We start from the raw sequence: 53886 nt of genomic DNA, 5'->3' as shown, positions 1-53886 counted from the left end.
CGCGGCGACCATCCTGCCGTCGATGCTGCTGATCGGCGCGGCCTGTGCGCTGGTCTTCCCCTCGCTCAACATCCAGGCCACCAACGGCGTCGACGACCACGAGCAGGGCATGGTCTCCGGTCTGCTCAACACCTCGGTGCAGGTGGGCGGCGCGATCTTCCTGGCCGTGGTGACGGCGGTGGTGACCGCGGGCGCGCCCGAACAGGCCACCCCGCAGGCCGTCCTGGACAGCTACCGTCCCGGGTTCGTCGTGGTGGCGCTCGTCGCCCTCGCGGGCCTGCTGATCACGCTCACCGGACTGCGCAGGCCGCGCGACCGGCACTCGGTCGTGGTCGCCAAGTCCACCGTGCGGGAGACGGAGGCGGACCGCGTGCCGGTTCGCGACTAAGGGGGACCGTCTCCACCGCGTGTGCCCGGCGGGTTCGCTTGCCCGCCGGGCACACGCCTGTTTGACTCCGCCGTATGAACGGTTACGGGGGACGAAGCAGCAAGGCCGAGCAGGACGCGTTCGTCGTCGAGATCGGATACGCGCTGTGCAGCGCGCTCTTCGCGGCGGCGGTGGTGTTCGGGGCCGTCGCCGGTCCCGCGCTCCTCTTCGAACTGCCGCAGAAGCTGGAACTGTTGCTCCTGCTCGCGGGAAAGATCCTCGCCCCGGTCGTCCTCGTCGCCCGGGTGATCAGTGTGCTGGTCCGTTTCCGGCGGACGGCTCAGCCGAGCCAGCCCGGCCGCACCAGCCCGGACTCGTAGGCGAGGACGACAAGTTGCGCCCGGTCCCGGGCGCCGAGCTTCACCATCGTGCGGCTGACGTGGGTCTTCGCGGTGAGCGGGCTGACCACCAGCCGGCGGGCGATCTCCTCGTTGGACAGCCCGATGCCGACCAGGGCCATCACCTCCCGCTCCCGCTCGGTGAGTTCGGCGAGGGCGTCGGCGGCCGCGGGCTCCTTGGAGCGCGCCGCGAACTCGGCGATCAGTCGTCGGGTCACCCCGGGCGACAGCAGCGCGTCCCCGCCCACCACCGCCCGTACCGCGCGCAGGAGTTCCTCCGGTTCGGTGTCCTTGACCAGGAAGCCGGAGGCGCCCGACCGGATCGCCTCGAAGACGTACTCGTCGAGTTCGAAGGTGGTGAGCATGACCACCTTCACGTCCTTCAGCCGGTCGTCCTCGGTGATCCGGCGGGTCGCGGTCAGCCCGTCCAGCACCGGCATCCGGATGTCCATCAGGACCACGTCGGGCGTCAGTTCACGCGCCGCGCGCACCGCCTCCTCGCCGTCGGCGGCCTCACCGGCCACCTCGATGTCGGGCTGGGCGTCGAGCAGTGCCCGAAAGCCGGCCCGCACCAGTGACTGGTCGTCGGCGAGCAGTACGCGGATCACCGGTCGTCCTCCTTGTGGGTCAGGGGCAGCGCTGCGAGCACCCGGAAACCGCCGTCCGCGCGCGGGCCCGCCTCGATCGTGCCACCCAGCGCGGCGGCCCGCTCCCGCATTCCCGCCAGTCCGTTGCCGCTGCCGCCCGCGTCGGCGCCGGTCGCGGGCCCGTCGTCGTCGATCCGGATCCGCAGCGTCGCGCCGTCGCGGTCGAGGCGCACGCGCGCGTGCCGCGATCCCGAGTGCCGTACGACGTTGGTGAGGGCTTCCTGGACGACCCGGAAGGCCGCGAGGTCCGTGCCGGGTGGGAGGCGGGGCGCCTCGCCCTCGACGTCGACCGTGAGGCCCGCGCTCGCCGCCTGCGCCACCAGCTCGGGCAGCCGGTCCAGGCCGGGCGCCGGAGCGCGCGGCGCCGCGCCGGGCGCGCGCAGCGTGTCGAGCACCTGGCGGACCTCGCCGAGGGCCTCCTTGCTCTTGGCCTTGATGGTGGTCAGGGCCGTGCGCGCCTGCTCGGGGTCGCTGTCCAGCAGGGCCAGGCCGACGCCCGCCTGGATGTTGATGACGGAGATGCTGTGCGCAAGCACGTCGTGCAGCTCACGGGCGATCCGCAGCCGCTCCTCGTCCGCCCTCCGGCGCGCCGCCTGCGCCCGCTCCTCCCGCTCCCGGGCCCACTGCTCGCGCCGGATCCGCACCAGCTCCGACAGCGCCACGATCGCCACCACCCAGGCCGCGATCACTATCTCCTGCCCCCACGGGGCGGGCGAGTCCCCCGACGGCGGCAGCCAGCGATAGAGCCAGTGCGCCACCAGCACATGCCCGGCCCACAGAGTGCCCATCGCCGCCCAGGCCGCCCTCCGGTGCCCGGCGACGATCGCGCTGAAGCAGCTCAGCGCCACGGTCAAAAAGACCGGACCGTACGGATACCCGGCGCCCAGGTAGACCATGGCGGCGGCGGCCGTACCGAAGGCGACTGCCACCGGATACCGGTGCCGCCACAGCAGCTGCACCCCGGCGGCGAGCAGCAGCAGGCGCGCGAAGGTGTCCAGGGGCGCCCGCTCGTCCACCTGGCTCTCGGCCGCGAAGTGCGAGCCGATCAGCACGAACGCCGTGACGAGCAGGGTGGAGCGCCAGGGCCACCGGCCCCGGTCGTCCTCCCGGTTCCACCACGGCGGTCCGGTCCGCCACCAGTGCGACGGACCGGCCGCGGGTACGCGCTGCTCTTCCATGACCGCCACGCTAGACGCGATCACCGGCGGTCGGCGTCACCCGCGCGTGGTGATCACACATACTCCCCGTGAAGTACGGGGCTCTCCTTGACCCGCCACCGGCGCAGCCGCTTCGGCGCCCACCAGTTGGCGCGGCCCGCCAGCCGCATCGTCACCGGCAGCAGCAGGACCCGGATGAGGGTGGCGTCGACGAGGATCGTCAGGGCCGTACCGACGCCGAGTTCCTTGAGGAAGACGACGCCTCCGGTGGCGTACGACAGGAAGGACAGCGCGAGGATGCCGGCCGCGGCGGTGATCAGGGGTGCGCTGCGGCGGATGCCCTCGCCGACCGCCCGTACGGTGTCGCTGGTGCGGTCGTGCTCCTCCTTGATACGGGCGAGGAGGAAGACCTCGTAGTCCATGGACAGCCCGTAGGCCACGCAGAACATCAGCACCGGGATGCTGGGCTCGATCGAGCCGGTGGCGGTGAAGTCGAGCAGGCCCGACAGGTTCCCGTCCTGGAAGACCCAGACCAGGCAGCCGAACATCACCGACAGGCTGAGCAGGTTCAGCACGGTCGCCTTGGCGGGCAGCAGCACGCTGCCGGTCATCAGGAAGAGGATCACGTACGTCGCCGCCAGCACGATCCCCACGGCGAACGGGAGCCGGTCCAGGAGCGTGGCGCGGAAGTCGGTGGTCTCGCCGGGGTAGCCGCCGACGAGCGCCGGGGCCGGGGCGGCGGTGTCCCGGATGCGTTCGACGAAGGCGGGGACGTTGTCGTACATGGCCTGCTGGGTGGGTACGACGGCCAGGCGCGCGCGTCCGTCGGGGGCCGTGAGCCGGTCCTGGCCGGGGGCGCCGGTGCGCTGTCCGTCGCGGTAGGTGCCGCCCGGCGCGTCGACCTGGAACACGCCCTGGATGCGGGAGAGTTCGGCGGCGTACGCGCGCGTGTCGGCCGGTTTGCCGAGGACGACCTGGACGGTGTCCGTCGGCTCGGCGGGGAACTCGCGGTGCACGGTCTCGGAGGTGGTCCGCGAGGAGGTGCCCGCGGGCAGGGTGCGTTCGTCGGGCAGGCCGAAGCGCAGGCCGAGCAGGGGCGATGCGGCGACCAGCAGGACGGCGAGGACTCCGGCGCCGACGAGCAGCGGGCGGCGCATGGCGGCCAGCGCGGTGCGGTGCCAGAAGCCGGAGGCGGGTGCGGTGGGGCGTTCCACCCGGTGGCCCCAGCGGGAGAGCGCGGCCGGCAGCACCAGGACGGCCCCGGCGACCGCGGTGAGCACGACGAGCACGCCGGCGTACGCGAACGAGCTGAGGAAGAAGAACGGGAACACCAGTAGCGCGCACAGCGAGACGGCGACGGTGACGCCGCTGAAGACGACCGTGCGCCCGGCCGCCGCGGTCGCCCGCACGACGGCGTTCTGCTGGTCGTGTCCGGCCGCCCGTTCCTCCCGGTACCGGTTGATCACGAACAGGCTGTAGTCGACGCCCAGTCCGAGGCCGAGAACGAGCGCGATGTTCGCGGCGAACGTGGACACCTCGGTGAACTGCGCAAACAGGCGCAGTCCGGCGAGCGTGCCGAGCACCGAGAACAGGCCCACCCCGAGGGTGAGCAGGGCGGCCGTCGTCCGCCGGTAGACCAGGATCAGCAGCAGGAGCACGACGGGCAGGGCGAAGGCCTCCGCGCGCAGGAAGTCGGCGCGGGCCTCCTCACCGACCTGCCGGGAGATCTCCTCCTGGCCGCCGACGGAGACCTCGATGTCCGGAGTGGCGCGGGTCAACTGCGGTGATATGTCCGCCAGTTGCTCACGGGTCTCGGTGGCGCTGCCTTCGAGACGGGCGAGCACGAGCGCACGTTCGCCGTCCTCGGCGCGCAGCGCGGGGCTGTTGGCGTCCCAGTAGGCGGTGACGTCGGTGACGCCGGGCAACTCGGCCACCTCTGCGGTGAGTTCACGTCCCGCCTGCTCGGTGCGCGCGCTGTCGACGTCGCCGTCGCGGGCGGTGACGAGCACGGCGAGGTTGGGGTTGCCGGTGCCGAAGTCGTCGCGCAGCAGGTCCGCGGCGCGCACCGACTCCGTGCCCGGGGCGCTCCAGCGCGAGAGGTCGAGATCGTCCTGGGCGCCGGCGCCGTATGCGCCGAGCCCGAGGAGCACGAGCAGCGCGCCGGCCAGCACGGCGCGGCTGTACCGCACGGCCAGGCGGCCGAGCAGGGTGAGCATGGGAGGGCCTTTCTGCCGGGGGTCGGAACCGTGGGCCGGGTGAGGGTCCTTGCGGCTCAGCGGACTGCGCACACCGTGACCGGTGCCGCTGGAACGCCCGCTGGAAGATCCACTGGAAGGCGCGGTCCGGGTTAGGCTCGACGCATGGGTGAGGGGATGTCGTCGGACCTGCGATGCGAACTGCTCGGCCCGCTGCGCGCCTTGCGCAACGGCGCCGAGATCCCGCTCGGCCCGCCCAAGCAACGCGCGGTACTCGCCGTGCTCCTGCTCCAGGAGGGCCGCCCGATCTCCTACGACGGTCTGGTCGAGGCCGTGTGGGGCGGGGCGCCGCCCGCGCATGTGCGCAACCTGGTGCAGAAGTACGTCTCGGGGCTGCGCCGGGCCCTCGGGGCGGGGCCGGAGCTGTCGTGGACCGGCACCGGGTACCTGCTGCGCGGCGCCACGGCCGACGACCTGCTGGAGCGGCGCCGCCTCGTCGACGCGGCGCTGGCGGCACGCGCCGCCGGCGATCTGGCTCGGGCGGGTGAACTGGCCCGGCAGGCGGAGGAGTTGTGGCGCGGCGAGTTCGCCGAGGGTCTCCAGGCGCCCTACCTGGCGGCGGAGCGCCTGCGCTGGGCCGAGAAGCGCCTGACCGTCCTGGAGGCCCGGCTGGCGGGCGAGATCGAGCTCGGCCATGCCTTCGGGTACGTCCACGAACTCGTCCGCCTCGTGGCGGCGCACCCCTTGCGCGAACGCCTCACCGAACTCCTGATGCTGGCCCTGTGCCGCACCGGCCGCCCCACGGACGCCCTCGCCGCCTACGAAGCGGCCCGGCAACGGCTGGCGGAGGCCATGGGCACGGACCCGGGGCCCGCACTGCGGTCACTGCACCAGCGGATCCTGCGCCAGGATCCGGCTCTGCTGCCGTCGGCGGCGTGACCGGGGCCTCGGATTCCGGCGCGGATGGGACTTTCGGGAGTTCGCACGCGACAAACCCGGCGACGTCGCCGATTGTCCCCGGGATACTGATCGCCCATGGATGAGGTCGAAGTCGTCGTCGCCCATTCCGAGCGCGCGACCCTGCGCGTCGGTGATGTGTTCCTGAAGGTGGACGCCGATCAGGCGCGCATCGACGTCGAGGTCGCGGCGATGGCCCTGGCGCCGGTCCCGACCCCGGAAGTCCTGTGGCGCAGGCCGCCCGTGCTCGCGATCGCGGCGGTCCCGGGGACGGCGCTCGGCCGCCTCGGCGAGCCGTCGACGGCGTCGTCGGCGGCGTGGGCCGCGGCGGGTGCCGCCGTCCGGAAGTTGCACGACGCGCCGTTGCCGCCCCGGCGGGGCCGGGCCGGGCGGGGCCTTGAGGAGTTGGCGGCGGATCTCGACGGCGAGTGCGAGTGGCTCGTGACGAACGGCGTCCTGCCCGCCGACCTGGTCACCCGCAACCGCCGGGTCGCCGAGGCCGCGCTCCGGCCGTGGACCCCGGTGTTCACGCACGGCGACCTGCAAACCCTTCACGTGTTCGTCGTCGACGACGAGGTCACGGGCATCATCGACTGGTCCGAGGCGGGCCAGGGTGATGCCCTGTTCGACCTCGCCATCCTGACGCTCGGACACGAGGAGCGCCTCGGTGACGTCGTCGCCGGCTATGGCACCGACGTCGACCTCGACGTGATCCGCGCGTGGTGGTCGTTGCGAAGCCTGGTGGTGGTTCGCTGGCTGGTCGAGCACGGCTTCGACCCGTTCGCGCCGGGCTGTGAGGTCGACGTGCTGAGATCCCGGATGTGAGGCTGCGGTCACCTCGTGGTGGCCGGCCCCCGCTGCGGGTACACCAGGCCCACCCCGTGGGCGAGTTGGGACACCGCGTGCCGGAAGAACGGCTCGCGGTCCTCGACGACCCGGTTGAACTGACCGAACAGCTCGAAGCCGACCAGCCCGTAGAGCTGGGCCCAGGCCGCGACGAGCGCCGTCACGTTCTCCGGTGGGAGGTCGGGCGCGAGGTCGGCGGTCAGCCGCTCGGCCTCGGGGCGCAGTTCGGCGGGGAGCGACGGCTTGGCCAGGCCCAGGCCGCGGTGGGCGTCGCGGACGATGCCGATGAAGACGAGGCCGACGCGGGAGGCGGCCGGGACGGTGGTGTCGGGGGCGGTGTAGCCGGGGACCGGTGATCCGTAGATCAGCGCGTACTCGTGGGGGTGGGCCAGGGCCCAGTTGCGTACGGCCCCGCACACGGCGACCCAGCGCTGTACGGGTCCGGCGTCGGCCACGGCCTGGTGCGCCGCCTCGACGCTCGCGCCGTGGGAGTTGTAGGCGTCGATGATGAGCGCGGTGAGCAGGTCGTCGCGGCTGGGGAAGTAGCGGTAGAGCGCGGAGGAGACCATGCCGAGTTCGCGGGCGACGGCGCGCAGGGACAGCTTGGCCGCGCCCTCGGCGGCAAGCTGTCTGCGGGCCTCGTCCTTGATGGCGGCGGTGACCTCGATCCTGGCCCGGGCGCGGGCGCCGTGTGCGGTGCTCATGCGGGGCAGTGTCGCACGAAAGCGAGAGCGGTGCACACAAACGTGAGCGGTGGACCGAAATGAGAGCAGCGCACAAAAACGAGAGCGGCGCTCTTGCTTTGGAGCACCGCTCCACCCCATACTCAAGGAGCAGCGAGAGCAGTGCTCACAAAAAAGAGCGCCGCTCACCAAACGGAGCAGCGCTCTACCAACCCTGGGGGTTCCCATGTCCACGCACGTCCAGAAGCCCGGCTGGTTCACCGTCAACGTCTTCAACCGCGCCGTGGCGTGGATGACCCGCCGCGGCATCAGCGTCTGGGGCTCCCGTGTCCTCGCCGTCCGCGGCCGCAAGAGCGGCCAGTGGCGGACCACCCCGGTGAACCTGCTGACCCTCGACGGCGAGCAGTACCTCGTCGCCCCGCGCGGCCACGTCCAGTGGACGCACAACATGCGCGCGGCCGGCGGCGGCGAGCTGCACCTGGGCAAGAAGGTCGACGCGTTCACCGCGACCGAGGTCCCGGACGACGAGAAGGTGCCCCTCCTGCGCGCCTACCTCAAGCGCTGGAAGGCCGAGGTCGGCGTGTTCTTCAACGGGGTCGGCCCCGACTCCCCCGACGCCGACCTGCGCCGTATCGCCCCGGACCACCCGGTCTTCCGGATCACGATCAAGAACTGACCTCGATCAAGCACTGACCTCGATCAGGAAACCGACCTCGGTCAGGACCCGGCGGCCTCGCCGCCCGCCGCACGGCGGTCCAGCCGGGCCAGGGCGCGCTGGGCCATCGGATGGCTGCGCACGAGCTCGGCCAGCGAGGTCGACCCGCGGGTGATCTCGGTGAACGCCCGCCACGCGGGCCGGAGCCCGGTCAGCGCCGCATGGAACAGCCCGGGGCGCCGCTCGAACAGCGCCAGCATCCGCTTGCCGACGCTCATCTCCACCCCGAGCCCGGCCTTGACGGCGAAGGCGTAGTTCAGGGCCTGGCGCCGGGTGTCCACCGCGTCGTTGGCCTCGGCGATCCGCACCGCCCACTCCCCCGCGAGCCGCCCCGACCGCAGCGCGAACGAGATGCCCTCCCGGGTCCAGGGCTCCAGCAGCCCCGCCGCGTCCCCGCACACCAGCACCCGGCCGCGCGACAGCGGCGAGTCCTCGGTCCGGCAGCGCGTCAGATGGCCGGAGGAGATGCTCGGTTCGAACCCGGCGAGGCCGAGCCGCCCGATGAACTCCTCCAGATACCGCTTGGTGGCAGCGCCTTCGCCACGCGCCGAGATCACCCCGACCGTCAGCGTGTCGCCCTTGGGGAACACCCAGCCGTAACTGCCGGGCATCGGCCCCCAGTCGATCAGCACCCGCCCCTGCCAGTCCTCGGCGACGGTCTCCGGCACCGGGATCTCCGCCTCCAGGCCCAGGTCCACCTGGTCGACCTTGACCCCGACATGCGCTCCTATGCGGCTCGCGCTGCCGTCCGCGCCGACAACCGCCCGCGCGAGCAGCGTCTCGCCGCCCTGGAGGACGACGGCGACCGTGCGCCGGTCCGGCACGGCCGAGCCGTGCTGCTCAACCCGCTGGACGGTGACGCCCGTACGCAGTTCGGCGCCCGCCTTCTGCGCGTGCTCGACGAGCTGCTGGTCGAACTCGGGCCGGTTGATCAGCCCGAACAGCATGTGCCGGGACCGGCGGGTCCGGGTGAAACGGCCGTTGTGGGAGAAGGTGACCGCGTGCACCCGGTCGCGCAGGGGCAGTTCGAAGCCGGGCGGCAGGCTGTCGCGCGAGGGGCCGATGATGCCGCCGCCGCATGTCTTGTACCGCGGCAGCTCCGCCTTCTCCAGCAACAGCACGCGCCGCCCCGCGACCGCCGCCGCATACGCGGCCGAGGCCCCTGCGGGCCCCGCGCCGACCACGACGACGTCCCACACCTGCCGCACGTCGTCCGCCGAAGAGTTCTCGCTGCTCACGATGGTCTACTGCTCCCGATCAAGCCGCTGCCGCACCTGTCTCCCGCATCCTACGGCGGTCGTCGCCGCAGTCCGCTGTGGGAGGATCGACGGCACTCACAGGAACAACGTCGCACCCACAAGGAGCGTGCCCATGTCGTCGAATCCGGTCGCCGAGACCGTCGCCTCGCTGATGCCGAGGGCGAAGGCCGAACTCACCGAGCTGGTGGCCTTCAAATCGGTGGCGGACTTCGACCAGTTCCCCAGGAGCGAGAGCGAGGGTGCCGCGCACTGGGTCGCGGACGCGCTCACCGCCGAGGGCTTCCAGGACGTGGCCCTGCTCGACACCCCGGACGGCACGCAGTCGGTCTACGGCTACCTGCCCGGTCCCGCCGGTGCCAAGACGGTGCTGCTGTACGCCCACTACGACGTGCAGCCGCCGCTGAACGAGTCCGCCTGGACGACTCCGCCGTTCGAGCTGACCGAGCGCGACGGCCGCTGGTACGGGCGCGGCGCCGCCGACTGCAAGGGTGGCGTGATCATGCACCTGCTGGCCCTGCGTGCGCTGAAGGCGAACGGCGGTGTGCCCGTGCATGTGAAGGTGATCGCCGAGGGCTCCGAGGAGCAGGGCACGGGTGGTCTGGAGCGGTACGCCGAGGCGCACCCGGAGCTGCTGGAGGCCGACACGATCGTCATCGGCGACGCGGGCAACTTCCGGGTCGGCCTGCCCACGGTCACCTCGACGCTGCGGGGCATGACGATGCTCCGGGTGGAGGTCGACACGCTGGAAGGCAACCTGCACTCGGGCCAGTTCGGCGGCGCGGCCCCCGACGCGCTGGCCGCGCTGATCCGCGTACTGGACTCGCTGCGTGCCGCCGACGGTTCGACGACGGTCGACGGGCTCGCCCCGGAGTCGGCGTGGGACGGTCTGCAGTACTCCGAGGAGCAGTTCCGCACGGATGCCAAGGTGCTGGAGGGCGTGGAGCTGATCGGTTCGGGCACGGTCGCCGACCGCATCTGGGCGCGCCCGGCGGTCACGGTCATCGGCATCGACTGCCCGCCGGTCGTCGGCGCCACCCCGTCCGTGCAGGCGAGCGCCCGCGCGCTGATCAGCCTGCGGGTGCCGCCGGGCGTGGACGCGGCCGATGCGACCAAGCTGCTCCAGGCCCACCTGGAGGCGCACACGCCGTGGGGTGCGCGGCTGCGCACCGAACAGGTCGGCCAGGGCCAGCCGTTCAGCGCCGACACGACCAGCCCGGCGTATGCCGCGATGGCCGAGGCGATGGCGGTGGCCTACCCCGGCCAGGAGATGCAGTACGCCGGCCAGGGCGGTTCCATCCCGCTGTGCAACACCCTCGCCGGGCTCTACCCGCAGGCGGAGATCCTGCTCATCGGTCTGAGCGAGCCGGAGGCGCAGATCCACGCGGTGAACGAGAGCGTCTCGCCCGAGGAGCTTGAGCGTCTGTCGGTGACGGAGGCCCTGTTCCTGCGCAACTACGCGGCGAGCTGAGGCCCCCGCGGCTCAGGGAGCGGGGATGCCGGCCTCCAGATAGAGCGCCGCTCCCCGCTCGCGCGCCCGCAGCGCCCATCGCAGCCGTGCGTAGCGCACGGGCGGCAGCAGGTCGGCGGCCTCCTCCTCGGTGACGAAGCGCCAGTCGCGCAGTTCGGCGCCGGGCAGCAGCAGGCGTCCGGCCTCTGCGGAGTCCAGGCGGCCGCCGTCGAAGAGGAGGCGCAGACCGCCGTAGCCGGGGGGTGAGGGCTGCTCCCAGTCGATGACGAGCAGCCGCGGTACCTCGTCCAGCCGCAGGCCCGTCTCCTCGGCGACCTCGCGCATGCCGGCGCGCGCGGGCGCCTCGCCGGGTTCGACGACGCCGCCGGGGAACTCCCAGCCGGCCTTGTAGGTGGGGTCGACGAGCAGCACCCGGTCCTGTTCGTCGAAGAGCAGGACGCCGGCGGCGAGCGTCTCCGAGGTGGGCTCGGAGGTCTGCACGATGTCGCAGGCCGCCACGGCACCGGAGGCGACGGCCTCGGCGATGCGGGCGGCGGTCTCGTACGGGGTGAGGGTGCCGTTGTCGACGGGATGGGCGTCGGCGGTGAGCCAGCCGGCGAGGGCGGTGCGGTAGGGCTCGATGTGGTCGAACGCCCGCTGCCGGGTGCGCAGTTCGCCGTCGGGGACGTCGGGGACCTCCCGGTGGGCTATTCGCTCGCGCAGGATCGTTTCCGCCGGGGTCAGCAGGATGTGTCGTACCGTGATGCGACGCGCGGCCAGGCCCCCGAAGATCTCGTCGCGGTACTCCTGGCGCAGCAGGGTCATCGGCACCACCAGCGTCCCGCCGAGCTCGGCGAGCATGGCCGCCGCCGTGTCGATCACCAGTCGTCGCCAGATCGGCAGGTCCTGGAAGTCACCGACCTCGGCAAGGTGCTTGGGCGGAAGCAGCTGGGTCAGCGCTCCGCCGATGACCTCGGGGTCGAAGAGCGTGCTGTTCGGGATCAGATCGATCAGTTCGCGTGCGGCGGTGGTCTTCCCCGCACCGAAAGCCCCGTTGATCCAGACGATCACGGACTCCCCCTCTTCTCTTGGCCCCCTGTGGCTTGCCCGCTCCACCCTGCCACGGAAACCAGCCCCAGCTGGGGGGCGCACACATGGGTGCGCCGGGGTCCAAGGAAGCAGGAGCCCCGGCGCCGTACACCGAACCGCCGACCGCGTCAGCCGTTCTGCCCGAGGGCGTTGTCGTCGATGGCCAGACTGTCGCTGGCGACCGTCCGGTCGAGCGTGCTGAGGGTGTCCTTCACATCGAGATCCCCCAACTCCTCACCGAGCGAGTGGGACGGGGTGATCGCCGCGACGACGAATCCGGTGGCCAGGGAGGCGATGGCGAGCATGCTGCGCTTCTTCATGACCGGTTCAACTTCGCGGGGGCGGGAAGGTCACGGGGCCTGCGGGGCCCCTGTCCCCGCGGCCGGCGACTGCCCGAAGGCCGCGACGCCGTGCCCCCCACCCCACCGGCTCGCGAATGAACGTTCCTGCCGACCGGTTCAGACCGTCGCCGCGTCCGTCCGTCGGGTCAGGGCCGCCGCGGCCGCTCCGACCAGGCCCGCGTCCGTTCCCATCTGGGCCGGCACGACGGCCAGGCGTTGGACGAAGGAGAGGGTGGCGTAGTCGCCGAGGGCCTTGCGCAGGGGGGCGAACAGGATGTCGCCCGCCTTGCCGACGCCGCCGCCGATGACGGCGATGTCGATCTCGACGAGGGTCGCGGTGGCCGCGATGCCGGCGGCCAGGGCCTGGGCGGCCCGTTCGAAGGAGGCCACGGCGACCGGATCGCCGGCGCGGGCGGCCTCGGCCACCGCCGCGGCGGAGGTGTCGCCGTCGGGGCCGGGCTGCCAGCCGTTCTCCAGGGCCCGGCGGGCGATGTTGGGGCCGCTCGCGATGCGCTCGACGCAGCCGCGCGCGCCGCAGGGGCACGGATCGCCGTCGAGGTCGACGCTGATGTGGCCGATGTGGCCCGCGTTGCCGGTCGGGCCGGGGTGCAGGCGGCCGTTCAGGACCAGGCCGCCGCCGACGCCCGTGGAGACCACCATGCACAGCGCGTTGTCGTGGCCGCGGGCGGCGCCCTGCCAGTGCTCGGCCGCCGTGATGGCCACGCCGTCGCCGATCAGCTCGACCGGCAGGCCGCCCACCGCCTCGCGCACCCGGCGGACGAGCGGGAAATCCCGCCAGCCGGGGACGTTCACCGGGCTGACCGTGCCGGCGGAGGCGTCCACCGGGCCCGCGCTGCCGATGCCGAGGGCCGTGACCCGCGTCCACAGCGGGGACGCGGTCAGCTCGCCGAGCACCGCCTCGACGGCCGCCATCACGCGCTCACCGTTCTCCCGTGCCGGTGTCGGGCGCTGCGCCCGCACCAGGATCCGGCCTTGACCGTCCACCAACGCTCCGGCGATCTTTGTTCCGCCGATGTCGAGCGCGGCCACGAGGTCGGTGTGCATCAGAGTCAGGTCTCCCGGTCAACCATGCGGAAAGGGTGGCCCGGTCTCGCGGTGGGGGCGCAGGCCGGAGAGTGCGGTGGACAGTGTCTCCCGGATCTGACAACGTTGTCCAGGCTCTATGCTCGACGCCACATCCTCATACAAAGCACGGATCGACGCATCCCCGCCGACGACAGGACAGGACCCGCATCGTGGCCGACACCATCCGCCGAGCAGACCGCACCCCCGCGACCCGCTACGGCAATCGGCCGACGATGAAGGACGTCGCCGCACGTGCGGGAGTCGGTCTGAAGACGGTCTCGCGCGTGGTCAACGGCGAACCCGGGGTCACCCCGGAGACGGAGCGCCGCGTCCAGGAGGCCATCGACGCCCTGGGCTTTCGCCGCAACGACAGCGCCCGGGTGCTGCGCAAGGGCCGTACCGCCAGCATCGGCTTGGTTCTGGAGGACCTCGCGGACCCGTTCTACGGCCCGCTCAGCCGCGCGGTGGAGGAGGTGGCCCGCGCGCACGGAGCGCTGCTGATCAACGGCTCCAGCGCCGAGGACCCCGACCGTGAGCAGGAGTTGGCGCTGGCGCTGTGCGCGCGGCGGGTGGACGGCCTGGTGGTGATCCCGGCCGGCGACGACCACCGGTATCTGGAGCCCGAGATACGGGCGGGCGTCGCCACCGTGTTCGTGGACCGGCCCGCCGGGATGATCGACGCCGATGTCGTCCTGTCGGACAACTTCGGCGGCGCCCGCGACGGCGTCGCCCATCTCATCGCGCACGGACACCGCCGGATCGGCTTCATCGGCGACATGCCCCGCATCCACACCGCCGCCGAGCGCCTGCGCGGCTACCGGGCGGCCATGGAGGACGCGGGCATACCGGTGGAGGACTCCTGGATGTCGCTGGGCGCCACCGGCCCCGAGCGGGTGCGCCGCGCGGCCGAGGAGATGCTGTCCGGCCCCGACCCGGTCACCGCGGTGTTCGCGGGCAACAACCGCGTCACGGTCACCGTGATCCGCGTGCTGGCCGAGCAGACCCGCCGCGTGGCCCTGGTCGGCTTCGACGACCTCGAACTCGCCGACCTGCTCCAGCCGGGCGTCACCGTCGTCGCCCAGGACGCGGCCGCCCTCGGCCGGACCGCCGCCGAGCGCCTCTTCCGCCAGCTGGACGGCAGCCTCGTCGCACCGGAGCGCATCGAGCTGCCGACCCGGCTGATCACCCGCGGCTCGGGCGAGCTGCCGCCGGCGGACTGAGCCGCCCGTGGAGGACCGCACCCTTGAGGCGCTGGGCCTTGCCGCGGCGCCGCGCGATCATCCGTTGCTCTACCCGGGCGCCTGGCCCGCGGACTCCGGACTCCTGGACGGCGACCTACTGTTGCCCCTGGACCGGCTGACCCACCCGGACCGCACCCCGGTGCTCGCCGTCGGCTCCAACGCCTGCCCCGGCCAACTGCGCCACAAGATGGCCGAGTTCGCCATCACCACGCCCGTCCCGATGGTCAGGGCGCGCGTCACGGGCATCGGGATCGGCGTCTCCGCGCATGTGAGCCGGATGGGATACGTCTCGGCCTCCCCGTTCGACGCGCCTGCCGCCGTACGGGAGTTGTACGTCATCTGGCTCGACGCCGAGCAGCTCGCCGTGGTCGACGCCAGCGAGGGCGTGCCGGTGCCCACCGGCAACTACGACCGCGTCTGGCTCCCCGCCCCCGAGGTGCGCATCGACCTGGCGGACGGCACCGCGCTGCCGGGTGTCTTCGCCTACGTCAACCGCCACGGCGTCCTGCACAACGGCACCGCGGCGCCGCGCAGTCACCCGGGCCAGCGGGCGCTGCTCGCCGAACTCCTGGTGGAATCGGCGGCGTTGCGGGAGCTGTTCGGGGTGAGCCCGGAGGAGTTCTGTGCGCGGGCGCGCGCCGACCGGCGGCTGTGCGAGCGGGGCACACGGCTGCTGGCGGCGGAGAAGCTGGTGACGGCGTCGGGTCTGGAGCGGTTCGCGGGTGCTCAGCAGACCGGGAGTCCGGGCACCGGCTCGTCGTTGTCGCCGCCCTGGACGTAGACGTCGCTGACCCAGACGTCGGTGTTGCCGCTGTCGTCGTCGGTCTTCGCCCACCACACGTTGGTCCACTCGCCGGACGTCTCGCGGCGGCCCAGATTCTGCTGGCAGTAGAAATAGTTGGTACCGGCGTTGAGGATGCCGACCTCGGTTCCGTCGGCGGTGTAGGACTTGGCGGTCTGCCAGACCTGGCAGTTGTATTTGCCGCCGCCGATGGCATAGCAGGCCGGGGCGGGAGCCGGGGGCGTGGCGCCGCCCCCGCCGGTCGTACCGCCGTCGCCTCCGGTGGTGCCGCCGCCGGAGGTGCTGGTCGGGGCGGAGGCGGACGGGCGCTCGGCGGGTGTGCTCGCGGTCTCCTTGCTCGGCGTACTCGTCGCGCTCGGGGTCTTGTTCTTGCCCTTCGGTGTGGACATGGCGTCGGCCGAGGGGTCGGGGCCGCTCTTCGAGGGGGAGGCGGCGGAGCTTGCGGACCCGGCGGGCTGCTCGGCCGCCTGGGGGTCGTCCGTGCCGCTCAGCACGGCGACGGTGACCCCGGCGGAGGCGAGGACGAGCGTGACCGCCGCGGCGGCCAGGAGGGCGCGGCCCTTGCGGCGGCCGGCGCGGGAGGTGTCCATGGGGCCGGTGGCTGCGGGGGCCTGCGCGTAGGCCGATGGCACGCCCTGCGGCGGTCCGAAGCCCGGCGGCACGGCCGGGACGCTGAGCTCGGTCTCCGCCCGCCCCGGTGCCGGAGCGCGCAGGGCCGTCGTCGGCGAGTCCGTGCTCTCGCCGTCGGCCACCGCCTGGAGCAGCTCGCGGGCCTCGTCGGCCGCCGGGCGGCCCTCTGGCCGCTTGTCCATCAGCCGTTGCAGGACCGGTCCGAGCGGCCCCGCCCGGTGGGGCTCGGGCAGCGGTTCGGAGACGATCGCGGTGAGGGTGGAGAACGTCGAGGTACGGCGGAACGGCGAGGCGCCCTCGACGGCCGCGTACAGCGTGGCGCCGAGCGCCCAGACGTCGGAGGCCGGGCCGGGATCGGCGCCCTGGGCGCGCTCGGGCGCCAGGTAGTCCAGGGAGCCGACGAGTTCGCCGCTGCGGGTGAGATGGGTGGCCGAGCCGTCACCCGGGTCCTCCATCGTGGCTATGCCGAAGTCGGTCAGCACGACCCGGCCGGAGCGGTCGAGCAGGATGTTGCCGGGCTTGACGTCGCGGTGCAGGACGCCGGCGCGGTGGGCGGCGGCCAGCGCGTCCATGACCTTGGCGCCGATCCCCGCCGCCTCGCGCCCGTCGAGCGTGCCCCGCTCGCGCAGCACGTCGTCCAGGGAGGGTCCGTCGACGAGCTCCATGACGATGAGCGGACGCCCGTCGACCTCGGTGACGTCGTGCACGGCGACGACGCCGGGGTGGCGCACCCGGGCCGCCGCACGGGCCTCGCGCTGCATACGGATGCGCAGGTCGGCGAGTTCGGGGCCGTCGGCGTCGGTGTAGGTGCGCAGCTCCTTGACGGCGACCTCACGGCCGAGGACCTCGTCGAGGGCACGCCAGACCACGCCCATGCCGCCGCGCCCGAGCTGGGCCAGGACGCGATAACGCCCGGCCAGCACTCGGCCGACCCCGTCTGTCTGCCCGTACTCCCCCGATGACACCGCTGCCCCGTTCCTGTGACCCACCCATGCGTGGCGTACAGACTAAGGGGCGGAAGTGACGGCGCCGCCGGCCCGGGCGGCGCCGCGGATCAGTGGGAGATCGTCAGGTCGCCGCGCCGAGGCGCCGCGAACCCTTCCAGATCGGCCCGGGTGAGCCCGGTGAGCCGAGCGACCTCCGCCGTGTCCAGCGCCCCGCAGTCCAGCCCGCGCAGCAGATACCCGCTGAGGGCCTTGGCGGTGGCGGGCTCGTCCATGACGTCGCCCCCGGCCCGGTTGGCGTACCGGGCGAGACGGGCCGCCGCCTGCTCGAAGCCCTCCCGGTAGAAGGCGAAGACGGCCGCGTACCGGGTCGGGATGTGACCGGGGTGCATGTCCCAGCCCTGGTAGTAGGCGCGCGCGAGAGCGCGGCGGGTCAGCCCGTAGTGCAGCCGCCAGGCGTCGTGCACCTTCTGCGTGGTGCCGACCGGCAGGACGTTGGTGGAGCCGTCCGACACGCGTACGCCCGTCCCCGCGGCGGCGACCTGCATGATCGCCTTGGCGTGGTCGGCGGCCGGGTGGTCGCTGGCCTGGTAGGCGGCGGAGACACCGAGGCAGGCGCTGTAGTCGAAGGTGCCGTAGTGCAGTCCGGTTGCGCGGCCCTCGGCGGCCTGGATCATCCGGGCGACGGTGGCGGTGCCGTCGCTGGCGAGGATGGACTGGCTGGTCTCGATCTGGATCTCGAAGCCGAGCCGGCCGGGCTCAAGACCGCGGGCCTTCTCGAAGGCCTCCAGCAGCCGCACCATGGCGGTGACCTGCTCGGGGTAGGTGACCTTGGGCAGCGTCAGGACGAGTCCGTCGGGCAGGCCGCCGGCCTCGATCAGACCGGTGAGGAAGATGTCGAGGGTGCGGATGCCGCGGTCGCGTACGGCGGACTCCATGCACTTCATGCGGATGCCCATGTACGGGGCTGCCGTGCCGCCCGCGTAGGCCTCGGCGATCAGGCGGGCGGCGCGGGCGGCGTCCTGGTCCTCGTCGGCGCCGCTGTAGCCGTCCTCGAAGTCGACGCGCAGGTCCTCGATCGGCTCGCGCTCCAGCTTGGCCCGCACGCGCGCGTGGACGGGCTCGGCGAGTTCGTCGGACAGGCCGAGGACGGCGGCGAAGGAGGCGGCGTCGGGGGCGTGTTCGTCGAGGAGTCCGAGGGCCTGGTCGCCCCAGGAGCGGATGGTGTCGGCGGCGAAGACGTCGCCGGGCACGTACACGGTGTGGACGGGCTGGCGGGTGCCGGGGTCTCCGGGGTAGCGGCGCTCCAGTTCGGCGTCGACCGGCGCGAGGGAGGCGCTGATCTCCTCGCTCACGGCGCCCGCGAGGCTCGTCGCCACCGTCTCCTGCTGGCCCTGACCCATTCCCACACCCTCCTGTTTTCCGCTGTACGGAATCAACAATCCGTAGAATGAAGTTATCCGGGCACCTTCGGATGGTCAACACCGTGTCCACGGGGAGCCACTCCGTCACCTCGCCATGTTCACGCCCACCTCACACCGCGGTAAGACACTCCCGTACGCACGACTCGTCCGGCCGTTCCCAGCGAAGGAGCCCCCGTGCCGCACCTCAGCCGAGTCACGCGCCGTCCGGTCCTCAAGGCCGCGCTGGCCGCCGCGGTCACCACGCCTCTGTCCAGTACAGCACTGCCGCAGTCGTCCGCCGCGGCGCGGGAGCGCCCGCCCCGCCATCTGGAGGTCATGTCCTTCAACCTGCGCTTCGCGAGCACCACCGAGCCGCACAGCTGGGCGGTGCGCAGACCGGTGATGCGCGAACTGCTGCGCCACGAGGCCCCGCACGTCATCGGCACCCAGGAGGGCCTCTTCCCGCAACTGCTCGACATCGACGCCGATCTGGGCCGGCACTACGACTGGGTGGGCACGGGCCGCTTACGGGGCAGCGGCGACGAGTCCATGGCGATCTTCTACGACCGCCGCCGCCTCGCCCCGCTGGAGTACGACCACTTCTGGCTCTCCGACACCCCGTACGTGATCGGCTCGAACACCTGGGGCGCCGCCTTCGCCCGCATGGTCACCTGGGTCCGCTTCCGCGATCTGCGCAAGGGTGAGCGGGAGTTCTACGTCCTGAACACGCACTTCGACCACGCGAGCCCGTACGCGCGCACCCGCAGCGCCGGCCTCCTCGCCGAGCGCATCACCGGCCTGGACCGCTCCCTGCCGGTCGTGGTCACCGGGGACTTCAACGTCGCCGCCCACAGGAACACGGTCTACGACACGCTCCTGGGCGCCGGGCTCGTCGACACCTGGGAGACCGCCCGCGAGCGCAGCGCCCCGTACGGGACCTTTCACGGCTACCGGCCGCTGACGCCGGGCGGCGACCGGATCGACTGGATCCTGGCCACGCCGGGCGTGACGGCACACTGGGCGCAGATCAACACGTTCGCCGAGGACGGCCAGTTCCCGAGCGACCATCTGCCGGTGCAGGCCTCGCTGAGCCTGGGGTGAACGGCCGAGGCCCCCGCGGCCGTCAGAACGGTCGCGGGGGCCTCGTACAGCCTGCGGCGGATCAGCCCTTGCGGGCCTTGATCTCCTCGGTCAGCTGCGGGACGACGTCGAACAGGTCGCCGACCACGCCGTAGTCGACCAGGTCGAAGATCGGGGCCTCGGCGTCCTTGTTGACCGCCACGATCGTCTTCGAGGTCTGCATACCGGCGCGGTGCTGGATGGCGCCGGAGATGCCGTTGGCGATGTACAGCTGCGGCGAGACCGACTTACCGGTCTGGCCGACCTGGTTGGTGTGCGGGTACCAGCCGGCGTCGACGGCGGCGCGCGAGGCACCGACGGCCGCACCGAGGGAGTCGGCGAGGGCCTCGATGATCGCGAAGTTCTCCGCGCCGTTCACACCGCGGCCGCCGGAGACGACGATCGCGGCCTCGGTCAGCTCCGGGCGGCCGGTCGACTCGCGCGGGGTGCGCGCGGTGACCTTGGTGCCGGTGGCCTTGTCGGAGAAGGTCACGGCCAGCGCCTCGACCGCACCGGCGGCCGGGGCGGCCTCGACGGCCGCGCTGTTGGGCTTGACCGTGATGACCGGGGTGCCCTTGGAGACACGGGACTTGGTGGTGAAGGCGGCGGCGAACACCGACTGGGTGGCCACCGGGCCCTCGTCGCCGGCCTCAAGGTCGATGGCGTCGGTGATGATGCCGGAGCCGATGCGCAGCGCCAGACGGGCGGCGATCTCCTTGCCCTCGGCGGAGGACGGCACCAGCACGGCGGCCGGGGAGACGGCCTCGTAGGCGGCCTGCAGGGCGTCGACCTTGGGGACGACCAGGTAGTCGGCGTACTCGGAGGCGTCGTGGGTGAGGACCTTGACCGCGCCGTGCTCGGCGAGCGCGGCGGCGGTGTCGGCGGCGCCGCCTCCCAGCGCGACGGCGACGGGCTCGCCGATGCGGCGGGCGAGCGTCAGCAGCTCCAGGGTGGGCTTGCGGACGGCGCCGTCCACGTGGTCGACGTAGACGAGAACTTCAGCCATGGGACTTCTTCTCTCCTGCTTACGAAAGATGAGGGGCGGTCAGCGAATCCGGGCTCAGATGAACTTCTGGCCCGCGAGGAACTCAGCGAGCTGCTTGCCGCCCTCGCCCTCGTCCTTGACGATCGTGCCGGCGGTACGGGCCGGACGCTCGGCCGCGGAGTCGACCACCGTGTAGGAGCCCTCCAGACCGACCTCGTCGGCCTCGATGTCCAGGTCGTCCAGCTCCCAGGACTGAACCGGCTTCTTCTTGGCCGCCATGATGCCCTTGAAGGACGGGTAACGCGCCTCGCCCGACTGGTCGGTGACCGACACGACCGCCGGCAGGGAGGCCTCAAGCTGCTCGGAGGCGGCGTCGCCGTCGCGGCGGCCCTTGACCGTGCCGTCCTCGACGGAGACCTCGGACAGCAGCGTGACCTGCGGGACGCCCAGGCGCTCGGCCAGCAGGGCCGGGACGACACCCATGGTGCCGTCGGTGGAGGCCATGCCGGAGATGACCAGGTCGTAGCCGGCCTTCTCGATGGCCTTGGCCAGCACCAGGGAGGTGCCGATGGCGTCGGTGCCGTGCAGGTCCTCGTCGTCGACGTGGATGGCCTTGTCGGCGCCCATCGACAGCGCCTTGCGCAGCGCGTCCTTGGCGTCCTCCGGGCCCACCGTCAGAACGGTGATCTCCACGTCGTCGTCGGAGTTCTCGGAGATCTGCAGCGCCTGCTCGACCGCGTACTCGTCGAGCTCGGAGAGCAGACCGTCCACGTCGTCCCGGTCGACGGTCAGGTCATCGGCGAAGTGCCGGTCGCCAGTGGCGTCGGGCACGTACTTCACAGTGACAACGATCCTCAAGCTCACGCCGGCTCTCCTACTGCGTCGACATTTCTCTGCTGCCTACTTGCAGGCAGCATAGGCGCCCCAAGTGGCCGTTCCCGCTCGGGGCGACCCGCGCTCCGAGCGAAATATTACTCGTCAGTACACCCAGTTCGTTCCCGCTAAGCAAGCGCTTTGAACTGTGACCTTTGCAACGCAGCGTAATCGGAACTCGACGGCTTCGCAGAACGGTCCGGTGCGTGATCAGTCACGCAGTGCGGTGAACTGCCCCTGGTGGTACAGCAGTGGCCGTCCGGGGGCCGTGTGGTCACCCCGCACGACCTCGGCCAGCACGATCCGGTGGTCCCCGGCGGGCACGCGCGCGACGACCCGGCACACCAGCCAGGCCAGGACGCCGTCGAGGACGGGCACCCCCTCGGGACCCTCGCGCCAGGCGGTGGGCGCCCCGAACCGGTCGGCGCCGCTGCGGGCGAAGGTGGCGGCCAGCTCCCGCTGGCGCTCGCCGAGTATGTGCACGCCGACATGGCCGGCCTCGGCCACCGCGGGCCAGCTGGAGGAGCCGGTGCCGATGCCGAAGGACAGCATCGGGGGCTCGGCCGAGACCGAGGTCAGGGAGGTGGCGGTGAAGCCGACGGGGCCGGACTCGCCACGGGCGGTGATCACCGCGACACCGGCCGCGTGCCGTCGGAAGACGGAGCGGAGCAGCTCGGGGGAGGCGAGCCGGGCGGTGTCGAGGTCGGGGCCGGCCGTCATGGACACCTGGAAAGGAGGAGCACCGGGGACATACGGTCAGACTGACGATAGGTGGTGCACACAGTCAAGTTCCGTCCGTGATGTGGGAGATGACTCACCCTCGGTCCGTCGCCCGTCACACAGCCTCCCCGAGGGCGGCGATCACGTCCGCCTTGCGCGGCTGCCCGGTGGCCCGGCGCACCACGCGCCCTTCGGCGTCGAGGACCAGTACGGTCGGGGTCTTGAGGATCTCCAGGTCCCGTACGAGTTCCAGGCGGGCCTCGGCGTCGATCTCGACGTGGGTGACGCCCGGGACCATGCCGGCCACCTCGTCGAGAACGCGTCGTGTCGCCCGGCAGGGGGCGCAGAAGGCGCTGGAGAACTGCACAAGGGTGGCACGCTCGCCGAGTTCCCGGCCCAGTTCGGCCGGCCCGAGTCGTGTTCCGCCCACCAGTGCTCTCCGTTCCGCAAAGTCCGTCCCCTGCCCCAGCACTTGCGAAGCCGCGAACATTCCCGGCCCTCTGTTCGGTGCACGCCGGGTGTGTGAATTACGCCTGCTCACGCGGCAAGTGACGGTACGCGTGAAGTAAAGGCACGATAAAAAGCCGAGGTGGATCAAGGGGCGACGTGACGAGGATCTCGCCGTTCCCGGGCACCAGGACTGGCTCCCCACGCGTTCTTGGGGCACGATCTGCGAGATGCCGTAAACCTACGGCTCCGTAGCTTTCCGCCAGGAGCTCCCTTCCCTGGCAGAGAAGGAAGGGTCCACCCCGTCCATGGCAGAGCTTGTCTACCGTCCCGTCGTCGGTCTCGCCCTCACGATGTTCAAGGCGTGGGACCTCAAGATCGACTGCAAGGGTTCGGAGAACATCCCACGCTCGGGCGGCGCGGTGCTGGTGAGCAACCACATCAGCTACCTGGACTTCATCTTCAACGGCCTGGCGGCCCTCCCCCAGAAGCGCCTGGTGCGGTTCATGGCGAAGGAGTCCGTCTTCCGGCACAAGATCTCCGGTCCGCTGATGCGCGGGATGAAGCACATCCCCGTGGACCGCAAGCAGGGCGAGGCGGCCTACCAGCACGCGCTGCAGTCGCTGCGCTCGGGTGAGATCGTCGGGGTCTTCCCGGAGGCGACGATCTCGCAGTCGTTCACGCTGAAGAGCTTCAAGTCGGGCGCCGCCCGGCTGGCCCAGGAGGCCGGCGTCCCGCTGATCCCGATGGCGGTGTGGGGCACCCAGCGGCTGTGGACCAAGGGCCACCCGCGCAACTTCAAGCGCAGCCACACCCCGGTCACCATCCGCGTCGGCGAGGCGATCGAGGCGTCCAAGGACAAGTACGCGGGGGCCATCACCCGCCAGGTGCGCGAGCGCGTCCAGGAGCTGCTGGAGGCCGCGCAGCGCGCCTACCCGGTGCGCCCCAAGGACGCGAGCGACACCTGGTGGATGCCGGCACACCTGGGCGGTACGGCGCCGACTCCGGAGCAGGTGCGCGCGGCGGAGGCCCGCTGAGCGGGGGTCCGTTACGCGGGGGCGTGGACGTCGATCCGTGCCCCCGGGCTGAACTCCTCCAGCAGCCCGGCGAGTTCGGCGGCCGCCTTCTCGACGTCGCCGACCGGCATCGGCGCCAGGCTCTCCAGCAGGAAGATCGCCGAGACGCTCTCCTCGGTGAGCCGGGTGCGCGGTCCCTGGCGCCAGTTCCAGCGGCGGCAGGTCACGCCCGCGTCGTCGCGCCAGACGACCTCGCCGGCGTCGGGGTGCTCGACGGCCTCCTCGCCTCCCGCGACGGTCACGAAGTCCTCCGCGCCGCTCGCCCGGACGAGGCGCATGCCGCCCTGGATGCGGTCCAGGTCCTCGCCGCCCACCGGGATCAGGTGGGCGACGCTGATGGCGTTGTAGAGGTCGACGAGCAGGTTGATCCGGGGCAGCCCGGCGTCCGACAGTGCCCTCTTGGCCAGCGCCTCCGCCGAGTTGCGGGTCCGCGACGGCTTGGAGCCGAAGGCCGTGTACGTCTCGCGCCAGGCGGCCATGTGCGGCTCCTCGTGCGGGGCGCGCCCGTCCAGGCGCAGCGCCAGGCGGCGGGCCGCGTCGTCGAGGACCTCGGAACTGCGGTCCGTGCTGGGTCCGTTGACGAGTCCGTGCGCCTCGATGGCGATGTGCGTGAAGCCGGGCGCGAGGGCGCGCACCTCGTCGGACACGGTCAGGGCGAGAGTCATGGTGCGCCTTTGCGTCAGAGTGCGGTCGGGAGCGTCTTCTGGAGGTACGCGGCGTCGGGCGCGGCCCGAAGGGCGTCGAGTACCGCCGGATGCGGTTTAGCGTACAGGACCCCGTAGTCCACTTCATTGAACTCCGGGTCGGGCAGGAAGGGCAGCCGCTCACCTTCGAGGGAGAACACCCCCGCGGCCCCCGGCTCACCGCCCCGTGGATCCTGCCGGTGCCAGGCCCCGTTGAACCGCACGGCGACCAGCCCGTGGACGGCCTCGAACTTCTGGTAGCACAGCGCCGTGGGGATGTCCTCGGCGCGCAACAGCGCGGCCAGGGCGTGGGACTTGGCGTAGCAGATGCCGGTGCGCTGCTCCAGGACGTCGGAGGCGCGCCAGGTGACACGCGGGTCGCCGGAGTCCTGGGAGTGCGGGATGGTGTCACGCACGAACTCGAAGGCCAGTCGCGCATAGGCATACGAATCCTCGGCCTGCGCCGCGAGCCGGGCGGCAGTCTCGCGGACCCGTGGATGGTCGTGGTCGATGACCTCGTCAGCGGCCAAGTATGCGGACAGGTCGGAGGTTTCCTGGATGAGCTCCATGTCCGCAGAGCATAGGAATACGATCACTCAACCGTCAATGACTTTCCGGTACACCGCATATCTATGCACCACCCGGAGTGTGTCCGTACAACCCCGTGACCTCCTCGCGGGTCTCCCCCACATCCGGACCATGATCCGGCCCCTCGTGCTGGGAGAACCATGCGCAAGCGCTATGCGGCGGCCGCCACCGCCGCACCCCTGGTCGTCCTCGCCGCCACGGCACCCGCCGCCCACGCCGACACGATCGTGGGCGACACCCGGATCACGTCGGCCGCCGCTTCCAAGGTGACCACCGCCGTCGGCGCCACGCTCGGGACATCGGTCGGCGTGACGCTGACCGCCACGGACGACTCGGGAATCGCCGGCGTTGTCGGGCCCAAGATTGTGGGCCCCGACGGGCTGGTCATACGTCCCACCCGCAACGAGTGCACGGCACCGAGCGCGACCACCATGAGCTGCGTCTACAGCTTCCCGCTCTCGCCGGACGGCACGGACGCGCAGGACCTGCGCAACAGCGCGGCGGGCGAGTGGCACTTCAAGGCCAAGGCGGTGGCCGTCGACGGGGACTCCCACCACCTGTCGCCGGGCGCCCCGCTGAACGTCAAGCGGCACACCAGGCTGGAGACCACCCAGGCCACGCCCGAGCCGGTCGACAAGGGCGGCACGCTCACCGTCACGGGATGGCTCCGGCGGGCCAACTGGGACACCAACGTCTGGGACGGCTACGCGGGCAGGCCGGTGGCCCTCCAGTTCCGCAAGTCCGGCACCGACACCTTCAAGACCGTCACGACGGTCACCGCCGACAGTGCCGGGAAACTGCGCACCAAGGTCACCGCGAACGCCACCGGCACCTGGCGCTGGCGGTTCACCGCCAACTCCGTCTCCACGGGTGCGACATCGCAGGGCGACCGGGTCGAGGTGCGCTAGCCGGCATTCGGCTCCACCCCCACCGGGACACGTTCGTGCCCCCGTGGTCAGAGCCGACCACGGGGGCACGAACGAAGGCGCCTAGCGCGCCATCTCCTCCTTCAGCGCCGCCACGAAGGCGTCCACGTCCTCCTCGGTCGTGTCGAAGGCGCACATCCAGCGCACGACGCCCTCGGCCTCGTCCCAGAAGTAGAACCGGAACCGCTTCTGCAGCCGCTCGCTCACGTCGTGCGGGAGCTTGGCGAAGACGCCGTTGGCCTGCACCGGGTAGAGGAGCTCCACGCCGTGCACGGCACGTACGCCCTCCGCCAGCCGCTGGGCCATGTCGTTGGCATGGCGGGCGTTGCGCAGCCACAGGTCCTTGGCGAGCAGCGCCTCCAACTGCACCGACACAAAACGCATCTTGGAGGCGAGCTGCATGGACAGCTTGCGCAGATGCTTCATGTGGCTGACGGCGTCCTGGTTGATGACCACGACCGCCTCGCCGAACAGGGCGCCGTTCTTCGTCCCGCCCAGGGAGAGGATGTCCACGCCGACGGCGTTGGTGAACGTCCGCATCGGGACGTCCAGGGAGGCCGCCGCGTTGGCTATCCGGGAGCCGTCGAGGTGCACCTTCATGCCGCGCGCGTGGGCGTGGTCGCAGATCGCGCGGATCTCCTCGGGCGTGTACAGGGTGCCGAGTTCGGTGCTCTGGGTGATCGAGACGACCTGCGGCATCGCGCGGTGCTCGTCCTCCCAGCCCCAGGCCTGCCGGTCGATCAGCTCGGGGGTGAGCTTGCCGTCCGGGGTGGGCACGGTGAGCAGCTTCAGGCCACCCATGCGCTCGGGGGCGCCGCCCTCGTCGACGTTGATGTGCGCGCTCTCGGCGCAGATCACCGCGCCCCAGCGGTCGGTGACCGCCTGGAGCGCGACGACATTGGCGCCGGTGCCGTTGAAGACCGGGAACGCCTCCGCGGTGGGCCCGAAGTGGCTGCGGATGATCCGCTGGAGGTTCTCCGTGTACACGTCCTCGCCGTAGGCGACCTGGTGGCCGCCGTTGGCCAGGGCCAGCGCGGCCAGCACCTCCGGGTGGGCCCCGGCGTAGTTGTCGCTGGCGAAACCCCGGCTCTGCGGGTCGTGGTGGCGACGCGCGTCGGTCTTCGGGGGGTTCACGGCTTCTCGGTGAGCCACAGACGCTTTCCGTTCACTTCCGCGGCGGGCTGGTTCCAGACGCCGGTGATGGCCTCGGCGAGGTCCTTGACGTCCGTGAAGCCCGCGAACTTCGCGTTGGGCCGCTCGGCGCGCATCGCGTCGTGCACCAACGCCTTCACCACCAGGATCGCAGCCGCGGACGTCGGTCCGTCGGCGCCCCCGGCCTTGCGGAAGGCGTCGGCCAGTGCCAGCGTCCAGGCCTCGGCGGCGGCCTTGGCGGCGGCGTACGCGGCGTTCCCGGCCGTCGGCTTGGAGGCACCGGCGGCGCTGATCAGCACGTACCGCCCGAGTGCACTGCGCTGCAGGCCCTCGAAGAAGGCCAGCGAGGTGTGCTGCACGGTGCGGATGAGCAGCAGCTCCAGAAAGTCCCAGTCGTCGAGGCTGGTCTTGACGAAGGTCTCGCTGCCGCGCCAGCCGCCGACCAGGTGGACCAGTCCGTCGACCCGTCCGAAGTCCTTCTCGATCCGGTCGGCCCACTCCCGGGTCGAGTCCAGGTCGAGCAGGTCGACGGGCTCACCGGTGACGGTGGCGCCGCCCGCGGCGTAGCGGGCCGCGTCGACGGCCTCCGCCAGACGCTCGGGGTCGTTGTCGGCGCCGACCACGGTCGCGCCCGCCTCGGCCAGCCTGAGCAGGGTCGCCCGGCCGGCGGGTCCGCCCGCGCCGGCCACCGCGATCACCGCACCGCTGAGAGCTCCGTTCCCCGCCATGTTCTTCGCCTCCTGAGCCGTGGTTCCAGTGGTGCGGTCGCTCACGCGGCGACTCGCTCGGCGCTGTCCGCCGTGATGCCCCGGGCCGAGGCGATCACGTTCTTCAGCTTCTTGGACAGGGCCTCATAGAACATGCTCAGGGGAAACTCGTCCGGAAGCACGTCATCGACGAGCTTGCGCGGCGGCTGGGTCAGGTCCAGGGCGTCCGGGCCCTTGGCCCACTTGGAGCCGGGGTGCGGGGCGAGGTAGGTGGAGACCAGCTCGTAGCCGGCGAACCAGTGGACGAGCTTGGGGCGGTCGATGCCGTCGCGGTACAGCTTCTCGATCTCGCCGCACAGCTGGTTGGTGACCTGCGGGGCGCGCTGCCAGTCGATGAAGAGCTTGTTGTCGGTCCAGCGGACGACATCGTGCTTGTGCAGGTAGGCGAAGAGCAGCTGGCCGCCGAGGCCGTCGTAGTTGCGGACCCGGTCGCCGGTGACGGGGAAGCGGAACATGCGGTCGAACAGGACCGCGTACTGCACGTCACGGGCCTGCGCGACGCCGTCCGCCTCCAGCTTGACGGCCTCCTTGAAGGCGGTCAGGTCGCAGCGCAGCTCCTCCAGGCCGTACATCCAGAACGGCTGGCGCTGCTTGATCATGAACGGGTCGAAGGGCAGGTCGCCGTGGCTGTGGGTGCGGTCGTGGACCATGTCCCACAGGACGAAGGCCTCCTCGCAGCGCTTCTGGTCGTGGATCATCGCGGCGATGTCCTCGGGCAGCTCAAGGCCGAGGATGTCGACGGCGGCGTCGGTCACCCGGCGGAAGCGGGCGGCCTCGCGGTCGCAGAAGATGCCGCCCCAGGTGAATCGTTCCGGCGCCTCGCGCACGGCGATGGTCTCCGGGAAGAGGACGGCGGAGTTGGTGTCGTAGCCCGCCGTGAAGTCCTCGAACTTGATGCCGCAGAACAGCGGGTTGTCGTAGCGGGTGCGCTCCAGCTCGGCCAGCCAGTCGGGCCAGACCATGCGCAGCACGACCGCTTCGAGGTTGCGGTCCGGGTTGCCGTTCTGCGTGTACATCGGGAAGACCACCAGGTGCTGGAGGCCGTCCGCGCGGTTCGCGGCGGGCTGGAAGGCCAGCAGCGAGTCGAGGAAGTCCGGCACCTGGAAACCGTCCTCGGCCCAGCGGTGCAGGTCCTGCACGAGGGCCTTGTGGTAGGCCTCGTCGTGCGGCAGCAGCGGCGACAGCTCCGCCACGGCCGTCGCGACGCGGGCCACCGCGGCCTCGGCGTCGGCGGCGGCCGGGGCGCCCTCGGCCTCGAAGTCGATCGACCCGTCCTTGGACTGCCATGGCCGGATTCGCTCCACGGCATCCTTGAGCACGGGCCATGCCGGGTGCTCCACCACCCTGACCGCAGGAGGAACCTGCTCCCCCACACCCGACTGCACAAGAATTTCCGTCATGTCCCATCCTCCACGGGAGAACCTCTCGTACGCACACCGTACGCATAGGGGGTTTCGCTCAGCAAGGGGGGTCCCGGGAAAATCTCCTGCTCAAACCCGGTTGTCACCGAACTTTTTCCTGCCGGATGCGCGGGTGGCGCTCGCGCGTGCCGGAGCGGCCACCGTCGCCGCCGCCCCTCGGTCAATACCCGCGGGACTCGCCCACGCCCGGGTGACCGCCTGCCCCGGCGCCCGGGCGGGTACACACCAGGTGCTGGCCGGATCCTGCCCCTCGGCGGCCCGAATCCCCGCGTACGCACGGGTTTCATCACCGCCCCCGGCGGTTAGGCTGCGGCCCTGCCGCGCGAACGTCCCCCTCCGGTCCGTGCGCGTGCCGAGCCGCCGTCGACGGAAGCGAGTCGAACCTTGAACTTCCTTACCATCGGTCACCGCGGAGTGATGGGTGTCGAACCCGAGAACACCCTCCGTTCCTTCGTCGCCGCCCAGCAGGCCGGCCTCGACGTCATCGAACTCGATCTGCATCTGAGCAAGGACGGCGCGCTCGTCGTCATGCACGACACGGACGTGGACCGCACGACCGACGGCTCCGGCCCGATCGCCGAGAAGACCCTCGCGGAGCTGCGCGCCCTGGACGCGGGCCAGGGCGAGCGGGTGCCCGTCTTCGAGGAGGTCCTGGAGGCCGTGACGGCGCCGCTCCAGGCCGAGATCAAGGACGTGGCCGCGGCACGGGCGCTGGCGGAGGTAATGCAGCGACGGGACCTGGTGTCCCGGGTGCAGGTGTCCTCGTTCCACGACGAGGCGATCGCCGAGATCGCCCGGCTGCTGCCGGGCGTGCGGACCGCGCTGATCGGCAGCCGCTACGGCGTCGACATCGTGGAGCGCGCCGTCGAGGCCGGCGCCGGAACGGTCTGCCTGAACATCCGCCGGCTCACCCTGGAGGTGGTGGAGGAGGCCCGCAAGGCGGATCTGCGGATTATCGGCTGGGTGGTGAACACCCAGGACCACCTGCGCCTGGTGCGGGCCCTGCAACTGGACGGCGCCACCACCGACTACCCGGAGATCAAGCGCACCGGCCGCTTCACGGCGTGACGACGAACGCCGTAACGATTATGCGAGCTCCTTGACCAGCAGCTCGAACTGCAGGTCGTCGCGCTGCGGAATGCCGAAGCGCTCGTCGCCGTACGGGAAGGGGGTCATCTCTCCCGTACGGCGGTAGCCGCGGCGCTCGTACCAGGCGATGAGGTCCTCGCGCACCGAGATCACGGTCATGTGCATCTGCGTCACGCCCCACGCCTCGCGGGCCGAGCGCTCGGCCGCGGCGATCACGGTCTTGCCCAGCCCCGCGCCCTGCAGCGCGGGGCTGACCGCGAACATGCCGAAGTAGGCGTGGGCGCCGCGGTGTTCCAGCTGGCAGCAGGCGACGATCCGCCCGCCCCGCTCCACCGTCAGCAGCCGGCTGTCGGCGGCCTTGATGACCTCCAGCACGCCCTGTGGGTCGGTCCGCTGCCCTTGGAGGATGTCCGCCTCGGTGGTCCACCCGGTCCGGCTCGAATCTCCCCGGTAGGCCGACTCGATCAGGGCGACCAGGCCGTCGACGTCGGCGTCGGTGGCATCGCGGAAGGTCAGTCCGGTGGCGGTCTCCATGGGGCGCGTCTCCACTTCTCGGGTGCGGCTCGTCCGTCGTCCGGGTCCGCTCTCGGGCACGGCTCGTGCTCCGGCGCGGCTCGGGCACCGACGAGACTAACCCTGCCGCTACGCTCCGGGTGCATGGTGCATGTTCTCAGCAGCAGGATCCTGCTCCGCCCCGTCGACCCCGAGCGCTCCCGCGCCTTCTACGGCGAACAGCTGGGCCTCGCCGTCCAGCGCGAGTTCGGCACGGGGCCGGAGCGCGGCACCGTCTACTTCCTCGGCGGCGGCTTCCTGGAACTCTCGGGCCTCTCCGACACCCCGCCCTCCCCGGCCCTGCAACTGTGGCTCCAGGTCGAGGACGCGGCAGCGACGCACGAGGAGCTCAAGGCCAGGGGCGTGGAGATCGTCCGGCCGCCGGTGAAGGAGCCGTGGGGGCTGATCGAGATGTGGATCGCGGATCCGGACGGCACGCAGATCGTCCTCGTGGAGACACCGCTGGACCATCCGCTGCGGTATCGGCCGGGCATCTAGCGAGGGCGGCCTTGGATGGCCGGGTGTCGGGACCGGGCTTAGCGTGCTTGTGGGGGCCTCCCTCGGATCCCTTCGGAAGGAACGCCCATGAAGCTCGACAAGCCGGTTCCCGGTGGCCCCTGCTGGACCGAGCTGGGCACCAGCGATCTTGAGGGGGCCAAACGGTTCTACACGCGGGTCTTCGGCTGGCGTCACGAGACGGACCCGCGGCAGGAGGCGGGCGGCTACACGATCGCCCACCTCGGGGACGCCGCCGTCGCCGCACTGTCGCCGCTGTACCAGGAGTCGCAGCCGGTCGCCTGGAACGTCTCGTTCGCGGTGGCGGACGCGGACGACGCCGCGGCGAAGGCGGAGGCGGCCGGCGCGACGGTGCTGGTCGGCCCGATGGACGTGTTCGACGTGGGCCGCTTCGCGGTGGTGCTCGATCCGACCGGGGCCGCCTTCCAGATGTGGCAGGCGCACACCTTCCCGGGCGCCGGGGTGCTCAATGCGCCCGGCTCCCTGGGCTGGGTGGAGCTCATGACCCGCGCCCCCGAGCGTGCCGTGGCCTTCTACACGAGCGTGTTCGGCTGGAGCGTCAACGTCTCCGAGCACTACACGCAGTGGGGCATCGACGGCGCCGACTTCGGCGGCATGGTGACGATGGACGACAAGTTCCCGCACGAGGTGCCGGCGCACTGGCTGCCGTACTTCGCGGTCGCGGACGTCGACGACACCACGGCCACCACGACGGAAGCGGGCGGCACCGCCCTGATGGAGCCCACCTCGGTGCCCGAGGGCCCGCGCATCGCGGTGCTGCGGGATCCGCAGGGCGCGATGTTCGGCGTGTACCGCGGCGACTACGAGGAGTGAGTCGCCCTTGCGTTGAAGCACGCTCCAGCTCCTAGCGTCGACCGCACGAACGACGCGAGGGGATGAGGAACGTGCGGTACACACTGTTCGGCAGGACCGGTCTGCGGGTGAGCGAGCTGAGCCTCGGCACGATGACCGTCGGCGACGACTGGGGCTGGGGCGCCGACAAGAAGACCAGCGCGCGGATCCTGGACGCCTATGCCGACGCGGGCGGCAACTTCGTCGACACCGCGAACAACTACACCGACGGCAGCTCGGAGCGGATCCTCGGGGAGCTGCTCGAAGGGCGGCGGGACCGGTTCGTGCTGGCGAGCAAGTACACGTGCGGGATCCGGGACGGCGACGTCAACGCCGCGGGCAACCACCGCAAGAACCTGCTGCAGTCCGTGGAGGCGAGCCTGCAGCGGCTGCGCACCGACCGGCTGGACGTGCTGTGGGTGCACGCCCGGGACAACTTCACCCCGGTCGAGGAGGTCATGCGCTCCCTGGACGATCTGGTGCGCGCGGGCAAGGTGCTGTATGTCGGTGTTTCCGACTGGCCGGCCTGGGAGATCGCGCAGGCCAACACCCTGGCGGAGCTGCGGGGTTGGACGGCGTTCGCCGGTTCGCAGCTGCGCTACAGCCTGCTGGAGCGGACCCCCGAGCGTGAACTGCTGCCCCAGGCGCGGGCGTTCGACCTGGCCGTGGCGGCCTGGGCGCCGCTGGCGGGCGGGCAGCTCACCGGAAAGTACCGCAGCGGCGGGACCGGGCGGCTGAGCGGCCAGGGCGGCGAGCCGGACGTGCGGCAGGAGGAGGTCGTCACCGCGGTCCTCGACATCGCCGAGCAGGGCGGCTGGAGCCCGGCCCAGGTGGCCCTGGCCTGGCTGCTGGGCCGGCCGGGCAATGTCGTGCCCGTCATCGCGGCGACCAAGGAGAGCCAGCTCGCCGACAACCTCGGCGCGGTCGACGTCCGTCTGGACGCCGACGCGGTCGCCCGGCTCGACGCGGTGAGCGCGGTCCCGCTGGGCTTCCCGCACGACTTCGTCCGCGAGCCGCAGATCACCCGCAACATCTACGGCGACCGCTGGACGGAGATCGACGACCGTCGCTCCACACACCGCCGCACCGCACACGACGTGCTGTGAACCTCACCCGCGCAGCGCGCCCAGCCGCCCCTCCAGCTGCATGAGCAACTCCCCCAGCCGCCCGGCGAGTTCGCTGCGTGCGTCGGTGTCCAGTCCGGACAGTACGGCGGTCTCGTACGCGAGTTGCTCGGGCAGGACGGCGTCCACCAGGTCGCGGCCGGCGTCGGTGAGGCGGAGGTGGGCTACGCGGCGGTCGCGGTCGTCGCCGCGGCGTTCCACCAGGCCGCGCTCGGTGAGCTGCTTGAGGCGTTTGGTGACGGCCGCGCCCGAGGAGAAGGTCTCGCGGGCCAGGTCGCCGGGGGTCAGCTCGTGTCCGGTGCGGCGCAGCGCGCCGAGCAGGTCGAACTCGGGGCGGCTGAGTCCGGCCCGGCGCAGGGGGGCGTCCTCGGCCAGCTGGAGGAGGGCGGCGCAGCGGTTGATGCGGCCGATGATCTCCATGGGGCCGGTGTCGAGGCCGGGGTGCACGGTCTGCCACTGCCGGACGACGGCGGCGACCGTGTCGTTGCTCGTCGTGCCGGGAGCGTCTCCCGATGCGGCTGCCGTCATGGCCGTGGGCCCTCCGTGGTGCTGTGGTCGGTGCTCGGCCGCCGGTGCTGTGCCCGGCGCCGGGTCGTCGCCGCGAGCGTACGGTGTCCGGACTGCTCGGCGAGCGCGACCCGCTCCTGGGGCAGGGCGCGCCGCCGCCACTCGCCGGATGCGGCGTCGGCGGTGGTGCGCAGGTCGACCAGCGCGGCGGTGAGGGCGCGGTGGGCGGACTCCAGGGCGGTGGGCGCGGATTGCGGTTCGGCCAGCAGGCGGGCGGCGCGCTCGCGGGCGCGCTCCACGGCCGTCAGGGCCCGTTCGACACGGTCGCCCGCACGGCGGTCGGTGACGGCGACGGCCGCGGCGAGGCCGACCAGCGCGCCGACCACGGTGTCCACGACCCGTTCGGTGATGAGTGCGCCGGGTTGCTGGTAGCCGGCGAACTCGGTGATGAGCAGGGCCATGGGTGTCACGCAGACGCTGCCGAGCCAGTAGTTGCGGCTGATCAGTGCCTCGGCGCCGAAGTTGAGGGCGAGGCAGCACAGCACGAGGGCGGGCTGTCCGAGGTGGGCCAGCGGGGCGAGGGCGGCGAAGAAGAGGACCCCGGCGAGGTTGCCGACGACGCGCTGGACGCCGCGGCTCCAGGTGAGGGCGAGGTTGGCCTGGTAGAGGGAGGCGGCGGTGACCAGGGCCCAGTAGGGGCGGCCGATACCGAGTGCGAGGGAGGCGTATCCGGCGAGGGCGCAGCCCAGGGCGGTGCGCAGGGCGAGGGGGGCGAGTGGGCGCAGTCGCTCGCGCAGCGGCCGGCGGGGTACGGCCGCCACGCCGAGCGGTTCGTCGGCGCCCGCGCACCGGACGGGGCCGGTGCCGCGCAGGTCGCGGGCCAAGGCGCGCAGCCGTTCGGGGTCTGTGTCGGCGGGGGCGGCGAGGGCGACCTCGGCGCGGACGACGAGGCGTTCCAGGGCGCGGCGGGTGGTGGAGCGGCGGCCGGCGGAGAGCAGGGTCTGCCGGGCGTTCTGCAGGGCGGCTGCCGCGTGCGCGCGGGCCCGGGCGTGGCCGTCGCCGGTGCCGCGGGTGGTGGCGTACGCGGCGGCGGCGTTCAGGGCGGCCGCGGTGGCCCGGCGTTCCGGGCCGTGCGGGCGGATCAGCCCGGGGGCCATGCCGACGGCCCAGGACCAGACGCCCGCAGCGAGGGCCAGCGCCACATGTCCGGGGACCTGGTCGAGGGTCTGCGGGGTGAACAGGGCGGCGGAGGTGATGAAGGTGAGGACCACGTTGCCGGGCGGGCCGAGGCGGGTGGCGTCGCTCAGCGCCTTCTGCGTGGCCGCCAGCAGGGCGCCGACGGCGACCAGCACGGCGGCGCTGTGGGTGAGCGAGGCAGCGACCAGGGCGACGGCGAGACCGCCGACCATGCCGAGGACCACCAGGGCCAGGGCGCGGGCCCGGGCGGCGTAGGGGCGGTCGTGGGCGTACAGGGCGCACAGGGCGCCGGCCATCGTGTACAGGGCCAGGTCGAGGCGGCCGAGGGCCAGCAGGGTCAGGTTGGGCGGGGCGACCGCGGCGACCACGCTCAGGGCGGGCTTGAACCAGATCTCCGAGGGCCGGCCGAGGCGCAGCACACCGGCGAGGGGGAGGCGACGGGGGACGGGCGGGGTGTCGGGGCCGGGGGGCGCGCTGCTCATGACGCCCAACGTTAGCAGGTGTTTTACTCGTAAAACATATGTCCTCACCTGCCGTGCTCCGTCGAATGCTCCCCGTGTACACCCTTGCGCTCGCGTGCGCGCCGCGTGGCCCGGGCATCCCTTGACCGATCGCCCGGGCGACTCGCCCGGCACCGTCGAGCGGGGAGGGGCGCGTGTACCTACCGGCTTCGCCCGGCTGGCTGCTGGTCGCGCTGTGCGCGGCGACCGGCGCCTACTGTCTGCTGCGGATGCGCAGCCGCGTCGAGGAGCAGCGCAGCTCCGCGGGCGGCGAGGCGCTCATGGGCTTCGGCATGGCCGCGATGGCCGTGCCCGCCGCGGTGTTCACCCCGCCGTCATGGGCCTGGCCCGGCTACGCCCTCGTCTTCGGCGCGGCCGGGCTGCGCGCCCTGTGGGCGGCGCGTACGAGCGCCCACCATCTGCACCACCTGGTGGGCACCGCGGCCATGGTCTACATGGCGGTCGTGATGGCCGCCTCCCCCGCCCACCACGGCGGACACGGCGGTGCCGGCGTCCCGCTGCTGACGGGCGTGCTCCTGCTGTACTTCACCGGCTATGTGCTGCTGGCCGGCGTCCGCCTGGTCCCCGTCGCCGCGGGTGGCGGTGCGCTCCCGCTGGGCGACCGGCCGGAGCTGGCGCGGGCCTGCCGGCTGTCGATGGGGATCGCCATGGTGGCGATGCTGCTGACGCTCTGAACTCCCCAGTGGTCTGCGTCACTTTGCCGCGACGGCCCGTACCCCAGGGCGGTACCGCGCTCATAGGGTGCTCCCATGATGGTCCCCGCGGCACTGCTGCTGCTCGCCGCCGTGACCGCTGTCGTCGCCCCCCGGCTGCTCGCCCGGGCGGACTGGCCGGACCGCGAACCGGTGGTCGCCCTGTGGGTGTGGCAGTGCGTGGTGGCGGCCGTACTCCTGTGCTGTGCGCTGTCGATGACGCTCAGCGCGGCGGCGGCCTGGCAGGCGGTGCGCGGGCAGGTCTTCGCCCCGGCCCCGCAGCCGGTCGTGGAGGCCTACGCCCTCGGCGTAACAGGCCCCTGGGCGGCGACGACCGCGGTGGCGCTGGCATGCGGCGGGCTGTGGAGCGGCGCGATGCTGGCCCGGGAAGTCGCCCGGGCGCGGGCCCGGCGCCGCGGGCGGCGTACCGAACTCCTCGTGCGCGCCCCGCTGTTGCCCGGCGAGGAACCGGGGCCGGACCGTCTGGTGATCCTGGAGGGCGAGCGGCCGGACGCCTGGTGGGTGCCCGGCACGGCGCCCCGGCTGGTCATCACCACCGCCGCGCTGCGCCGGCTCAAGGGCAGGCAGCTGCACGCCCTGCTCGCCCATGAGCAGGGCCATGCGCGGGCCCGCCACGACTGGCTGCTGCACTGCTCGGCCGCGCTGGCCGCGGGCTTCCCGCAGATTCCGGTCTTCGCCGCGTTCCGCGACGAGATGCACCGCCTGGTCGAACTCGCCGCCGACGACACCGCCTCCCGCCGCCACGGCCGGCTCACCACCGCCCTGGCGCTGGTCGAACTCAACGAGGACCGGGGCGTGTTCGGCCCCTGCCCGACCCCGCAGGCCCAGGTGCCGCAGCGGGTGAACCGGCTGCTCACTCCCCCGGACCGGCTCACCGCGGGCCGCCGGCTGCGGCTGACGGCCGCGGCGGCACTGGTGCCCGTCGTACCGGTGCTGGTGACCTTCGTACCGGCCCTGCGGACGCTGGGGTAGCCGGACCCCGTACGACCGGAGTTGGCCTCCCGCCCCACCCGTGGGCGAGGATCGCAGTATGCACACCCCGTCCGTCGAGTCCCCGCCCCGTCCGCCCGTCCACCGCACCGCCGTCCGCTGGGCCGGGGCACTGGGAGTGTGCTCCGCGCTGCTGCTCGCCCTGGTCGCGGTCCGCTGGCACCCCCTGATGACCCTCGACGGGGACATCGCCGAGACCACCCACCGCTGGGCGGTCGACTCATCCGGCCTGACCCAGGCGTTCCGGATCCTGACGGACTGGGTCTGGGACCCGTGGACGATGCGCATCCTGTGCGGGGTCGTGGCGCTGTGGCTGCTGTGGCGGCGGGCGGCGAAATGGACGGCCCTGTGGCTGGTGGCCACCACGCTCCTGACCTCGGCGCTCCAGCAGGGCCTCAAGGCCGCGGTCGACCGCTCCCGCCCCGTCTGGCCCGACCCCGTCGACTCCGCCCACTACGCGGCCTTCCCCTCCGGCCACGCCATGACCGCCACCGTGGTGTGCGGCCTGCTGCTGTACCTGCTGCACCTCTACGGCGCCGGCCACGCCCTGTGGCGTACGGCCGTGGCGGCGGCGGTGGTCTCCGTCGTCGGCGTCGGTCTGACCCGGGTCTGGCTGGGCGTCCACTGGGCCACGGACGTCGTCGGCGGCTGGCTCATGGGCGCCGCGGTGGTGGCCCTGGCGGTGGCGGCGTTCGTCCGGTGGCGACCGTGACGCGCGTCTACCGCTATGTGGGACCGGCCGAGCTGTGGGAGGCGGTCCGGCCGGGCAGCGACGGTCGGCCGGTCGGCTCGCCCGGGGACCTCGGCGCCTGGCTGGAGGGGTGCGCCCAGACGGAACGGGCGGAGCCGTTCACGTACGTCGTCGGGACGGACGGCGTGCTGCGCCTTGCGGCACGCCGGAGCGAGCATGTGGCCTGCGCCGGAGGCCGGGAGGTGCTGGCCGCCGGCGAGATGGCCTTCGGCGCCGGGGCGGGGCGCTGGGCGGTGGTCGAGGTCAGCAACCTGTCCACCGGGTACTGCCCGGACCTCGACTCCTGGCACGCGGTCGCGGGCGCCTTGGACCGGGCCGGCATCGGGCATCCCGGCGGGTTCACGCACGCGGTGGTGTTCCGGCGCTGCGAGCGGTGCGGGGAGCGTGCCGTCGTGCGGGAGGACGATTTCGTCTGTGTCTTCTGCGGCAGCGATCTCCCCTTGCGGTGGAACATCGCCTCATGGGATCTGCCCATGAGCGCAGTGCTGTTCGACTTCTCCGGCACCCTCTTCCGGGTCGAGTCCACCGAGTCCTGGCTGCGCGGGGCGCTCGCCGAGCGGAAGGTCGAGCTGTCCGGGCCGGAGCTGGCCGAGGCCGTGCGCGGTCTTGAGGCCATGGGGGCGCTGCCGGGCGGGGTCTCGCCGGCCTGGCTGCCCGAGGACGTCGCGAGCGTGTGGGGGGTCAGGGACAAGAGCCCGCAGCTGCACCGCGCCGCGTACACCGGCCTCTCCCGCCGCGTCCCGCTCCCCGACGAGCGGCTGCACGACACCCTCTACGACCGCCATATGACGCCCGCCGCCTGGCGCCCCTACCCCGACGCGGCGGAGGTGCTGAGCGCGCTGCGGGAGCGCGGGATCCGGGTCGGCGTGGTCAGCAACATCGGCTGGGACCTGCGCCCGGTCTTCCGCGCGCACGGTCTCGACGGGTACGTGGACTGCTACGTCCTGTCCTACGAGCACGGCGTCCAGAAGCCGGACCCGCGGCTGTTCCGGGCCGCGTGCGCGGAGCTCGGCGCCGATCCGTGCGAGGTGCTGATGGTCGGCGACGACCGGCGGGCGGACGGCGGGGCGGCGGCCGTGGGGTGCGGGGTGCATTTCGTGGAGCATCTGCCGGTGGCCGAGCGGCCGGACGGGCTGCGGCCGGTGCTGGATCTCGTCCCGCTCGTCCCGGAGAAGTAGCCCGTCTCGGAGAAGTAGCCCCGGCGTCCCGGACCAGTAGCTCCGGCCTCTTGAAGAAGTAGCCCCGGGCCACTATCAGGGGGTGCGCGCCCGCCTCAGGCGATCCCCCGCGTCGCCCGAGGCAGACGGCATCCCGACCGGCCGGCAAAAGAGCCGGACCGGACGCGCTGAGTATAGTTGGCTGGCAGCCAGTCAACGCAGGAGTTACAGCATGTCCCCGCGAAGCGCCTCGGTCAACGAAGAACTGCGGCGGCGTTCTCGGGAACGGCTCCTGCAGGCGGCGGTCGAGCTGGTGAGCGAACACGGCTACGACGCCACGACACTCGGCGACATAGCGGACCGCGCCGGATCGGCACGCGGCCTGGTCTCGTACTACTTCCCCGGCAAGCGCCAGCTCGTCCAGTCGGCCGTCCACCGGCTGATGCACCGCACGCTGGAGGAGGCGCTGGAGCGCGAGCCGCGCACGGAGGACGGTCCGGAGCGGATGGCCCGGGCCATAGACGCCATCCTCGGACTCGCCCGGGACCGGCCCGTCCTGATGCGCCAGCACATGGCAGGGCTGCTCCAGGCCGAGGGTTTTGTGCAGTGCCCCGAGCAGCGGCGCCTGTCCGAGCTGCTGCGCGACACCATGGCCCGCAACGGCTCCCGGGACGTCGACGCCGACTACCCCATGCTGCGCGCCCTGCTGATGGGCGCGGTCTACGCGGCCCTGGTGCCGGGGGCGCCGATGCCCGTACCGGTGCTGCGGGCCGAGCTGTTCAAGCGTTACCGGCTCGCCTGGGAGCTGGGCGTCCCGCCGGACGCGCAGACGGCGGCCGGCGGGAGCTGCGACACGGATCTGTCGCGGTTCTTCGCGACGGGGGCGGCGCCGGAGTGCGAGCCGTAGCCGCAGCGGCCGTGGCTCTGCTCAGCGGCGCGCATGGCGCGGCGTCAGAAACCCCGCGTCGCGCGCCTGTGCGATCAGCCTGAGTGATTTGCGGCGGCTGTGTCCGGTCGCGCACATCACCGCGTGGACGGGGTCGAAGCCGTCCTCCTGGGCGGCGCGGTACTCCTGCGCGACCAGCCAGCGCCCCTCGACGCCGCGCGGCCAGGCGGGCCGGGCGCGCCGCGCGCCGCAGGACCCCTCGGCGGCCTCTCCCGCCTCACCCGTCTCCTCCGCCGCTTCCGTGGGCTCGGCCGGGACTCCGCACGCCTCGAACAGCGGTTCCTCGATCCAGTCGGCGAGCTCCGTCAGATCGTGGAGGGAGAGGGCCGGGTGGGCCCGGACGTCCTCGATGGAGACGCATCCGTCGCAGACCACGGCGAGCGCCTCGACCCGGGCTCCATCGGTGAACGCCAATCTGACCTGGAACCACGACGTTGCGCCGTCGCCCTCCTGCACTTCCCACGCGGGCCAGACGGACACCGTGCCGTCCGACGGACAGCGATCAGAAAGATTAAGAAACGATGCTTCTAGCACACACGCAACGTAACCGCATGATCACATTCCATACGAACGGACACGCACAGCCGTGCCGCGCCTGCACCCTGTCAGCGCAGCAGCGGCGGTGCCATGCTGGATAACACCAGCGATCTCCTGTAGGTCCCCCCGGGTGAGGAGTTCCGCGTGCTGCATGTCGCCGTCATCGGCTCGGGGCCGAGCGGGTGCTACACCGCCCAGAGCCTCGTAGAACAGGACCCGCACGTTCGGGTCGACGTCCTGGACCGCCTGCCGTGCCCGTACGGCCTGGTGCGCTACGGCGTCGCGCCCGACCACGAGAAGATCAAGTCCCTGCAGAACAACCTGCGCACGGTGCTGGAGCACGAGCGTGTGCGGTTCCTGGGCGGGGTGCAGGTGGGCGTCGGCGGGCTGTCGGCCGCCCGGCTGCGGGAGCTGTACCACGCGGTGGTGTACTGCGTGGGCGCCGCCACCGACCGGCATCTGCAGATCCCCGGCGAAGACCTGCCGGGCAGTTGGTCGGCGACGCAGTTCGTGTCCTGGTACAGCGCCCATCCGGACGCCGTGGACGACGGTTTCGTGCACGGTGCCCGCTCGGCCGTGGTGATCGGCGTCGGCAATGTCGCGGTGGACGTCGCGCGCATGCTGGCCCGGGGCCCGGCGGAGTTGAGCCCGACGGACATGCCCCAGGCGGCGCTGACCGCGCTGACCGCCAGCAACGTGACCGACATCAGCATGGTGGGCCGGCGCGGCCCCTCGCAGGCCCGCTTCACCACCAAGGAACTGCGCGAGCTGGGCTCCCTGCCGGACACCGCGGTCACCGTCGACCCGGCGGAGGCGGCGCTGGACCCGGCCTGGTCGGACCCCTCGGGACTGCCCGCGGCGCAGCGCCGGAACGTGGAGGTGCTGCGCGGCTGGGCCGAGGCACCGGCGCCGGGCGCGGCGCGCCGGATCCGGCTGCGCTTCTTCCTGCGGCCGGTCGAACTGCTCGCCGAGCAAGGGCGCGTGGGCGCGGTGCGCTTCGAGCGGACGGTGCCGGACGGGCAGGGCGGGGTGACCGGCACCGGGCAGTACGAGGTGATCGAGTCGCAGTTGGTGCTGCGTTCCGTGGGCTATCGCGGAGTGCCGCTGGAGGGTGTGCCGTTCGACCCGGCGAGCGGCACGATGCCGAACCTGGCCGGACGGGTGCTGCGCGACGGCGCCGTCGTACCGGGCGAGTACGTCGCCGGCTGGATCAAGCGCGGCCCGACCGGCGTCATCGGCACCAACCGCTCGTGCGCCAAGGAGACGGTGACCTCGCTGATGGAGGACGCCGCCGCACTCGTACGCAAAGAAGTGCCGGAGGAACCGCTGGAGGTCTTGCGGGCCGAGGGGATCGAGCCGGTGGAGTGGGCGGGCTGGCAGTCCATCGAGCGGGCGGAGGCGGAGTTGGGCGTGGAGCTGGGCAGGCGTGTGGTGAAGCTGCCCGACTGGCAGTCGCTGCTCGACGCGGCGCACCGCAGTCTCGTCTAGCACTCCAGCGGCGTTTCGCTGTCCGGCCCGGTCGGACAGCGAAACGCCGCTGGAGCACCAGGGCTGAACACACCGGGTCGCCGAGGGTGGCAGTGGCTACAGGGCGTCGAGCCCGGCCTGAAAGATCCCGCGGACGAGCTCGACGGCCTCGCCCTCCGCAATGCCCGTCGGATCGAACGTCGCCTCCCACTCAACGACGCATGCACCCTGGCCCTCGTCGCGGACCCCGAGTGTCCCGACCAGGTTGTCGAGAGGCAGAGGGCTTTCATCGACTCGGTAGGTGTAATGCCTCTCCGCCTGCTCGACGATCGTCGCCGAGACGCGTCCTCCGACCCCGAGCGTGTCGACCCTCTTCCTGCCGCCGTCGAGCATCTCGGTGGCCTCGACGGCGGGGTGCCATTCGTAGATCCTGCCGGGATCGCCGATCCGCTCCCACATCGCCTGTCCCGACACCTCGTAGCGCTTTGACGTACTCACCCGCGCCATCTTCACCTCTTCTCAGCGCGCGCTTCGGACGGCGGCGTCCCGTCCTGCGGGGAAACACCCGGACGCAGCTCCGCTCGGCTGATCCTATGCAAGCGGACTTACTTGGGCGATTCGGGCGGGGCGCGCCCGCACCGGGACACCAAGCGGAAACACCCTTGAAATCAACAAACTGTTCAAGGACCGTACGGTCTCGGCCATGACGCAAACGCACCCCGTCGACGAAGTCCCGCCCGCCCGCCAACTCGCCGCCTTCGGGCTCCAGCACGTCCTCGCGATGTACGCGGGCGCCGTCGCCGTGCCGCTGATCGTCGGCGGCGCGATGAAGCTGCCGCCGGCGGATCTGGCGTACCTGATCACCGCGGACCTGCTGGTCTGCGGCATCGCCACGCTCATCCAGTGCATCGGCTTCTGGCGGTTCGGCGTCCGGCTGCCGATCATGCAGGGCTGCACCTTCGCGGCCGTGTCACCGATGGTGATCATCGGTACGACGGGCGGCGGGCTGCCCGCGATCTACGGTTCGGTGATCGTCGCCGGGCTCGCGATCATGCTGCTCGCGCCGGTGTTCGGCAGGCTGTTGCGGTTCTTCCCGCCGCTCGTCACCGGCACCGTGATCCTGATCATCGGCATATCGCTGCTGCCCGTGGCGGGCAACTGGGCCGCGGGCGGCGTCGGTTCGCCGGACTTCGGTGAGCCGAAGAACCTGGCCCTGGCCGCCTTCGTGCTGGCGGTCGTGGTGGGCGTGCAGCGGTTCGCGCCGGTGTTCCTGAGCCGGATCGCGGTGCTGGTGGGCATCGTGGTGGGGCTCGCGGTCGCGGTGCCGTTCGGGTTCACGGACTTCGGCGGGGTCTCGGACGCCGACTGGGTCGGCATCAGCACGCCGTTCCACTTCGGCGCGCCGACCTTCGAGGTGTCGGCGATCGTCTCGATGCTGGTGGTCGCGCTGGTGTGCATGACCGAGACGACCGGCGACTTCATCGCGGTCGGCGAGATGACGGACCGCAAGGTCGACCCGCGTTCCCTCTCCGACGGCCTGCGCGCCGACGGCCTGTCGACCGTCCTGGGCGGCGTCTTCAACACCTTCCCGTACACGGCGTACGCGCAGAACGTCGGCCTCGTCGGTATGACCCGCGTCCGCAGCCGCTGGGTCGTCGCCGCCGCGGGCGGCATCCTGGTCCTGCTCGGTCTGCTGCCCAAGCTGGGCGCGGTGGTCGCGGCGATCCCGGCGCCGGTGCTGGGCGGTGCGGGCCTGGTGATGTTCGGGACGGTGGCCGCGAGCGGCCTGCGGACGCTGGCACAGGTCGACTTCAAGGGCAACAACAACCTGACGGTGGTGGCCGTTTCGGTCGCCATGGGCGTGCTGCCCGTGGGCGTGCCGACGATCTACGACCGGTTCCCGGACTGGTTCCAGACGGTGATGCACAGCGGGATCAGCGCCGGGTGCCTGACGGCGATCGTACTGAACCTGCTGTTCAACCACCTTCCGTCGAAGGCGGGTTCACCGGCGCCTGTGGTGGCGAAGCCGCAGGAGGAGGCCGTCTAGCGGGTCAACTTCCGTACCGTCCCCTCCAGTCGCGGCAGCGTCTGCCGGCCCGTCACCGCGAGGGCGATCGCCGCGGCCACCCCGGACCGGGCGATCGGGCGGCTGACGCCCAGGGTCTGGACGCGGGCGGCCAGGGCGACGGCGGAGCCGAGGGAGGTGGCGCGGACCAGGGGGGCTGTCGCGGCGGTCGGCCGGCGTCTGAGCGAGCTGGGTGCCGACCACGGCGCACAGGGCCATGGTGGTGGAGCGGCGGACGCTGCCCGACCTCGCCGGCGTCGCCGCCGATGAGGATGGCGACGGCGTCGGCAACGCTGTGCCACAAGGCGCGGCCCTCGGCGATGGCCTCGATGAGGAGGCCACGGCCGCTCCCGCGGCCGCGACGGGCCACTCGACGACGCCCGCGACGCCGAGCAGACCGGCCCCGGTGTACACCGCGATCCGGCGCCCGCGTGGCGACACGGTGCCGATCACGTCCAGCGCACCCTCGGCCGCCCGGCTCACCGTCCCGGCACCGGGAACCTTCCGCAGTGCCGAGACGGTGGTGCGCAGCGCCTCCGGCAGGATGGACGCCGATGCCTGCGGTGCCATGTCTCTCTCGCCTCCCGAGCAGATCCGTGCAGATCCGTGCAGATCCGTGCGGATCTCTTCTCGGTCCGGCGGGTTCCCGCATTACGCGTTGCGGAAAGGGCGACTCAGCCCACGGTGCAGGCGGTTCCGTTGAGTGTGAAAGCACCGGGCGACGCGCTGTTGCCGGTGTGGGTCGCCTGATAGCCGATGCTGACGCTCGCGTTCGGCGCGAGCGTGCCGTTGTACGAGGCGTTGGTCGCCGTGACGGCTCCGGAGGCCGGGGTGTACGTGGCGTTCCAGCCGTTGGTGATCGTCTGGCCGTTGGGCAGGGTGAAGCCGAGTTTCCAGCCGTTGACCGTCGTGGTGGAGGTGTTGGTGATCGTCACGGAGGCGGTCAGGCCGGTGTTCCAGGCGTTGGTGGTGACGCTGACCTTGCAGGGGCCGGCCGGGGGCTGGGGTGCGGGACCGTCGTCGTCCAGGCCGAAGAAGGCGATGGCGAGCGGGCCCATGACGCCGTAGCTGTAGAGGTTGTGGCCGACGCCCTGGAGGCTGATCGCCTCCACGGGGGCCTGGTCACCGGTGCCGCCGTAGCGGGTGCGGGTCCAGCCGGTGCGGGGCGAGTCGGTGGCGGCGGGGGTCTGGCCGAGGCCCTGCAGATTCGTCCACTGCTTGATCTCCTCCCCGAAGTTGGGGTAGCGCAGGACGTCGTCCTGGGTGCCGTGCCACAGCTGCATCCGCGGCCGGGGGCCGGTGTAGCCGGGGTGGGCGGTGCGGACGAGGTCGCCCCACTCCTGCGGGGTGCGGGTGATCGTGCCGTTCGCGCAGGCACTGTTCCACTCGGAGCCGTCGGTGGTGGCGAAGCAGCCGAACGGGACGCCCGCGAAGGCCGCGCCGGCCTCGAACACATCGGGGTAGAGGCCGAGCAGGACGTTCGTCATCATCGCGCCGGAGGAGATGCCGGTGGCGTAGATGCGGTCGGTGTCGGCGTCGTAGGTGCTGGTGACCCAGTCGACCATGGACTTGATGCCGACCGGGTCGCTGCCGCCGTCGCGGCGCAGCGCCTGGGGCGAGGCGACGTCGAAGCACTTGCTGGCGCGGGTGACCGAGGGGTAGATCACGATGAAGCCGTACTGGTCGGCGAGCGAGGCGTACTCGGTGCCGGAGTACATCGCCGGGCCGGATCCGGTGCAGTAGTGCACGGCCACCAGGACGGCGGGGTTGTCGGTGACGCTGTCCGGCACGTACACGTACATCTGCAGGTTGCTGGGGTTGGTGCCGAAGTTCGTGACTTCGGTGAGGGTGGCGGCGGGCACGACGTCGTCGGTGTCGGCGGATGCCGTGGGGGCGGTGAGGAGCAGGGCCGCCAGGAGCGTTGCGACGACGGTGCCGAGAGCCGCGTACAGCGGTCTTCTCGCGGTGGTGGGGGTGGGCACGTCCCTGTCCCTTTCTGGTCACGGCTCGTGGACGTGGTGCGAGGGGTTCAGCGGGAGGAGTCGGCCAGCATCGTGGCATGCACATGGCCGCCATGGAAGCGCTCCCACACTTCGAAAGAATTCGCTCGGGCGCCGAGCGGGAGGCATCCGGACGCATCGTGCGCAAGGCGTTGACTAGAAAGCGCTTGCCCTCTACGTTCCGTTCAGCAGTGTGACCGCGCGGGACCCCATGGGGCCCGCACGCCCGCACAGCCCGTGAGCGATGTTCAACATGGCGAACTTCGTTCACGCAGAAAATCCCTCTGCCCCCCACTGTCAGCAGAAGGAAAACGGGACATGACTTCACGGATCAACAGGCGCCGCGCCCTGGCCGGCACCCTCGCCTCACTCGGCATCACAGTTGGCATGATCACAACAGGAACGGCCCCGGCGGCACACGCCGCCACCTGGCCCACCCCCACGAGCAGCCAGCCGGTGAGCGCCACCATCCCCGTCTCCGGCGTCGTGGACGGCGGGATGAAGAAGTACTACGGCAGCGGCGACCTGGCCGGTGACGGCCAGGAGGAGGGCCAGGACCCGATCTTCCGGCTCGCGGCCGGAGCGACGCTGAAGAACGTCATCATCGGCGCGCCCGGCGCCGACGGCATCCACTGCGAGGGCAACTGCACCCTGCAGAACGTCTGGTGGGAGGACGTCGGCGAGGACGCGGCCACCTTCCGGGGCGGCTCCACCTACACGGTGACCGGCGGCGGCGCCAAGAAGGCGGCCGACAAGGTCTTCCAGCACAACGGCCCCGGCACGGTGAACATCTCCAACTTCGCCGTCAGCGAGTTCAAGACGCTGTACCGCTCGTGCGGCGACTGCTCCACGCAGTACACGCGCAAGGTCAACCTCAGCAACATCGAGGTCACCGGCACCGGCTCCACCGCCCGCCTGGTCGGCATCAACGTCAACCGCAACGACGTGGCGACACTGCGCGGCATCACGATCTACAACGACGCGAGCCGCAAGGTCATCCCCTGCCAGAAGTACAACAACAACACCGCGGTCGGCACCGGCCCGGACAGCACCAACTGCCTGTACTCCAGCTCGGACATCACCTACCGCTGATCCCCCCACGGTGGCGAAGGCGGCCGTACGAAGCGTTCCCGCACTGCGCTTCGCACGGCCGCCGGGTCATGCGCGAGCTCCACGCGCGCGTACCTCCTCGGTCAGCGTCCGCCGGTAATCGGCGTAGGCGGCCCGTAGCCGTGGCCCCGGCCAGCCGGTGGGGAGGAGTTCGGGCGGCAGTACGGGGTCGGCGAGGAGGTGGCGTACGACGGCGGCGTAGGCGGTGAAGCGGTCGGCGGGCCGGTCTGCCGTTTCGGCGTGGGTGAGCAGGGCGCGGGCCGTGTTCGACCAGGGCGTCAACGGCCAGAGGGTGTGGGCCAGTTCGTGTGCGGGGCGGTCGGGGCGCGCGGTGTAGCGCTGGGTCACCTCGTCGAGGCCGGCCGGCAGGGGGCGGCGCAGATTGGCCGGGCGCAGCCAGATGCCCTCGCGGAGTTCGGCGAGGCGCAGTGCGGTCAACCGGGTGCGCAGGTCGGCGCGTTCGGCGGGGCCGCGGCCCGACGCGGTGATCACGACCATCTCCCAGTCGCCGTCCCACGCGCGCGTGCGGGGCTGTACGGCGTCGTCCTGGCGGTGCTGGCGTTCCAGCAGCCGGTCGCTGAGGCGGTAGACGGTGTCCGTGCGGTGCAGGTCTCCGGCGGCCACCATGCGGCTGAGCGCGGCCCGCACGGTGGAGCCGCCCACGCCGAAGGGCTCCACCTGGCGCACCAGGTCCTTGACCGGCAGCTCGGGCGGGTGCGTGCCCAGCAGCAGGCTCAGGACGACCGAGCGCGCGGACAGCGGGCGCAGCTCGACCTCTCCGGCCTGCGCCGTCTCGTTCATCCGCATGACCACGTACTGTACGGCGCGGAATTCCATGTTGCAGGATTGCTGCGATTGTAGGGAGAGTGCAACACTCGGCCTATGGTCCTGACACCCGAGCACGAGCCCTACGCCACGCACGACGTCACCAACCAGCCCCCTCCCCTGGCGCCGTACGACGCCTCCGAGGACGCGGCCCTGATCGAGGGGCTGCGGCGCGAGGGCGCCGGGTGGGCCGAGGAGGACATCCGGCGGCTCGGCCCGGTCGCCGGCGGCACCGAAGCCCAGGAGTGGGGCGAGCTGGCCAACCGCCACGAGCCCGAACTGCGCCCGTACGACCGCTACGGCCACCGGGTCGACGAGGTCGACTTCCACCCCAGTTGGCACCACCTGATGCGGGTCGCCGTCGCCGAGGGACTGGCCGCGGCGCCCTGGGCGGAGGACCGGCCCGGTGCCCATGTGGCCCGGACCGCGGGCGGGCTGGTGTGGGGGCACACCGAGGCCGGGCACGGCTGCCCGACGTCGATGACGTACGCGGCCGTCCCCGCCCTGCGCGCGCAGCCCGACCTCGCCAAGGTCTACGAGCCCCTGCTGACCAGCCGGGAGTACGACCCCGGTCTGCGCGTGCCGACCGAGAAGCGGGGTCTGCTGGCGGGCATGGGGATGACCGAGAAGCAGGGCGGCTCGGACGTGCGGACCAACACCACCACGGCCACGCCGACCGCCGAGCCGGGCGTGTACACGCTGCGCGGCCACAAGTGGTTCACCTCGGCGCCCATGTGCGACGTCTTCCTGGTCCTGGCGCAGGCGCCGGGCGGCCTGTCGTGCTTCCTGGTGCCGCGGATCCTGCCCGACGGCAGCCGCAACACGTTCCGTATCCAGCGGCTCAAGGACAAGCTGGGCAACCGTTCCAACGCCTCCTCCGAGCCGGAGTTCGACGGGACCGTCGCCTGGCTGGTCGGCCCCGAGGGGCGGGGCGTCAAGACGATCATCGAGATGGTCAACTGCACCCGGCTGGACTGCGTGATGTCGTCGGCGACGCTGATGCGCAAGACGCTGGTGGAGGCCGGGCACCATGTGCGCCATCGCAGCGCGTTCGGGGCGCGGCTGCTCGACCAGCCGCTGATGCGCAATGTTCTGGCCGACCTCGCCCTTGAGTCCGAGGCCGCCACGACCCTCACGCTGCGGCTGGCGGGCGCGGCCGACCGTGCGGTGCGCGGCGACACCGGTGAGGCGGCGTTCCGCCGGATCGCCACCGCCGTCGGCAAGTACTGGGTCACCAAGCGGGGCCCGGCCTTCACCGCGGAGGCCCTGGAGTGCCTCGGCGGCAACGGCTACGTGGAGGAGTCGGGCATGCCCCGCCACTACCGCGAGGCTCCCCTGCTCTCGATCTGGGAGGGCTCGGGCAACGTCAACGCCCTCGACGTACTGCGGGCTCTGGGCCGGGATTCCGCCACCGCCGAGGCCCTCTTCGCCGAACTCGCCCTGGCGCGGGGGGCGGACGCCCGGCTGGACGCGGCCGTGACGCGGCTGAAGGCGCAGTTGTCCGAGGCGTCGCAGCCCGGCGCCCGTCGGCTGGTGGAGCTGATGGCGCTGACGCTGCAGGCCTCGCTGCTGGTCCGGCACGCCCCGGCCCCGGTCGCCGACGCGTTCTGCGCGACCCGCCTGGGCGGCGACTGGGGCCATGCCTTCGGCACCCTGCCCGACAGCGCGGACCTGGACACGATCCTGGACCGGGCGCTGCCCGGGACGCCCTGACCGGATCGCACACAGTTACGCATCGATTCCGCTTCGTTGTCAGTCCCGTGGTGCAGACTCCGAATCAGTGGCAGTTCGCCTGGGGAGGACAACGTGTTCACGGGGATCGACGAGGTCGACTGGGCCTCGATGCGCCATGCGTACGGCAGTGCGGAGGACGTTCCCGGGCTCCTGAGGGGTCTGGCCTCCGCGGACCCCGCCGAGCGAGAGACCGCGCTCGACGGCATGTACGGCGCTGTGCACCACCAGGGAGATGTGTACGACTCGACGCTGGCCTGCGTTCCGTTCCTGTTCGCGCTCGCGGCGCGGCAGGACGTGCTGGACCGGGGCGGCATCGTGGAACTCCTCGTCAGCATCGGCGGCGAGGAGGAGGGCGAGGGCGCGTATGCGCAGGCCCGGGCGGCGGTCCGGGCCGGCGCCGACGTCTTCGCCGAGCTGGCCGGGGACACCGACCTCGGCGTGCGCCGGGCGGCGCCGAAGGCGCTGGTGCGGTTCCTGCCCGAACCGGCGCGGGTGCTCGGCCTGTTGCAGGAGCGCATCAGAGTGGAGCGGGACGACCGGGTCCTGCTCGCCCTGACCGAGAGTCTCGGGCTCTTCGCCCGGCGGTACCCCGCGCACGCCGACGCCGCGGTGGACCTGCTGGTCGCGCAGAGCGCGCCGCCGTACGCCCCCGGGCTGCGGCTCGCCGCGCTGGGCCGGCTCGCCGGCTGCGCTCCCGAGCGGCTGCCTGCCGATCTGGTGCCCACCGCCGTCCGGCTGCTGAGGGAGCGCTCCGCGCGGCGCACGCCCGGGATCTGTGAGGCCGTGGCTGCGGGCACGGACACGCTCGTCGGGCGGCTGCGCAGGCTGCGGCCCTCGGACGAGGAGGGCTCGCATCTGCTGCGCACCCTGCACCTGGCGCTGGACGGCCGGGTGGACGACCGGATCGCCCTGCTGGTCGGGCAGTTGAGCAGCCCGGACTCCACCGACCGGTGCAACGCGGTGTGGATGTCGGGGGTGCTGTTTCGCGAGTGGCGCGCCGACTACCGCGAGCCCGTCGCGCTGATCGGGGCGCAACTGGCCGCGCAGGAGGACCGGTTGCGCGAGGCGGCGGTGGCCGTGCTGCAGGACCTGTTCGGCCTGGCGGCTCCGGCCGCCGACGACCTCCATGCGCTGGTCGGCTCCCGCCCCGATCTGTGGGTACGGCAGTGGGAGGGCGGCGGGCGGACGCTGGGCGGCCCGGTCAAGGCCCTGGCCCGCAGCGGGGACCGGCGTGCGGTGCCGGTGCTGGCCCGGCTGCTGGAGCAACCGGACCCGCCGGACGACCTGGGGCGGGAGCTCGTCCACTTGGGCCCGGACGCGGCCCCGCTGGCGCCCGCGCTGCGGCGCAGGCTCGGTGCCGTCGCCCTCGACTCCCCCGACGCGTCCCGCCTGGCGCCCCCGCTGTTGCTCGCGCTGCAGGCGCTGGGGGACGCGGAGGCCGTGCCGGAGGTGCTGCGGCTGCTGACACACCCACGCCCGCAGGACGCGCTGGCGGGTTACGCGGTCCGGGCCCTCGGCTCGTTCGGGCCGGCCGCCCGCGCGGCGATACCGGTGCTGCGCGGCCTGCTGGACGGCGCGTACGCCTCCGCGGCGGCGGGCGCCCTGTGGGCGGTGGAGGGGGACGCGTCCGTCGTCCTGCCCGTCCTGCTGCGCGAGGCGGAGGGCGCGGATTCCTGTGGGCGCCGGCGGGCGGCCGAGGAGCTGGGGCGGCTGGGGCCGTCGGCCCGTGCCGGGCTGCCGGTGCTCCGGCGTATGACCGAGGCGGAGTGGCTCTGGGAGCGGACGTCGGCGGCGTGCGCCCTGTGGCGCGTGGGCGGGGATCCAGAACCCGTCATTCCGGTGCTGCGTTCGGCCTGGGGGGACAATCCCCACACCCGCCTCACCATCGCCGGCTGCCTCGCCGAGATGGGCGGCGCCGCCTTGCCGCTGCACGACCTGGTGGCGGCGGAACTCGCCGCGCCGCGGCGGCATACGGCGCAGCAGGGTGTGCACGGCAGCGACGAGACGCCGAAAGGGGACGAGGAGCTGTTGGAGAGGTGCCGGGAGGTGCTGATGGGTGCGGGGCGGTGAGAGGACGCGTCCCTTCAGCCCGCCGTGTGCGGGGCGGCGACGACGCGTCCCTTCAGCCCGCCGTCCGCCCCCACGACGGCCCGAACCGCGCCCACTCGGTGTCCCACCGGTCGACGCGCCGCCGTTCCAGAGGGCCGCACAGCATCCGGCCGCCGACGACGGGCAGGGCGGCCGCGCAGGCCCCCACCAGAGCGCCCGCCAGCGCGGCCCGCACACGGGCCTGGGAGGCGGTGGCGGGCTCGGTGACCAGGCGTCCTTCTCGGTCCGTCCAGACGGTGACAGCGGTCCCTGCCTCGCTGCCCTGACGGACCCGCGCCTGGCCGGTGCGGAAGGAGCCGTCGGGGGCGGTCCAGCTCACCTTCGCCCACACGAGCGCGCCGCCCGACGCCGTAGCGTGCGGATCGAAGGCACCGGTCGCCCGGTCCGTGAGCCGGGCCTCGACCGGGCGCCACTCGGCGCGCTCGCGGGCCAGCCCGTGCTCGACGGAACCGGCCGTCGTCAGACCGACGACCACGCCGACGAGGACGGTGAGCGCGCAGGCCGCCAGCAGCACCCAGGTCTCCACCACATCGGCGCGGCGCTTGAGCGGATTGCGCCGCAGGCGCCAGAGCCACACCCTCGGACCACGGAACGCCATCGAAGGCTTCCTCCTCATGAGCGCACGAACATGCCGGACCGCCCTCCCATACGACTGGCGGCCTCTCGATGCTCACGACACGTACTTGGTCCCGACCGTCGCACGGTCTCCCGGCCCGCGAAGGCGTCTTGCCGAAACGCCCCCGCAGAACCTTGCCCCGGGCTATCATCGCCGCTCTGACCTGCGACGGAGCCGTTTCCAGAGGTGACTGTCAGTGGCGGGGTGCAGACTGGCCCGTGGCTTGGACAACGACGTCGCGGAGGTGATCGGCATGACCGAGGTACTGCTCGCCGTGGGCACGCGCAAGGGCCTGTTCATCGGGCGCAGGCGAGGTGGCGCCTGGGAGTTCGACGAGAGTCCCTACTTCAACGCACAGGCCGTGTACTCGGTCGCGATCGACACCCGCGGCGAGCGCCCGCGGCTGCTGGCCGGTGGCGACAGCGCGCACTGGGGCCCGTCCGTGTTCCACTCCGACGACCTGGGGCGCAGCTGGACCGAACCGGCGCAGCCGGCGGTCAAGTTCCCCAAGGAGACGGGGGCTTCGCTGGAGCGGGTGTGGCAGCTGCACCCGGCGGCCGCGGAACCGGGCGTGGTCTACGCGGGCACGGAACCGGCCGCGCTGTACCGCTCCGAGGACCGCGGCGAGACCTTTGAGCTGGTCCGCCCGCTGTGGGAGCACCCCACGCGCTCGCAGTGGGTGCCGGGCGGCGGCGGGGAGGGTCTGCACACGGTGCTCACCGACGAGCGGGACGCCGGTTCGGTGACCGTGGCCGTCTCGACCGCGGGGGTGTTCCGCACCGCGGACGGCGGGGCGAGCTGGGCGCCGTCCAACTCCGGTGTCTCCGCGGTGTTCCTGCCGGATCCCAACCCCGAGTTCGGCCAGTGCGTGCACAAGGTGGCCCGGGACGCGGCGAACCCGGACCGGCTGTACCTGCAGAACCACTGGGGGGTGTACCGCAGCGACGACGCGGGGGCGCACTGGACGGACATCGGCGAGGGCCTGCCGTCCACGTTCGGTTTCGCGGTCGCCGCCCATCCGCACCGCGGTGACACGGCGTACGTCTTCCCGATCAACGCCGACTCCGACCGGGTGCCCGCCGACCGGCGCTGCCGGGTCTTCCGTACGGCGGACGCGGGCAAGACGTGGGAGCCGCTGGCGGCCGGGCTGCCGGAGGGCGACCACTTCGGCACGGTGCTGCGCGACGCCCTGTGCACCGACGACGCGGACCCGGCGGGCGTGTACTTCGGCAACCGCAACGGCGAGGTGTACGCCTCCGCCGACGACGGCGACACCTGGCGGCAGCTGGCCTCCCATCTGCCGGACGTGCTGTGCGTGCGGGCCGCGGTGGTCGGATGAGCCGTCGAGGGGCAGGGGCCAGCCTTGGCCACCGGTTGATCGCCGCCGCCTGTACGGCAGTAGGGTGACGGCCGTGGCACCACGACCCTTGCATGAAATCGTCGAACCGGGCTGGGCGAAGGCCCTCGAACCCGTCGCCGGACGGATCGCCGAGATGGGCGACTTCCTGCGCGCGGAGATCGCCGCGGGACGCACCTATCTCCCG

At 72.3% G+C, this 53886-nt stretch carries 54 protein-coding genes and 1 pseudogene (2 of these 55 only partly in view); 27 read left to right on the top strand and 28 right to left on the bottom strand.

Annotated features, from left to right (window positions below; all coding sequences use genetic code 11):
- Both AB0Q90_RS11755 and AB0Q90_RS11750 read left to right on the top strand, forming a co-directional pair.
- Window positions 1–388, top strand: the end of a protein-coding gene (locus AB0Q90_RS11755) for an MFS transporter (RefSeq protein ID WP_363160520.1). It extends 1103 nt beyond the left edge of the window; 388 of the gene's 1491 nt are visible here — the last part of the coding sequence; the start codon falls outside the window, past its left edge; the stop codon is at window positions 386–388.
- Window positions 389–462: 74 nt separating this feature from the next.
- Window positions 463–747: a DUF6332 family protein gene (locus AB0Q90_RS11750; protein WP_363160519.1), complete on the top strand. Its 285-nt coding sequence runs from the start codon at window positions 463–465 to the stop codon at window positions 745–747.
- On the opposite strand, the gene AB0Q90_RS11745 is transcribed toward AB0Q90_RS11750, so the two are convergent.
- The 3 genes from AB0Q90_RS11745 to AB0Q90_RS11735 are packed head-to-tail and all read right to left on the bottom strand — an operon-like array spanning window position 708 to window position 4785.
- The gene (locus AB0Q90_RS11745) at window positions 708–1373 is read right to left on the bottom strand and encodes a response regulator transcription factor (protein WP_363160518.1); all 666 of its coding nucleotides are present in this window, start codon (window positions 1371–1373) and stop codon (window positions 708–710) included. The two genes, AB0Q90_RS11750 and AB0Q90_RS11745, sit on opposite strands and share 40 nt — an antisense overlap.
- Window positions 1370–2590: a sensor histidine kinase gene (locus AB0Q90_RS11740; protein ID WP_363160516.1), complete on the bottom strand. Its 1221-nt coding sequence runs from the start codon at window positions 2588–2590 to the stop codon at window positions 1370–1372. The genes AB0Q90_RS11745 and AB0Q90_RS11740 overlap by 4 nt, the downstream gene beginning before the upstream one ends.
- A gap of 53 nt (window positions 2591–2643) precedes the next feature.
- Complete coding sequence (locus AB0Q90_RS11735; protein WP_363160515.1) at window positions 2644–4785, bottom strand: MMPL family transporter; 2142 nt, start codon at window positions 4783–4785, stop codon at window positions 2644–2646.
- Between the two features lie 144 nt (window positions 4786–4929).
- On the opposite strand from AB0Q90_RS11735, the gene AB0Q90_RS11730 reads away from it, so the two are divergent.
- A complete protein-coding gene (locus tag AB0Q90_RS11730) occupies window positions 4930–5703 on the top strand; it encodes an AfsR/SARP family transcriptional regulator (RefSeq protein ID WP_363160513.1) in 774 nt (257 codons plus the stop codon).
- Between the two features lie 96 nt (window positions 5704–5799).
- Window positions 5800–6546 (top strand): phosphotransferase, encoded by a 747-nt coding sequence (locus AB0Q90_RS11725; protein ID WP_363160512.1) that lies wholly within the window; start codon window positions 5800–5802, stop codon window positions 6544–6546.
- An 8-nt stretch (window positions 6547–6554) separates the two neighbouring features.
- Here the strand turns inward: AB0Q90_RS11725 and AB0Q90_RS11720 are convergent, their stop codons facing one another.
- Window positions 6555–7271, bottom strand: a complete 717-nt coding sequence (locus tag AB0Q90_RS11720) for a TetR/AcrR family transcriptional regulator (RefSeq protein WP_363160511.1) — start codon at window positions 7269–7271, stop codon at window positions 6555–6557.
- Window positions 7272–7476: 205 nt separating this feature from the next.
- Between AB0Q90_RS11720 and AB0Q90_RS11715 the strand changes: the two genes are divergently transcribed.
- Window positions 7477–7926: a nitroreductase family deazaflavin-dependent oxidoreductase gene (locus AB0Q90_RS11715; RefSeq protein ID WP_363160510.1), complete on the top strand. Its 450-nt coding sequence runs from the start codon at window positions 7477–7479 to the stop codon at window positions 7924–7926.
- Window positions 7927–7967: 41 nt separating this feature from the next.
- Here the strand turns inward: AB0Q90_RS11715 and AB0Q90_RS11710 are convergent, their stop codons facing one another.
- Window positions 7968–9203, bottom strand: a complete 1236-nt coding sequence (locus AB0Q90_RS11710; protein WP_363160509.1) for a geranylgeranyl reductase family protein — start codon at window positions 9201–9203, stop codon at window positions 7968–7970.
- 133 nt (window positions 9204–9336) lie between these two features.
- Between AB0Q90_RS11710 and AB0Q90_RS11705 the strand changes: the two genes are divergently transcribed.
- Window positions 9337–10692: a dipeptidase gene (locus AB0Q90_RS11705; protein ID WP_363160508.1), complete on the top strand. Its 1356-nt coding sequence runs from the start codon at window positions 9337–9339 to the stop codon at window positions 10690–10692.
- A 12-nt stretch (window positions 10693–10704) separates the two neighbouring features.
- Here the strand turns inward: AB0Q90_RS11705 and AB0Q90_RS11700 are convergent, their stop codons facing one another.
- The 3 genes from AB0Q90_RS11700 to AB0Q90_RS11690 all read right to left on the bottom strand — a co-directional run bounded on the left by AB0Q90_RS11700 (window position 10705) and on the right by AB0Q90_RS11690 (window position 13166).
- Entirely contained in the window at window positions 10705–11742 is a 1038-nt protein-coding gene (locus AB0Q90_RS11700) for an NUDIX domain-containing protein (RefSeq protein ID WP_363160507.1), read from the bottom strand.
- Between the two features lie 146 nt (window positions 11743–11888).
- Window positions 11889–12080, bottom strand: coding sequence for a hypothetical protein (locus AB0Q90_RS11695; protein ID WP_363160506.1), 192 nt, complete (start codon window positions 12078–12080; stop codon window positions 11889–11891).
- Window positions 12081–12218: 138 nt separating this feature from the next.
- Window positions 12219–13166 (bottom strand): ROK family protein, encoded by a 948-nt coding sequence (locus tag AB0Q90_RS11690; protein ID WP_363160505.1) that lies wholly within the window; start codon window positions 13164–13166, stop codon window positions 12219–12221.
- Window positions 13167–13357: 191 nt separating this feature from the next.
- On the opposite strand from AB0Q90_RS11690, the gene AB0Q90_RS11685 reads away from it, so the two are divergent.
- Window positions 13358–14407, top strand: a complete 1050-nt coding sequence (locus AB0Q90_RS11685) for a LacI family DNA-binding transcriptional regulator (RefSeq protein ID WP_363160504.1) — start codon at window positions 13358–13360, stop codon at window positions 14405–14407.
- A gap of 7 nt (window positions 14408–14414) precedes the next feature.
- Window positions 14415–15209 carry a hypothetical protein gene (locus AB0Q90_RS11680; RefSeq protein WP_363160503.1) on the top strand — a complete coding sequence of 265 codons (795 nt, stop codon included), beginning with the start codon at window positions 14415–14417 and terminating at the stop codon, window positions 15207–15209.
- On the opposite strand, the gene AB0Q90_RS11675 is transcribed toward AB0Q90_RS11680, so the two are convergent.
- Together AB0Q90_RS11675 and AB0Q90_RS11670 are read right to left on the bottom strand one after the other, a co-directional pair.
- A complete protein-coding gene (locus AB0Q90_RS11675; protein ID WP_363160502.1) occupies window positions 15155–16825 on the bottom strand; it encodes a serine/threonine-protein kinase in 1671 nt (556 codons plus the stop codon). The genes AB0Q90_RS11680 and AB0Q90_RS11675 overlap by 55 nt on opposite strands.
- 89 nt (window positions 16826–16914) lie before the next feature.
- On the bottom strand, window positions 16915–18207 hold the full coding sequence (locus tag AB0Q90_RS11670) for an aldolase/citrate lyase family protein (protein ID WP_363160501.1): 1293 nt from the start codon (window positions 18205–18207) through the stop codon (window positions 16915–16917).
- Window positions 18208–18402: 195 nt separating this feature from the next.
- Here AB0Q90_RS11670 and AB0Q90_RS11665 point away from each other — a divergent pair, with 195 nt between their 5' ends.
- Window positions 18403–19308: an endonuclease/exonuclease/phosphatase family protein gene (locus AB0Q90_RS11665; protein WP_363160500.1), complete on the top strand. Its 906-nt coding sequence runs from the start codon at window positions 18403–18405 to the stop codon at window positions 19306–19308.
- 61 nt (window positions 19309–19369) lie between these two features.
- Here the strand turns inward: AB0Q90_RS11665 and AB0Q90_RS11660 are convergent, their stop codons facing one another.
- From AB0Q90_RS11660 to AB0Q90_RS11645, 4 genes are all read right to left on the bottom strand, one after another.
- Window positions 19370–20332 carry an electron transfer flavoprotein subunit alpha/FixB family protein gene (locus tag AB0Q90_RS11660; RefSeq protein WP_363160498.1) on the bottom strand — a complete coding sequence of 321 codons (963 nt, stop codon included), beginning with the start codon at window positions 20330–20332 and terminating at the stop codon, window positions 19370–19372.
- A 54-nt stretch (window positions 20333–20386) separates the two neighbouring features.
- Window positions 20387–21175, bottom strand: coding sequence for an electron transfer flavoprotein subunit beta/FixA family protein (locus AB0Q90_RS11655; RefSeq protein ID WP_363160497.1), 789 nt, complete (start codon window positions 21173–21175; stop codon window positions 20387–20389).
- A gap of 219 nt (window positions 21176–21394) precedes the next feature.
- Window positions 21395–21904, bottom strand: a complete 510-nt coding sequence (locus AB0Q90_RS11650) for a flavin reductase family protein (RefSeq protein ID WP_363160496.1) — start codon at window positions 21902–21904, stop codon at window positions 21395–21397.
- A gap of 115 nt (window positions 21905–22019) precedes the next feature.
- On the bottom strand, window positions 22020–22337 hold the full coding sequence (locus tag AB0Q90_RS11645; protein ID WP_363160655.1) for a thioredoxin family protein: 318 nt from the start codon (window positions 22335–22337) through the stop codon (window positions 22020–22022).
- A gap of 322 nt (window positions 22338–22659) precedes the next feature.
- On the opposite strand from AB0Q90_RS11645, the gene AB0Q90_RS11640 reads away from it, so the two are divergent.
- Window positions 22660–23388, top strand: coding sequence for a lysophospholipid acyltransferase family protein (locus tag AB0Q90_RS11640; protein WP_363160495.1), 729 nt, complete (start codon window positions 22660–22662; stop codon window positions 23386–23388).
- 11 nt (window positions 23389–23399) lie between these two features.
- Here the strand turns inward: AB0Q90_RS11640 and AB0Q90_RS11635 are convergent, their stop codons facing one another.
- Together AB0Q90_RS11635 and AB0Q90_RS11630 are read right to left on the bottom strand one after the other, a co-directional pair.
- Window positions 23400–24092 carry a phenylalanine--tRNA ligase beta subunit-related protein gene (locus AB0Q90_RS11635; RefSeq protein ID WP_363160493.1) on the bottom strand — a complete coding sequence of 231 codons (693 nt, stop codon included), beginning with the start codon at window positions 24090–24092 and terminating at the stop codon, window positions 23400–23402.
- A gap of 14 nt (window positions 24093–24106) precedes the next feature.
- The gene (locus AB0Q90_RS11630) at window positions 24107–24679 is read right to left on the bottom strand and encodes a transglutaminase family protein (RefSeq protein ID WP_363160492.1); all 573 of its coding nucleotides are present in this window, start codon (window positions 24677–24679) and stop codon (window positions 24107–24109) included.
- Window positions 24680–24838: 159 nt separating this feature from the next.
- Here AB0Q90_RS11630 and AB0Q90_RS11625 point away from each other — a divergent pair, with 159 nt between their 5' ends.
- On the top strand, window positions 24839–25606 hold the full coding sequence (locus AB0Q90_RS11625; protein WP_363160491.1) for a calcium-binding protein: 768 nt from the start codon (window positions 24839–24841) through the stop codon (window positions 25604–25606).
- 81 nt (window positions 25607–25687) lie between these two features.
- Here the strand turns inward: AB0Q90_RS11625 and AB0Q90_RS11620 are convergent, their stop codons facing one another.
- The 3 genes from AB0Q90_RS11620 to AB0Q90_RS11610 are packed head-to-tail and all read right to left on the bottom strand — an operon-like array spanning window position 25688 to window position 28943.
- Entirely contained in the window at window positions 25688–26758 is a 1071-nt protein-coding gene (locus AB0Q90_RS11620) for a low specificity L-threonine aldolase (protein WP_363160490.1), read from the bottom strand.
- Window positions 26755–27504 carry an SDR family oxidoreductase gene (locus tag AB0Q90_RS11615; RefSeq protein ID WP_363160489.1) on the bottom strand — a complete coding sequence of 250 codons (750 nt, stop codon included), beginning with the start codon at window positions 27502–27504 and terminating at the stop codon, window positions 26755–26757. Before AB0Q90_RS11615 ends, AB0Q90_RS11620 begins: the two co-directional genes overlap by 4 nt.
- A 41-nt stretch (window positions 27505–27545) precedes the next feature.
- Window positions 27546–28943, bottom strand: a complete 1398-nt coding sequence (locus AB0Q90_RS11610) for a DUF6421 family protein (RefSeq protein ID WP_363160488.1) — start codon at window positions 28941–28943, stop codon at window positions 27546–27548.
- Between the two features lie 405 nt (window positions 28944–29348).
- Between AB0Q90_RS11610 and AB0Q90_RS11605 the strand changes: the two genes are divergently transcribed.
- The gene (locus tag AB0Q90_RS11605; RefSeq protein WP_363160487.1) at window positions 29349–30032 is read left to right on the top strand and encodes a glycerophosphodiester phosphodiesterase family protein; all 684 of its coding nucleotides are present in this window, start codon (window positions 29349–29351) and stop codon (window positions 30030–30032) included.
- Between the two features lie 18 nt (window positions 30033–30050).
- On the opposite strand, the gene AB0Q90_RS11600 is transcribed toward AB0Q90_RS11605, so the two are convergent.
- On the bottom strand, window positions 30051–30587 hold the full coding sequence (locus AB0Q90_RS11600; protein WP_363160486.1) for a GNAT family N-acetyltransferase: 537 nt from the start codon (window positions 30585–30587) through the stop codon (window positions 30051–30053).
- 123 nt (window positions 30588–30710) lie between these two features.
- Here AB0Q90_RS11600 and AB0Q90_RS11595 point away from each other — a divergent pair, with 123 nt between their 5' ends.
- The 3 genes from AB0Q90_RS11595 (at window position 30711) to AB0Q90_RS11585 (ending at window position 33079) form a co-directional block, all read left to right on the top strand.
- A complete protein-coding gene (locus AB0Q90_RS11595) occupies window positions 30711–31103 on the top strand; it encodes a VOC family protein (protein ID WP_363160485.1) in 393 nt (130 codons plus the stop codon).
- A gap of 87 nt (window positions 31104–31190) precedes the next feature.
- Window positions 31191–31955, top strand: a complete 765-nt coding sequence (locus AB0Q90_RS11590) for a VOC family protein (protein WP_363160484.1) — start codon at window positions 31191–31193, stop codon at window positions 31953–31955.
- Between the two features lie 71 nt (window positions 31956–32026).
- Entirely contained in the window at window positions 32027–33079 is a 1053-nt protein-coding gene (locus tag AB0Q90_RS11585; RefSeq protein WP_363160483.1) for an aldo/keto reductase, read from the top strand.
- A 3-nt stretch (window positions 33080–33082) separates the two neighbouring features.
- Here the strand turns inward: AB0Q90_RS11585 and AB0Q90_RS11580 are convergent, their stop codons facing one another.
- Together AB0Q90_RS11580 and AB0Q90_RS11575 are read right to left on the bottom strand one after the other, a co-directional pair.
- Window positions 33083–33625 carry a MarR family transcriptional regulator gene (locus AB0Q90_RS11580; protein WP_363160482.1) on the bottom strand — a complete coding sequence of 181 codons (543 nt, stop codon included), beginning with the start codon at window positions 33623–33625 and terminating at the stop codon, window positions 33083–33085.
- A complete protein-coding gene (locus AB0Q90_RS11575) occupies window positions 33622–35283 on the bottom strand; it encodes an FUSC family protein (protein WP_363160481.1) in 1662 nt (553 codons plus the stop codon). The genes AB0Q90_RS11580 and AB0Q90_RS11575 overlap by 4 nt, the downstream gene beginning before the upstream one ends.
- A gap of 173 nt (window positions 35284–35456) precedes the next feature.
- On the opposite strand from AB0Q90_RS11575, the gene AB0Q90_RS11570 reads away from it, so the two are divergent.
- The 5 genes from AB0Q90_RS11570 to AB0Q90_RS11550 all read left to right on the top strand — a co-directional run bounded on the left by AB0Q90_RS11570 (window position 35457) and on the right by AB0Q90_RS11550 (window position 39840).
- On the top strand, window positions 35457–35996 hold the full coding sequence (locus AB0Q90_RS11570) for a DUF5134 domain-containing protein (RefSeq protein WP_363160480.1): 540 nt from the start codon (window positions 35457–35459) through the stop codon (window positions 35994–35996).
- A gap of 75 nt (window positions 35997–36071) precedes the next feature.
- Window positions 36072–37007 (top strand): M56 family metallopeptidase, encoded by a 936-nt coding sequence (locus AB0Q90_RS11565; protein WP_363160479.1) that lies wholly within the window; start codon window positions 36072–36074, stop codon window positions 37005–37007.
- A 58-nt stretch (window positions 37008–37065) separates the two neighbouring features.
- The gene (locus tag AB0Q90_RS11560) at window positions 37066–37737 is read left to right on the top strand and encodes a phosphatase PAP2 family protein (protein ID WP_363160478.1); all 672 of its coding nucleotides are present in this window, start codon (window positions 37066–37068) and stop codon (window positions 37735–37737) included.
- Window positions 37738–38249: 512 nt separating this feature from the next.
- Window positions 38250–38954, top strand: a complete 705-nt coding sequence (locus AB0Q90_RS11555) for an HAD-IA family hydrolase (RefSeq protein WP_363160654.1) — start codon at window positions 38250–38252, stop codon at window positions 38952–38954.
- Between the two features lie 211 nt (window positions 38955–39165).
- Entirely contained in the window at window positions 39166–39840 is a 675-nt protein-coding gene (locus tag AB0Q90_RS11550) for a helix-turn-helix domain-containing protein (protein ID WP_363160477.1), read from the top strand.
- Between the two features lie 21 nt (window positions 39841–39861).
- Here AB0Q90_RS11550 and AB0Q90_RS11545 read toward each other — a convergent pair whose 3' ends face one another.
- Entirely contained in the window at window positions 39862–40359 is a 498-nt protein-coding gene (locus AB0Q90_RS11545; RefSeq protein ID WP_363160476.1) for a DUF6214 family protein, read from the bottom strand.
- Window positions 40360–40560: 201 nt separating this feature from the next.
- Between AB0Q90_RS11545 and AB0Q90_RS11540 the strand changes: the two genes are divergently transcribed.
- Window positions 40561–41904, top strand: a complete 1344-nt coding sequence (locus AB0Q90_RS11540) for an FAD-dependent oxidoreductase (RefSeq protein WP_363160475.1) — start codon at window positions 40561–40563, stop codon at window positions 41902–41904.
- Window positions 41905–42000: 96 nt separating this feature from the next.
- Here the strand turns inward: AB0Q90_RS11540 and AB0Q90_RS11535 are convergent, their stop codons facing one another.
- Complete coding sequence (locus AB0Q90_RS11535; protein WP_363160474.1) at window positions 42001–42381, bottom strand: SRPBCC family protein; 381 nt, start codon at window positions 42379–42381, stop codon at window positions 42001–42003.
- Between the two features lie 205 nt (window positions 42382–42586).
- On the opposite strand from AB0Q90_RS11535, the gene AB0Q90_RS11530 reads away from it, so the two are divergent.
- Window positions 42587–43930 carry a nucleobase:cation symporter-2 family protein gene (locus tag AB0Q90_RS11530; RefSeq protein ID WP_363160473.1) on the top strand — a complete coding sequence of 448 codons (1344 nt, stop codon included), beginning with the start codon at window positions 42587–42589 and terminating at the stop codon, window positions 43928–43930.
- Here AB0Q90_RS11530 and AB0Q90_RS11525 read toward each other — a convergent pair.
- Both AB0Q90_RS11525 and AB0Q90_RS11520 read right to left on the bottom strand, forming a co-directional pair.
- Window positions 43927–44285: pseudogene (locus tag AB0Q90_RS11525) on the bottom strand (hypothetical protein); the annotation flags it as partial. The gene AB0Q90_RS11530 and the pseudogene AB0Q90_RS11525 overlap by 4 nt on opposite strands.
- 337 nt (window positions 44286–44622) lie before the next feature.
- Complete coding sequence (locus AB0Q90_RS11520; RefSeq protein ID WP_363160472.1) at window positions 44623–45930, bottom strand: PHB depolymerase family esterase; 1308 nt, start codon at window positions 45928–45930, stop codon at window positions 44623–44625.
- 336 nt (window positions 45931–46266) lie between these two features.
- Here AB0Q90_RS11520 and AB0Q90_RS11515 point away from each other — a divergent pair, with 336 nt between their 5' ends.
- Window positions 46267–47040, top strand: a complete 774-nt coding sequence (locus tag AB0Q90_RS11515) for a pectate lyase (protein WP_363160471.1) — start codon at window positions 46267–46269, stop codon at window positions 47038–47040.
- Between the two features lie 66 nt (window positions 47041–47106).
- Here the strand turns inward: AB0Q90_RS11515 and AB0Q90_RS11510 are convergent, their stop codons facing one another.
- Entirely contained in the window at window positions 47107–47865 is a 759-nt protein-coding gene (locus AB0Q90_RS11510; RefSeq protein WP_363160470.1) for a PaaX family transcriptional regulator C-terminal domain-containing protein, read from the bottom strand.
- A 75-nt stretch (window positions 47866–47940) separates the two neighbouring features.
- On the opposite strand from AB0Q90_RS11510, the gene AB0Q90_RS11505 reads away from it, so the two are divergent.
- A complete protein-coding gene (locus tag AB0Q90_RS11505) occupies window positions 47941–49596 on the top strand; it encodes an acyl-CoA dehydrogenase family protein (protein WP_363160469.1) in 1656 nt (551 codons plus the stop codon).
- Window positions 49597–49689: 93 nt separating this feature from the next.
- The gene (locus AB0Q90_RS11500; protein WP_363160468.1) at window positions 49690–51687 is read left to right on the top strand and encodes a HEAT repeat domain-containing protein; all 1998 of its coding nucleotides are present in this window, start codon (window positions 49690–49692) and stop codon (window positions 51685–51687) included.
- A 52-nt stretch (window positions 51688–51739) separates the two neighbouring features.
- Here AB0Q90_RS11500 and AB0Q90_RS11495 read toward each other — a convergent pair whose 3' ends face one another.
- On the bottom strand, window positions 51740–52324 hold the full coding sequence (locus tag AB0Q90_RS11495; RefSeq protein WP_363160467.1) for a hypothetical protein: 585 nt from the start codon (window positions 52322–52324) through the stop codon (window positions 51740–51742).
- 271 nt (window positions 52325–52595) lie between these two features.
- Here AB0Q90_RS11495 and AB0Q90_RS11490 point away from each other — a divergent pair, with 271 nt between their 5' ends.
- Window positions 52596–53681, top strand: coding sequence for an exo-alpha-sialidase (locus AB0Q90_RS11490; RefSeq protein ID WP_363160466.1), 1086 nt, complete (start codon window positions 52596–52598; stop codon window positions 53679–53681).
- 73 nt (window positions 53682–53754) lie between these two features.
- A protein-coding gene (locus AB0Q90_RS11485) for a uracil-DNA glycosylase (RefSeq protein WP_363160465.1) crosses the window boundary here: on the top strand, window positions 53755–53886 show its beginning. The gene runs 546 nt beyond the window's last position; only the first 132 of its 678 coding nucleotides appear in the window; the start codon lies at window positions 53755–53757; its stop codon lies off the right edge, out of view.

The sequence above is a fragment of the Streptomyces sp. NPDC079141 genome (assembly GCF_040686775.1).
Taxonomy (GTDB): Bacteria; Actinomycetota; Actinomycetes; order Streptomycetales; family Streptomycetaceae; genus Streptomyces.
This window is presented reverse-complemented; position numbering and strand designations above follow the sequence as displayed.

What these genes read in the sequence shown, in the direction of transcription:
- AB0Q90_RS11750 (WP_363160519.1), top strand. Translation starts at nt 463, where the DNA reads ATGAACGGTTACGGGGGACGAAGCAGCAAGGCCGAGCAGGACGCGTTC.
- AB0Q90_RS11740 (WP_363160516.1), bottom strand. Translation starts at nt 2,590, where the DNA reads ATGGAAGAGCAGCGCGTACCCGCGGCCGGTCCGTCGCACTGGTGGCGG.
- AB0Q90_RS11735 (WP_363160515.1), bottom strand. Translation starts at nt 4,785, where the DNA reads ATGCTCACCCTGCTCGGCCGCCTGGCCGTGCGGTACAGCCGCGCCGTG.
- AB0Q90_RS11730 (WP_363160513.1), top strand. Translation starts at nt 4,930, where the DNA reads ATGGGTGAGGGGATGTCGTCGGACCTGCGATGCGAACTGCTCGGCCCG.
- AB0Q90_RS11725 (WP_363160512.1), top strand. Translation starts at nt 5,800, where the DNA reads ATGGATGAGGTCGAAGTCGTCGTCGCCCATTCCGAGCGCGCGACCCTG.
- AB0Q90_RS11720 (WP_363160511.1), bottom strand. Translation starts at nt 7,271, where the DNA reads ATGAGCACCGCACACGGCGCCCGCGCCCGGGCCAGGATCGAGGTCACC.
- AB0Q90_RS11715 (WP_363160510.1), top strand. Translation starts at nt 7,477, where the DNA reads ATGTCCACGCACGTCCAGAAGCCCGGCTGGTTCACCGTCAACGTCTTC.
- AB0Q90_RS11705 (WP_363160508.1), top strand. Translation starts at nt 9,337, where the DNA reads ATGTCGTCGAATCCGGTCGCCGAGACCGTCGCCTCGCTGATGCCGAGG.
- AB0Q90_RS11695 (WP_363160506.1), bottom strand. Translation starts at nt 12,080, where the DNA reads ATGAAGAAGCGCAGCATGCTCGCCATCGCCTCCCTGGCCACCGGATTC.
- AB0Q90_RS11690 (WP_363160505.1), bottom strand. Translation starts at nt 13,166, where the DNA reads ATGCACACCGACCTCGTGGCCGCGCTCGACATCGGCGGAACAAAGATC.
- AB0Q90_RS11670 (WP_363160501.1), bottom strand. Translation starts at nt 18,207, where the DNA reads ATGGGTCAGGGCCAGCAGGAGACGGTGGCGACGAGCCTCGCGGGCGCC.
- AB0Q90_RS11660 (WP_363160498.1), bottom strand. Translation starts at nt 20,332, where the DNA reads ATGGCTGAAGTTCTCGTCTACGTCGACCACGTGGACGGCGCCGTCCGC.
- AB0Q90_RS11650 (WP_363160496.1), bottom strand. Translation starts at nt 21,904, where the DNA reads ATGACGGCCGGCCCCGACCTCGACACCGCCCGGCTCGCCTCCCCCGAG.
- AB0Q90_RS11640 (WP_363160495.1), top strand. Translation starts at nt 22,660, where the DNA reads ATGGCAGAGCTTGTCTACCGTCCCGTCGTCGGTCTCGCCCTCACGATG.
- AB0Q90_RS11635 (WP_363160493.1), bottom strand. Translation starts at nt 24,092, where the DNA reads ATGACTCTCGCCCTGACCGTGTCCGACGAGGTGCGCGCCCTCGCGCCC.
- AB0Q90_RS11630 (WP_363160492.1), bottom strand. Translation starts at nt 24,679, where the DNA reads ATGGAGCTCATCCAGGAAACCTCCGACCTGTCCGCATACTTGGCCGCT.
- AB0Q90_RS11625 (WP_363160491.1), top strand. Translation starts at nt 24,839, where the DNA reads ATGCGCAAGCGCTATGCGGCGGCCGCCACCGCCGCACCCCTGGTCGTC.
- AB0Q90_RS11615 (WP_363160489.1), bottom strand. Translation starts at nt 27,504, where the DNA reads ATGGCGGGGAACGGAGCTCTCAGCGGTGCGGTGATCGCGGTGGCCGGC.
- AB0Q90_RS11610 (WP_363160488.1), bottom strand. Translation starts at nt 28,943, where the DNA reads ATGACGGAAATTCTTGTGCAGTCGGGTGTGGGGGAGCAGGTTCCTCCT.
- AB0Q90_RS11600 (WP_363160486.1), bottom strand. Translation starts at nt 30,587, where the DNA reads ATGGAGACCGCCACCGGACTGACCTTCCGCGATGCCACCGACGCCGAC.
- AB0Q90_RS11595 (WP_363160485.1), top strand. Translation starts at nt 30,711, where the DNA reads ATGGTGCATGTTCTCAGCAGCAGGATCCTGCTCCGCCCCGTCGACCCC.
- AB0Q90_RS11590 (WP_363160484.1), top strand. Translation starts at nt 31,191, where the DNA reads ATGAAGCTCGACAAGCCGGTTCCCGGTGGCCCCTGCTGGACCGAGCTG.
- AB0Q90_RS11580 (WP_363160482.1), bottom strand. Translation starts at nt 33,625, where the DNA reads ATGACGGCAGCCGCATCGGGAGACGCTCCCGGCACGACGAGCAACGAC.
- AB0Q90_RS11575 (WP_363160481.1), bottom strand. Translation starts at nt 35,283, where the DNA reads ATGAGCAGCGCGCCCCCCGGCCCCGACACCCCGCCCGTCCCCCGTCGC.
- AB0Q90_RS11565 (WP_363160479.1), top strand. Translation starts at nt 36,072, where the DNA reads ATGATGGTCCCCGCGGCACTGCTGCTGCTCGCCGCCGTGACCGCTGTC.
- AB0Q90_RS11560 (WP_363160478.1), top strand. Translation starts at nt 37,066, where the DNA reads ATGCACACCCCGTCCGTCGAGTCCCCGCCCCGTCCGCCCGTCCACCGC.
- AB0Q90_RS11555 (WP_363160654.1), top strand. Translation starts at nt 38,250, where the DNA reads ATGAGCGCAGTGCTGTTCGACTTCTCCGGCACCCTCTTCCGGGTCGAG.
- AB0Q90_RS11550 (WP_363160477.1), top strand. Translation starts at nt 39,166, where the DNA reads ATGTCCCCGCGAAGCGCCTCGGTCAACGAAGAACTGCGGCGGCGTTCT.
- AB0Q90_RS11530 (WP_363160473.1), top strand. Translation starts at nt 42,587, where the DNA reads ATGACGCAAACGCACCCCGTCGACGAAGTCCCGCCCGCCCGCCAACTC.
- AB0Q90_RS11515 (WP_363160471.1), top strand. Translation starts at nt 46,267, where the DNA reads ATGACTTCACGGATCAACAGGCGCCGCGCCCTGGCCGGCACCCTCGCC.
- AB0Q90_RS11510 (WP_363160470.1), bottom strand. Translation starts at nt 47,865, where the DNA reads ATGCGGATGAACGAGACGGCGCAGGCCGGAGAGGTCGAGCTGCGCCCG.
- AB0Q90_RS11505 (WP_363160469.1), top strand. Translation starts at nt 47,941, where the DNA reads ATGGTCCTGACACCCGAGCACGAGCCCTACGCCACGCACGACGTCACC.
- AB0Q90_RS11495 (WP_363160467.1), bottom strand. Translation starts at nt 52,324, where the DNA reads ATGGCGTTCCGTGGTCCGAGGGTGTGGCTCTGGCGCCTGCGGCGCAAT.
- AB0Q90_RS11490 (WP_363160466.1), top strand. Translation starts at nt 52,596, where the DNA reads ATGACCGAGGTACTGCTCGCCGTGGGCACGCGCAAGGGCCTGTTCATC.